Genomic DNA, 56,449 nt, shown 5'->3' with positions numbered 1-56,449 from the left:
CGCCCGCTTGCCGATCGCATCGTCCTTCTTCGTCCCGGTTCGGTGACGCCGGCTGAACTGGAGGAAGCCGCCGATTTACCCGTCGTGCGAAACACCGATGCGGCCATCACCGCACCCGGGCAACTGGCCTCTCACTACGCCCCGCACGGCCGCGTTCGTTTAAACGCCGAAGAGCCGAAGGACGGCGAGCATTTCATCGCTTTCGGCCCGCTCGCGCAGCCCGCTTCCAGTCGTGCCGCGGCGATATTCCAACTCAGCGAAACGGGGGATCTGCGCGAGGCGGCGGCGCGTTTGTTTACGGCGCTGAGTTCTTTCGATGCGCCGGAGATCGAGCGGATAGCCGTCGCTCCGATCCCGTCCGAGGGGCTGGGCGAAGCCATCAACGACCGCTTGGCGCGTGCGGCCGCCGAGCGCTGAGATCGAAGGACGCTTGAATATGCCGAACGCCCAGGAACCGCTTTCCGACGATCTGCGCGCTCGCTTCGCCGCGCTCTTGCCGCCCGGACGGGCGCTGACCGAAGCTGCGGATCTTGCTCCGTTCCTTCAGGAAACGCGCGACCTGTTTCCGGGGCGCTCGCGCCTCGTCCTGCGCCCGTCCACGGTGGTGGAAGTGTCGGCGATCATGCGGCTCGCCTTCGAAACGCGTACGCCCGTGGTTCCGCAGGGCGGCAACACAGGGCATGTCGGCGGCCAGATGCCTCGCAGCGAGGCCGAGATCGTGGTTTCGCTCTCGCTCCTGAACGGAATCCGCGACGTGGACCCGGTCGGGCATACGATCACCGTGGATGGCGGGGTGGTGCTCCAGCGGGTGCAGGAAGCGGCCGACGCTGCCGGCCTCCTGTTTCCGCTCTCGCTCGGCTCGGAAGGGTCCTGCCAGATCGGCGGCAATCTGGCGTCGAATGCGGGTGGGACCGGCGTTCTCGCCTATGGCAATGCGCGCGAGCTATGCCTTGGTATCGAGGCGGTTCTGCCGTCCGGCGAGGTGTTCCACGGCCTTCGCCGTCTGAAGAAGGACAATCGCGGCTATGATTTGCGTCAGCTCCTGATCGGGTCGGAGGGAACGCTCGGCCTGATCACCGGCGCCGTTCTCAAGCTGTTTCCCAAACCACGCGGCCGGGAGGTCGCCTATGCCGGTCTATCGAGCGCCGATGCGTTGCTCCGGCTGTTCGAGCGGGCGCAGGCAGCGGCGGGCGGGTCGCTGACGGCCTTTGAGATCATGCCGCGCATCGCCATGGAGTTCACACTGCGCCACACGGCCGGCGCGCGGGATCCGATGGGGAACCCCCACGCCTGGTACGCGCTCCTCGAAACCTCGTCCAACCGTTCGCCGGACGATGCGCGTGCGACGATGGAAGCGATTCTCGCCGCGGCGCTGGAAGCCGGTGAGATCGAGGATGCCGCGATCGCGCCGTCAGAAACGGACTCGAAACTGTTCTGGCGCATGCGCGAGGAGATGAGTTGGGCGCAGAAGCCGGAAGGCGGCTCCATCAAGCACGACGTGTCCGTGCCGGTGGCGATGGTGCCCGAGTTCCTTCGCTGGGCCGACGCGGCGGTGCTGCGCGCGATCCCCGGTGCGCGTCTCGTTTCCTTCGGGCACCTCGGCGACGGCAACATCCATTACAACGTCTCGCAGCCCATCGGTGTCGACAAGCAGGCGTTCCTGGACCGGTGGGGGGAAATCAACACCCTGGTCCACGGCATCGTCGCCGAAATGGGCGGCAGCTTCGCCGCCGAGCACGGGATCGGCCAGCTGAAGCGCGACGAACTCGCGCGCACCAAGCCCGCCGTCGAGATGGATCTGATGCGGGGGATCAAGCGTGTGTTCGATCCTTACGGGATCATGAACCCCGGAAAAGTCGTTTAAAGTTATGTTCAAACTTACGATTTGAATACCCTGTTTTCGGTCATGTTCACTTAACTGCCTTTCTTAGGCCGCCTGCAACATGCACCCGATAGTCTGCAAGCATCGAAGGCCGGGATACATCGGCCGTGCAGGGGAGATCGAAAGAAGATCTCCACACAGACAGACGGGGACACGACATGAGCGTGGTTCATCATCAGAACGCAGGCCGGCCGGAATGGGCGAACATGCCGATCCGGCTCGATCCCGCCCTTGCGGATCGCAAGCAGAGCTTCGAGCTGGTCCAGGACGGGGAACTCGTTTCCTACCGCGTCGATCGGCGTGGGGCGATCGTTCGCCGGCAGCTGGAACAAAGCGGCCTGCCGGTCGCCATCGCGCTGCCCTCGCGCTCCTTCAAGGGCGTCGCCGCCCGCGCCATGGAGGACGCGAACGGCGACATCACCGTGACGCTGGAGCTTCACCACGAAGACCCGCGCATGTCGGTGCCGCTTCTGGTCGCCTGCGATCTCTACGACGTGGCGGCGGACTGGCGCGGCTGGTCCGACCTCTTCTCTCTGCCGATGCTCATGGTGGAGGCCGACGGCACCGTCACGGCGCTGGAGGACACGCTCGGCCGCGTGCGCAAGGGAGAGCCTTCGGTCCGCCGCGCCGCCAGCCATCGCGGCCGGCGTCCGCGCTTCCTGGCCCGCCGCAAGCCCGGTGGTCTCGGCATGCGCATGATCGTCCAGGGCGAAGAGATCATCGCCCGCAGTTAAGTGTCAGTAGATCCGTGGGAAGGACAGGATCCATAGGCTGGAGAAGACGAGCCCGAGGAAGACGATCCAGCCGAACAGCGAGTTCGACTTGAACAGCTTCAGGCACTCGTCCGGGTCGTCGATGGAGAGGTTCCGGATCTGCCAACCCATCTGGACGGCGCCGAGCAACAGCCCGGCATAGGCCGGCCAGGATGGGCCGGCATTGCCGGCGTTGGCGACGAGATAGGCCGCGCCGAACAGGGCGATCGCTCCGCCATACAGGAGAACGAGCGCCGTCTTCGTTCGGCTGCCGAACAAACGAGCCGTCGAGCGCACGCCGACGAGGGCGTCGTCCTCGCGGTCCTGATGCGCGTAGATCGTGTCGTAGCCGACCGTCCAGAGCACGGCGCCGGCGTAGAGCAGGACCGGCGGCAGCGAAAGCGTCCCCCAATAGGCTGCCCAGCCCATCAGTGCCCCCCAGGAAAACGCGAAGCCGAGGCCGAGCTGCGGCCAGTCCGTCACCCGTTTCAGGAACGGATAGACAGCGACGATCGCGAGCGACGCGATGCCGAGCAGGATCGCGAAAAGGTTGAACTGCAGGAGCACGGCAAGGCCGACCAGCGCCTGAAAGACGAGGAACGCCTTGGCCTGGAGGCCGGAAACGCGGCCCGAGGGCAGGGGGCGCGAGCGCGTTCGCGCGACCCTCGCATCGATGTCCCGATCCACGAGGTCGTTATAGGTGCAGCCCGCGCCCCGCATCGCGACCGATCCGACCAAGAACAGGACGAGGTGCCAGAGATCCGGCAGGCCGATATGCACGGCCGACGGCGCTGCCCATTGCGGGGCGAGCGCGGCCGACCACCAGCACGGCCACATCAGAAGCTGCCACCCGATCGGCCTGTCCCAGCGCGCGAGCTGCGCATAGGGCCAGAAGGGCCGAGGCAGGACGCGGTACACCCAAGTATCGGATGGAGCGTCCGCAACGCGGTCGGACGATGGCGTGGATGGGTGGTGTAAGCGCATCGGCAACGCAAAAGCCTCGGGGCGCGCCGGCCGTCAAGTCCCGAACGGGCAGCGGCAAAAGACTTGACCCTTCCCGCCGGCAACCTCTATCGCCGCCGGGAACCCTCGCGCGCGTCTGTCTGGAAGCACGAAACCCTCATGACCATCGACGTTCTTCTGATCGGATCGGGCGGCCGCGAACACGCCTTGGCCTGGAAGCTCAAGCAGTCGCCGGAGCTGGGCCTCCTCCATGCCGCGCCGGGCAACCCCGGCATCGCGGAACTGGCTGAGATCGCTTCGATCGACGTCGCAGATCATGCGGGGGTCATCGCCTTCTGTCGGGACCAGCGGATCGGCCTCGTCGTCGTCGGCCCCGAAGTGCCGCTCGTCGCCGGCCTTGCCGACAGCTTGCGCGACGCGGGCATTGCCGTGTTCGGCCCGAGCGCGGCGGCCGCTCGGCTCGAGGGCTCCAAGGGCTTCACCAAGGAGCTTTGTGCGGCGAAGAACATCCCGACCGCCGCGTTCCGTCGCTTCTCGCGGGCTGAAGAGGCCAGGGCCTATATTCAGGAGCAAGGGGCGCCGATCGTCGTCAAGGCAGACGGGCTGGCGGCGGGCAAGGGAGTCACCGTGGCATCGAGCGTCGAGGAAGCCGTTCGGGCGGTGGACGATTGCTTCGAGGGCGCCGCCGGTGCCGAGGTGGTGATCGAGGAATGCCTGTCCGGTCCCGAAGCCTCCCTGTTCTGCCTGTGCGACGGCGACATCGCCTTGCCCTTCGGGACGGCGGAGGATCACAAGCGCGCGTTTGACGGGGATGAAGGTCCGAACACCGGCGGGATGGGCGCCTATTCGCCCTCCGGCCTTATGACGCCCGAACTCACCGAGCGCGCGCTTCGCGAGATCGTTCGCCCGACGCTGGAAGGCATGCGCGAGATGGGTGCGCCGTTTCGCGGCGTTCTTTATGCCGGTCTGATGCTGACGGCGGAGGGGCCGAAGCTGATCGAGTACAACGTGCGCTTCGGCGATCCGGAGGCGCAGGTGCTGATGCTTCGCTTGCGAAGCGATCTCCTGCCGATCCTGCTGACAGCCGCCACGGGTTCTCTGGCGGGCGTCGAGCCCGAATGGTCGCCCGAGCCGGCGGTCACCGTCGTGCTCGCGGCCAAGGGGTATCCCGGCGCGGTGCGCAAAGGCACGCCGATCCGGAACATCCCGGCCCCGAAGGCGGACGAGATCGTCTTCCATGCGGGAACGACGAGGCAGGGCGACGAGATCGTCGCGAACGGCGGGCGCGTTCTCAACGCAACCGCGCGCGACGCCGATATCGGCTCCGCCATCGCGAAGGCCTACGCCCTGGTCGATCGGATCGACTGGAGCGACGGCTTCTGCCGCCGCGACATCGCCCATCGCGCGCGCACCACAAGCTGACGATTGCGCGGGGCTCCGGTGACATCGCCGCGAGCGCGTGTGGCAAAGCTTGGAATCGGTCATATCTGGGACGTATGACCGAGCGCGGCGGGGCAACCGGCCGCGCATAAGTCTTGGGAGGTAAGACGATGTCGTTTCGCATGGACCGCCTGACCCGTCCGATCTATCGATGGGCCAAGACCGCGATGCCGCCGATCTCCGAAACGGAGAGCAAGGCCATCGACGCGGGCACGGTCTGGTGGGACGGCGAGCTTTTCAGCGGCGCGCCCGACTGGGAAAAGCTCCTCGCCATGGCCCCGGCCAGCCTGTCCGCCGAGGAGCAGGCGTTCATGGATGGTCCCGTCGCCGAGCTCTGCTCGATGATCGACGAATGGCGGATCGTCTGGCAGGATCGCGACCTTTCCCCGGACGTCTGGGACTTCATGAAGAGCCGCAAGTTCTTCGGGATGATCATTCCGAAGGAATACGGCGGTCTCGGTTTCTCCAACACGGCGCATTCCGAAGTGGTGCGCAAGGTGTCCTCTGCCAGCGTCGCGGCCGGTGTCACGGTAATGGTGCCGAACTCGCTTGGGCCGGGCGAACTCATGCTGCATTTCGGCACGCAGGCGCAGCGCGATCATTGGCTGCCGCGCCTCGCCGATGGGCGCGAGATCCCCTGCTTCGGCCTGACCTCCGATCGCGCAGGGTCGGACGCGGCGGCAATGACGGATCGCGGCGTCGTGGAATATGGCGAACACGAGGGAGCCCGCGTTCTCGGCATTCGGCTCAACTTCTCCAAGCGCTACATCACGCTTGCCCCCGTGGCGACCGTCATGGGCCTGGCGTTCAAGCTCTACGACCCGGAGGGTCATCTCGGACGCGGCGAGGAACTTGGCATCACCGTCGCGCTGATCCCGACCTCCACCCCCGGCGTTCGCCACGGCGATCGGCATATTCCCGGCTTCACCTTCTTCCAGAACGGCCCGCTTCACGGCGAGGACGTCTTCATTCCGATGGACTGGATCCTCGGCGGCGAGACGCAGATCGGCGAGGGGTGGACCATGCTGATGAAGGCTTTGGCGGCAGGGCGCGGGATCTCGCTTCCCTCGCAGTCCGCCGCCGCCGCTGCAATGGCGGCGCGGATGACCGGGGCTTACGCGCGCGTCCGCACCCAGTTCAACCTGCCGATCGGCATGTTCGAGGGCATCCAGGAGCCGATGGCGGAACTGGCCGCCAACGCCTATCAGGTGGACGCCGCGCGCCGGCTGACGGTCGCGGCGCTGGACGAGGGGCATCGTCCGTCCGTCGTGTCGGCCATCATGAAGTCCAACGCCACCGAGCTCATGCGACGCTCGATCGCGCATGCGATGGATATTCAAGGTGGCAAGGCGATCATCGACGGGCCGATGAACGCGCTCGGCCCCCAGCACCGCTCCGTGCCGATCGGCATCACGGTCGAGGGCGCCAACATCCTGACGCGCAATCTGATGATCTTCGGGCAGGGCGCGATCCGCGCGCACCCCTACATGCTGAACGAGATGCGCGCGCTCGCCAACCCCGACGAGCGCGAGGGCCTGCGCGAGTTCGACAGGCACTTCTGGGTCCATGTCGGCCATTCCGTCACCAATCTTCTGCGCACCGCCCTGTTCGGCTGGACCGGTGGGCTTGCCGCCCCGGCCCCGCGCGGTGCGGCCTTCACCAGCCACTGGCGTCAGCTTTCGCGCTATTCCGCCGCCTTCGCGCTGCTGGCCGACCTCGCACTCCTGACGCTCGGCGGCAGTTTGAAGCGGCGCGAGATGCTGTCGGCCCGGCTCGGAGACATCCTGTCGGAGCTTTATCTCCTCGGCGCCACGCTGAAACGGTTCGAAACGGACGGGCGGCCGGAAGCCGATCGCCCGATCGTCGAATTCGTCATGCAACGCGGCATCAACCGGATGGGCCGGGCGTTCCACGGCATCTTCGCCAACCTGCCGGCACGCTGGGCGGCGATCGCCGCCCGTATCGTGGCGTTTCCTCTAGGGATTCCGATGCGCCCGCCGGCCGACGAGCTGGTACGCGAGGTCGCCGAGATTCTGATGCGTCCGTCTTCGCAGCGCGACCGGCTAACCCCGAACCTTTATCTCGGCGAGGGCCGCGAGGACCATCCGATCGCGGTTCTGGAGCGCGCATTCGCGCATGTGACCGACGCTGCGCCGATCGCCAAGCGGATGCGCGAGGCGAAGGTCCGCGATGCGAGGAAGGCGCTGGAGCAGGGCGTGATCACCGAAGCCGAGTTCCAGCAATTGGCTGATATGGACGCGGCCGTCGATCGCGCCATCGCCGTCGACAGTTTCCCGATGGAGGACATCTCGCCCATCGCCAGCCAGCACAGGCCCGACCGCAAGAAAGCGTCGAACGAAGCGCCGCGCGCGGAGGCGGCGGAATGAGCCGCGCGGTCTATCTCGTCGACGGCGCGCGCACGCCCTTCATCAAGGCGCGCGGCAAGCCGGGGCCATTCACGCCGGTGGATCTCGCCGTCCTGTGCGGTCGCCCGCTTCTGATGCGCCAGCCGTTCGATGCCGATCTGATCGATCTCGTGGTTCTGGGCTGCGTCAACGTCGTGGCGGACGAGATGAACCCGGCGCGCGTCGCCGCGCTCCGCCTCGGCCTGTCCGACACGGTGCCGGCGCATACGGTGCAGATCAACTGCGGCTCCGGCATGCTGGCGATCGACGACGCGATGCGTGCGGTCGCCGATGGCCGCGCGGAGATCGCGCTGGCCGGCGGGGCGGAAGCGCTGAGCCATTCGCCGCTGGTTCTGAGCAGCGACGCCGTGCAGTGGTTCGCGCGGTTGAATGGCGCGCGCACGACGGGTGATCGGTTGAAGGCGATCTCCGGGCTTCGCCCCGGCTATCTGAAGCCGGTCATCGGCCTGGAGCGAGGTCTCACCGATCCGATCACCGATCTCAACATGGGCCAGACAGCCGAAAAGGTCGGCCACCTCTTCGGCGTGACGCGGCGCGAAGCGGATGAATATGCCGCCGAAAGCCACCGACGCCTCGCCGCCGCGCAGGGCGACGGTACGCTGGAGGGAGAGGTCGTGCCGATGTTCTCACGGCGCGGCGACGTGTTCGAGCGGGACGACGGGGTGCGCCCTGATTCCACCGCTCGAACGCTAGGCGGTCTCAAACCAGTGTTCGAGCGGCCCTATGGCAACGTCACGGCCGGCAACTCGTCGCAAATCACCGACGGGGCGAGTTGGACGCTGATCGCCTCGGAAGAGGCGGTGAAGCGGCACGGGCTTCAGCCGCTCGCGCGCATAGCGGATGTGCGCTGGGGCGCGCTGGATCCATCCATCATGGGGCTCGGACCCGTGGTGGCGATCGCGCAGCTCTTGAAAACGCACAAGCTTTCGCTCGCCGATATCGGGCTGTTCGAGATCAACGAGGCATTCGCCGCGCAGGTTCTCGCCTGCGTCCGGGCTCTGGCCGACGACAAGGTCGGCCGGGAGGTGCTCGGCTTCGACGGGGCGGTCGGGGAGATCGCAGCCGATCGTCTGAACGTCGATGGCGGGGCCATCGCGCTCGGGCATCCGGTCGGCACCAGCGGCAACCGCATCACGCTTCACCTCGCCCATGCCATGCGAAAGCGCGGCGCGCGGTTCGGCATCGCCAGCCAGTGCGTCGGCGGCGGCCAGGGTGGCGCGCTGCTTCTGGAGGCTGCATGAGCACCGTTCGCAAGACCAAACCCCGTAGCGCCAAGCGGGCTGCGCCCGACATCCGCGAGCAGGCCGCGATGCTGGATGCGCTGGCCGACCGGGCGCTCGAGCTTTCCGCCGCCGCTGGCGTGGAGCCGACCGGAAACTGGCGCTCGGGCCGCGACGAGGATGGCGTCGCCTGGTGGGTGCTGGACCGGCCGGGCAAGTCGGTCAACACGATCGACCGCAGCGTTCTGGAAGAGCTGAACACGTTGATCGACGAGGCGGAGGCCCATCCGCCGAAGGGCGTCGTCATCCGCTCGGGCAAGCCGTCCGGCTTCGCGGCGGGCGCCGATATCGCGCAGTTCGTCGGTGCCTCGACCACCGAGATCTCGGCCATGCTGGCGGACGGGCACGGTGTGCTGGATCGCCTGGCGGCGCTCCGCATGCCGGTGATCGCCGTGGTTCACGGGCACTGCCTGGGCGCTGGACTCGAACTCGCGCTGGCCTGCCGCTTTCGTCTCGCAGTTTCCAACGCGTCGCTCGGCTTTCCCGAGGTCATGCTCGGCCTCCATCCGGGGCTCGGCGGCACGTTCCGTTCGCTAAAGGTGGCCGATCCGATCGAAGCGATGACGATGATGCTCACCGGGCGCAACATGCCCGCTCGCCGGGCGCGCAAGATCGGGCTGGTGGACGCGGTCGTGGAAGAGCGGCACGTCGTCAACGCCGTGCGCGCGGCGACGGGCGGCGAGCTGCACCGGCCGGACCGTTCGTTGCCTGCCAGGGCCTTCGCCTTGAAGCCCGCTCGCAGCATCGCGGCCCGGCGGATGCGCGCGGAAGCTCGAAAGAAGGCGGACCCGGCGCACTATCCCGCGCCGTTCCAGCTGATCGATCTTTGGGAGCAGCATGGCGGCAGCGAAGAGCGCCTGCGCCGCGCGGAGCTCGAAAGCTTCGCCTCGTTGGTGGAAACCCCAACGGCGCAGAACCTCGTTCGCGTCTTCTTCCTGCGGGAGGCCATGCGGGCGCAGAAGGACGGGGCGTCCGGCATCAAGCGCGTCCACGTCATCGGGGCGGGCGCCATGGGCGGCGATATCGCGGCCTGGGCTGCGCGGGAAGGTTTTCGCGTATCCCTGTCGGATATCGACAACCGGCCGATCGGCGAAGCGCTGCGCAAGGCCGCCAAGATGCTGGAAGGCACGCTCAAGGATCCGCTAAAGGTCCGCGATGCGCTGGACAGGCTCGTGCCCGATCCAGCGGGCGCCGGCATGGCGGGCGCGGATCTCGTCATCGAGGCGGCGCCCGAAAGGCTGGAGTTGAAGCAGTCGATCCTGCGCAAGGCGGAAGCGCGGATGAAGCCGGGCGCGATCCTGGCTACCAATACGTCGGCGCTTCCGTTGCCCGATCTGGCGCAGGGCCTTGCCGACCCCTCGCGCCTCGTCGGCATCCATTTCTTCAACCCGGTTTCGCGCATGCAGCTGATCGAGGTCGTGAAGCACGACGCTCTCGCGCCGGACATGTTGAGGCGGGCGACGAATTTCGTCGTGGAACTCAATCGTCTTCCGGCACCCGTTCGCCCCTCGGCGGGCTTTCTCGTGAACCGCGCGCTCACTCCTTACATCGCCGAGGCCATCCTCCTGGCCGGCGAAGGCGTTCCGAAGGAGCGGATCGACGCGCGGGCGGAAGCGTTCGGCATGCCGATGGGCCCGATCGAACTGGCCGATCAGGTCGGTCTCGACATCGCAGTCGAGGTGGCGCAGACGCTGGCCGAGCGGGTCGGCATGCCGCTTCCCGAAATGCCGGGCTGGTTGCATCAGATGGTTCGCGAAGGGCGGCTCGGCCGCAAGACCGGCGGCGGGCTCTACGACTACGACGCCGAGGGCAAGCCCAAGAAGGTCCATCTCGACGCGCTGCCCGACAAGTCCGCCGACGACCCCGATCTCGTGGACCGCCTGATCCTGCCGATGCTCAACACCGTGGTCGCCTGCCTGCGCGAAGGGGTGATCGAGAGCGAGGATCTCGCCGATGGTGCCATGGTGTTCGGCACCGGCTTCGCGCCCTTCCGGGGCGGTCCGATGCGCTATGCGCGCGATCGCGGCATCGACGATATCCTTTCCAAGCTGCGCGAGCTGGAGATGACGCATGGCGCCCGCTTCCGGCCTGATCCGGGATGGGATCGGCTATGAGCCATCTTTGACGTAAACGTCAAATGACGATAGCTTCGACGTCAGTATTGGAATGGTCGTGGAGGTGAGGACATGTACCGGGCGCCTGTCGAGGAAATCAGCTTCACGCTGAAGCATGTCGCTGGTCTGGAAGCCGCGATCCACGACGGGCTCGGCGGCGAACTGACGGCGGACCTTCTGGACGCGATCCTCTCCGAAGCCGGGCGCTTCGCCGACGCGGAAGTCGCGCCCTTGGCTCAAACGGGCGATCGGCAGGGGGCCGCGTGGCGGGACGGTCGCGTCACGATGCCGGACGGCTGGCGCGATCTTTATCACCGCTGGGTCGAGGGCGGGTGGAACGGGCTGACCGGGCCGGTCGCGCATGGTGGCCAAGGCCTACCGACCGCGCTGTCGGCAGCCGTCTACGAGATGTGGAACGGCGCGTCCATGGCCTTCGGCATCGGGCCGACCCTGACGCTCGGCGCGGTCGAGGCGCTGGAAACGCACGGGACGCCCGAGCTTCGCGCCCTCTATCTCGACAAGCTCGTTTCCGGCGAGTGGATGGGGACGATGAACCTTACCGAGCCGCAGGCGGGCTCCGACCTTTCCTCCCTGCGCACTCGGGCGGAGCGGCGGGACGACGGAACCTACCGCCTGTTCGGCTCGAAGATCTTCATCACCTATGGCGAGCACGATCTGACTGACAACATCGTCCATCTCGTTCTGGCGCGCCTTCCGGACGCGCCGGCGGGAGTGAAGGGCATTTCGCTGTTCCTGGTTCCCAAGCGCCTCGTTGCGCCGGATGGGACGCTCGGAGCCCGCAACGACGTGTTCTGCCATTCGATCGAGCACAAGCTCGGCATCCATGCTTCGCCGACCTGCACCATGGTGTTCGGCGACGGGGTGGGTGAAATGGACGAGGCCGGCGCAGTCGGCTGGCTGATCGGGGAAGAGAATCGCGGCCTCGCCTGCATGTTCACGATGATGAACTCGGCGCGCATCTATGTCGGCATCCAGGGTCTCGGCGTCGCGCAGGCGGCTTTTCAGAAGGCGCTGGATTTCGCCCGCGAGCGCCGGCAAGGGCGCTCGAAGACGGGACAGAGCGTCGAAATGGCGCCCATCGTCGAGCATGCGGACGTCGCCCGCATGCTGCTGACTATGAAATCCTTGGTCTCGTCGGCCCGCGCGATCGCCTATTCCTGCGGACATGCGCTGGATATGGCGAAGGTCGTGGAGGGTGCGGACGAGAAGCGCTTCTGGTCGGAGCGCGCCAGCCTTCTGACGCCGCTCGCCAAGTCGTTTCCGACCGATGTCGGCGTCGAGGTCGCCTCGCTCGGCATTCAGGTGCATGGCGGTATGGGTTTCGTCGAGGAAACGGGCGCGGCGCGTCTCCTGCGCGACGCGCGCATTGCCCCGATCTACGAAGGCACCAACGGCATCCAGGCGATCGACCTCGTCACGCGCAAGCTCCCGCTATCCGAGGGGAGAACGGTCGAGGCCTATATCGCCGAACTCGAGGCGATCGCGGAAGCACTGTCCGCCAGCAACCGACCCGGTTTCGCCGATACCGCAGAGCGACTGCGCGAAGCGCTGGGGGCCCTGCGCGAAGCGACACGTCAGCTTCTGGAATGGGTACGAGGTGGTGAGACCGATCGCGCACTCGCCGGCGCTACCGCGTATCAGCGCTTGTTCGCGCTGACCGCCGGCAATTGCTATCTGGTGAAGGGTGCGCTGGCAAACGAGGGCGACGCCGCCCGGGTCGCGCTGGCACGCTACATGGCGAATGGGCTTCTGCAGGAGGTTCACGCACTCGCCGCCGAGATCCGCGATGGCGGGGACAGCCTCGAATCGGCGCGTCAGGCCCTCGACTGAGAAGGAGGGGTTCGATGAGCCAACATATCCGCACGAGCATCGAGCACGGCGTTCTCACGATTCGGATCGACCGACCGGACAAGAAGAACGCGCTCGACCGCGCGATGTACGCGGCGCTCGCCGATGCGCTGCGGGCCGGCGAGGGGGACGCCTCGGTCGGCGCCATCGTGTTTCTCGGCGTGCCGGGCGCCTTCTCGTCGGGCAACGACATCGCCGACTTCGCCGCCTTCGCGAAGGGTGACGCGTCCATGGCGGAGCTCGAAGCCTTCCTCCATGCGCTCGCCGAAGCCGGCAAGCCGCTTCTCGCCGGGGTGGACGGGTTGGCGATCGGCATCGGCACGACGCTTCTTCTCCATTGCGATCTGGCGTTCGCAACGCCGCGATCGGTGTTTCGCACGCCGTTCGTCGATCTCGGCCTGGTGCCGGAAGCCGCTTCCAGCCTGCTGGCGCCCCGACTGATGGGACACAAGCGGACGTTTCAGCTTCTGGTGATGGGCGAGCCGCTGGATGCGGTAACGGCTCGCGAGTTCGGTATCGTCTCGCATGTCGTGGAGGACGCGGAGGCCGGCGCGACGGAAGCCGCGAGGCGCCTTGCCGCCAAACCCCGCGAGGCAGTCCGCCTGTCGCGCCAGTTGCTGCGCGCAGAGCCGGCAGAGGTGGTATCGCGCATCGAACTGGAAGCCCGACATTTTCTCGAGCGCCTGCATTCGGGCGAAGCTCAGGCGGCCTTTGCCGCTTTCATGCGGAAGGGTTGAGCGGGTCGTCGGCACCTTGCGCGGCCGCCTTCACACGGCGGCGAAACCCGAGGATCGTCAGCGTCGTCAGGGTCAGGAACACGACGGCGATCGCGACATAGGCCCGAGGGCTGCCGTGCAGATAGGTGTTGATTCGCTCGCCAAGGATGTACGAGCCGAACCCGTAGGCTCCAGACCAAAGGGCGGCCCCGGCGGCGTTGTAGAAAAGAAACCACCACCACGGGAAGCGAAGCGTTCCTGCCGCGAAGCCGCAGACCTGACGCAGGATCAGGATGAAGCGCGCAATTAACACGATTGGGGGGCCGACGCGCCGGAAGCGCGCCTCGACATATCGATACTTCTCTTCCGTCAGCCCGAAACGATGGCCGTAGCGCGATACGAAGCGACGGCCGTAGCGGTGACCCAGCCAGTAGCCGAGATTGTCGCCGAGCGTTCCCCCCGCCCAGGAGCAGAGAAACACGCCCCAAACGTTGAGCTGACCATGCCCGGCCATGATGCCGGCCGCGATCAGGATGCTTTCGCCGGGGAAGGGAAGGCCGGTCGATTCCAGGAAGATCGACAGGAAGATGATGCCGTAGCCGTATTGCTGCAGGAAGCCCGTGATCGTTTCCAGCATCGCCGCCTCTACCGCTCGAACAGGGCGACCGCTTCGACATGGTGCGACCATAGAAACTGGTCGACGGGCGTCACCGAACGCACCGCATAGCCGCCCTCGATCAGAATGCGGGCGTCACGCGCCAGCGTCGTCGGGTTGCACGATACCGCGGCAACGCGGCGGACGCTGGACTGCGCGAGTTCCCCGGCCTGCGCTTCGGCCCCGGCGCGCGGCGGGTCGAACAGGACGCCATCGAACCTGGAAAGCTCCTTGGCCGTCAAAGGGCGACGGAAAAGATCGCGGCGTTCGGCCGTGATCGGCTTGAGGCCCGGTACCCCGCGCTTGGCCGCATCAAGCGCGGCGAGTGCGCCCGCGTCGAATTCCACCGCATGGACGCTCCGCCGCTCCGCCAGCCGCAGCGAGAAGGCGCCAAAGCCACAGAACAAATCCGCGACCGGACCCCGGCTGTCAAAATGCGGCAGAGCCAGCCGCGCCATTGCGTCTTCGGCCGATGCCACGGCCTGCAGGAAGGCGCCGGGCGGAAATGGAACGGAGATCGACCCGGCGTCGATCCGCGGCGCCCGGTTCTCGATCAGCGTTTCCCCATCGACCGACAGTCGCGCCACCGCCCCGTCCGCCCAGGCTATCGCGGACTGGCGCAGGGCGGGGGTGATCTTGGCGGTCTGTTCGGCCGCGATGTCGAAGCCGCTCTCGGTCCGCGTCACCGTAAGCCGAAGCTCTCGGCTTCGATCGATCAGGATCTCGGCCAGCGCCTCGAAGCGGCGAAGACGTGAGGCGATCTCCGGCACGACCACGAGGCACGTCTTGATCGGGACGACCCGGTGGCTCAGCGCTTCGTGATAGCCGAACAGGATACGCGGACCGGCACGCACGGCGGTGAACACGGCCCGCCGGCGCGATTTCGGCGGGCAGGCGATCACCTCGCCGATCGACGGCTCCAACCCTTCGCGGCGGAACGCCTCGACCACGAGATCGCGCTTGAAGCTCGCATAGAACGGCTCGCTGGCATGCTGCAGTTCGCAGCCGCCGCAGCGCCCGAAATGCGGGCAGGGCGGCTCGCGCCGCTCCGGCGAAGGCGTTTCGATCGCGACGATCCGCGCGCGCTGCCCCTCGCGCTCGACATCGACGATCTCCCCCGGCAGCGAGAAGGGAACGAACACGGGTCCGCCGCCGGACTGCGCGATGCCGTCGCCCTTGGCGCCGAGCGCTCGGATCTGCAGTGTTTCGGTCATGTCTTTCGGCCCGCAAGCAGGAATTCGACGTTCCCGTCTCCGCCTTTGATCGGGGATGGATGCCAGCCGAGGCTGTGCCAGCCGGGCTGTGACCCAAACCAGCGCGACAGGTCGTCGGCGATATCGGGGCCGATGGCCGGATCGCGCAGAAGGCCGCCCTTCCCGATCGCCTCACGGCCGGCCTCGAACTGGGGCTTCACCAGGAGAACGGCATGCGACTCGGCTTGGGCCAGCGTCAGCGCGGGAGGCAACGCAAGCTTGAGCGAGATGAAGCTGACGTCGGAAACCACGAGATCGATTGCGGCGCCCGCGAGATCGGCTTCCGTCAGCGCTCGCGCATTCAAGCCCTCGATGTTGCGCACACGCGGGTCGGCGCGCAGCGACGGGTGCAGCTGGTCATGGCCCACATCCAGCGACACCACCGACGCTGCGCCGCGCTCCAAGAGCACCTGCGTGAACCCGCCTGTGGATGCACCGACATCGAGCGCTTGGCGGTCCCGGCAGTCGATCTCGAACGCATCGAGCCCGGCGATCAGCTTGAGCGCCGCGCGCGAGACGTAAGTCGACGCCGCGTCCTCGATCTCGATCCGTGCGGCGGGGTCGGTCGGCTGGCCGGGCTTCGTCGCGGCCACGCCATCGACGCGCACGCAGCCGCGCAGGATCGCATCGCGCGCCCGAGCTCGCGATTCCAGAAGGCCTCGGTCGGCAAGAAGGATATCCAATCGCGGACGCGCGGCGCTCATCGACGGACGGTGTGGCTCAAGCCCGCAGAACCCGCTGTGCCCGATCCCCGAGCGCGCGGAAGACGGTTTCCACGATCGCGGTCCGATCGAGACCGGCCGACTTGATCATAACCTCTGGTGCCGCATGCTCGACGAAGCGGTCCGGCATGGTCAGCGGGCGAACCTTGAGGCCGTGGTCGAGAAGGCCATGGCGGGCGAGATGCTCCAGCACCTGCGCCGCGAAGCCGCCGGACGCGCCCTCTTCGAGAAGCACGAGAACCTCGTGGTTCTGCGCCAGCCGACGGATGAGGTCGGTGTCGAGCGGTTTGGCGAAGCGAGCATCGGCCACGGTGGTGGACAGGCCGAAGCCCTCCAACTCTTCCGCCGCCGCGACCGCATCAGTGAGGCGCGAGCCGAAGGACAGGATAGCGACCTTGCCGCCTTCCCTCACGATGCGTCCCTTGCCGATCTCCAGCGCCTCGCCGCGCGCCGGCAGATCGACACCCGTGCCGTTGCCACGCGGGTAGCGGAAGGAGATCGGGCCGTCGTCGTAGAGCGCGGCGGTTCGCACCATGTGCCGAAGCTCGGCCTCGTCGGCCGCCGCCATGACGACCATGCCAGGCAGAGGGCACAGGAAGCCGGTGTCGAACGAGCCGGCATGGGTCGGCCCGTCGGCGCCAACGAAGCCGGCGCGGTCGATCGCAAAGCGCACGGGCAGGTGCTGGATCGCCACGTCGTGGACGATCTGGTCGTAGGCGCGCTGCAGGAAGGTCGAGTAGATCGCGACGAAGGGCTTGAAGCCTTCCGTGGCAAGGCCTGCCGCGAAGGTGACGGCGTGCTGTTCGGCGATGCCGACGTCGAAGGTGCGCTTCGGGAAGGCTTCACCGAAAAGATCGAGCCCCGTGCCGTCGGGCATGGCAGCGTTGATCGCCACGATCCGCTCGTCGTCATGCGCTTCCTGCACGAGCGTTTCGGCGAAGATCCGCGTGTAGCTCGGCGCGTTCGCCTTCGGCTTCGACTGCGTGCCGGTCACCACGTCGAACTTGGAGACGCCGTGATACTTGTCGGCGCTGGCTTCCGCCGGCGGGTATCCCTTGCCCTTCTTGGTGACGACGTGAACCAGCACCGGCCCGTGGCCGGTGTCGCGAACGTTCTTCAGGACGGGCAGAAGGTGATCGAGATCGTGCCCGTCGATCGGGCCGACATAGTAGAAGCCGAGCTCCTCGAAGAGCGTACCGCCGGTGAAGAAGCCGCGCGTGTACTCCTCCGTCTTGCGCGCGCCTTCGCGCACAAATTCGGGCAGTTTGTTGGTGACCGCCTTGGCGCGGTTGCGCAGCGTCCTGTAGGTCTTGCCGGACACGAGGCGGGCGAGATAGGCGCTCATCGCGCCCGTCGGCGGGGCGATCGACATGTCGTTGTCGTTGAGGATGACGATGAGGCGCGCGTCGAGCCCCCCCGCGTTGTTCATCGCCTCGTAGGCCATGCCGGCGCTGATCGCCCCGTCGCCGATCACCGCCACCACATGGTTGCGACGTCCTTCGAGATCGCTGGCGACGGCCATGCCGAGACCGGCCGAGATCGAGGTGGACGAGTGGCCCGCGCCGAAGGGGTCGTATTCGCTCTCCGTCCGCTTCGCGAAGCCCGACAGGCCGCCTTCCTGACGCACCGTGCGCATCGCCTCGCGCCGTCCGGTCAGAAGCTTGTGCGGATAGGCCTGATGCCCGACGTCCCAGATCAACCGGTCGCGCGGCGTATCGAACACGGCGTGGAGGGCCACCGTCAGTTCCACCACCCCGAGACCGGCGCCAAGATGGCCGCCCGTCTTCGACACGGCATCGATCAGATCCTGGCGAAGCTCGTCGGCCACCTGTTTCAGCTTGGCTTCCGGCAGGCGACGAAGATCCTCGGGCGAGGCGATTTCATCCAGAAGCGGCGTGGACAGAGGTTGGGACAAGAGCATCTCCTGATGCGGCGCAGGCGGGCGAGCATCGCATGCTCTGAAGGTCGTGTTTCTTAGACCGGTTTCAAGCCGAGTTGTCCACCGCGCGGCCCTTCGAGGCCTTGAGGCTTGGCCTCGCGTCAGGCGGGATCGAGCGGCTCGACGTCGGTCGGCTTGCCGGCGCGCGAGAGCTTGATCTTCTCGACCTTGTCCTCGGCGGCGGACAGGAGGCGGTCGCAGTGGGACTTCAACTTCTCGCCCCGCTCGTAGATGCGGATCGAATGCTCCAGCGGCACATCGCCGCGTTCGAGATCGGAGACAATTCGCTCCAAGGCCGCCAGCGCTTCCTCGAAGCTCATGCGGCGAATGTCGCCGTCATCGGCGGGAATGGTGGCGGTGGTATCGGACATAGACGAACCTTGTCTGGTGGAAATCAGCCGATCATCAGCCTTTGAACATGGGCCGCGACCGACTGCTGCAAACCCTTCAGGTCGTATCCGCCTTCCAGGATGCTGACGAGTCGATTTCCGGCAAAGCGCCCCGCGACCTCCAGGAGTTGTCCGGTGGCCCAGTCGAAATCCGCCTCGATCAGATTGAGGCCGGCCAGCGGATCGCGATGGTGAGCGTCGAATCCGGCGGAAATGATGACGAGGTCCGGCGCGAAGGCATGAAGCGCCGGCATAACCTTGGCGGAGAAGGCCTCGCGAAACTCGTCCGTGCCGTCGCCTTCGCGCAAGGGGACGTTGACGATGTTGCCGGCGCCGGTCTCCTCCGGCGCGCCCGTGCCTGGATACAGCGGCCATTGGTGCGTCGAAACGTAGAGAACCGACGGATCGGACCAGAAGATGTCCTGCGTCCCGTTTCCGTGGTGGACATCCCAGTCCACGATCGCGACGCGCTCCAGCCCATGAACGGCCTGCGCATGCCGCGCAGCGACGGCCGCCTGATTGAACAGGCAGAAGCCCATGGCGGTTTCCCGCTCGGCGTGGTGGCCGGGGGGACGTGCGGCGACGAAGACGTTTGCCGCCTCGCCGGACACGACATCGTCGACGCCCGCGCAGGCGGCGCCGACCCCATGCAGCGCGGCGGTAAAGCTCTTCGGGCTGATCACCGTGTCGCCGTCGATGCGCACGAGGCCTTCCGTCGGCGTGGCGCGGGCGATCTTGGCGACGTGCCCCACCGAATGGCAGCGATAGATCGCCTCCAACTGGCCTTCGGGCGCCAGGGCGCGATCGAGATCCTGGAAGGGCTCGGCCTCCAGCGCCGCAGCGACGGCCGCCATGCGCTCGGGTCGCTCGGGGTGGCCGGGTCCGGTCAGGTGTTCGGCGAAGATCGGGTGGTTGTAGAGACGCGTCATGGGGCGGCTACGTCTCCGAAGGAGATGGGAACGGACAGGACTTCAACGCGGCGCGAGCGCCGCCGGTTCAACGACCGGTCTGGCCACGATGCCGGAGAAAGTGATCCGCGATGGCGCAGGCGACCATGGCTTCGCCGATCGGCACCGCGCGAATGCCGACGCACGGGTCGTGGCGCCCCTTGGTCATCACCTCGACCTCGTGTCCGTCCGCGTCGATCGAGCGGCGGGGCGTGAGGATGGAGGAGGTCGGCTTCACCGCGAAGCGCGCGACGATCGGCTGGCCGGTCGCAATGCCGCCGAGAACGCCGCCGGCATGATTCGAGAGGTATTGGGGCTGCCCATCCACGCCGATGCGGATCTCGTCGGCATTCTCCTCGCCCGACAGCCGGGCGCTCTCGAAGCCGTCGCCGATCTCGACGCCCTTGACCGCGTTGATCGACATCAGGCCGGCGGCGATATCGGCGTCGAGCTTGCCGTAGAGCGGGGCGCCGAGACCGGCGGGAACGCCTTCGGCCACGATCTCGACCACGGCTCCGATGGAGGAGCCGCGCTTGCGAACCGCGTCGAGAAGCTCGGCCCAGCGGTCCACCGTCCCGGCGTCCGGGCAGAAGAACGGGTTGCGCCGGGTCTCGTCCCAGTCGAAACGGGCGCGATCGATCGCGATGTCGCCGATCTGGACCAGCGCGCCGCGTACCGTCATGCCCGGCACGACGAGCCGGGCGATGCCGCCGGCCGCCACGCGCGTCGCGGTTTCGCGCGCCGACGAGCGTCCCCCGCCGCGATAGTCGCGGATGCCGTATTTTGTGTCGTAGGCGATGTCGGCGTGGCCGGGCCGGTAGCGCCGGGCGATCTCGGAATAGTCCTTGGAGCGCTGGTCGACGTTCTGGATTTCGAGGGCGATCGGCGTTCCGGTGGCGATCAGTTCCCCCTCCGCCTCGCCCGGCATGGTGCCGGACAGAACGCGGACCTGATCGGGCTCCTGGCGTTGCGTCGTATATCGCGACTGGCCGGGCCGGCGCTCGTCCAGCCAGCGTTGGAGTTCGGCCTCCGAAAAGCGAAGGCCCGGCGGCGTGCCGTCCACGACGCAGCCGATCGCCGGCCCATGGCTTTCGCCCCAGGTGGTGACGCGGAAGAGATGGCCGAAACTGTTGTGCGACATGCCGAGATTTCCGATCCGGTGTGAGCGGGGAGACGCCGATCACGCTGCTTCGGGTGATGCGATGAAATCGACAACCGGGCAAGCGCCCCGGCGCTCGAAAAAACCATAATCGTTCGAGAACCTCGGCTCCGGCGACTCGACGGACTGACGGGTCGTGCCGTTCGCTCGAGCCTTCCGGACGAGACCTCATGACAAGACGCGTCGTCGCTTTCTTCGCCTGCTCGTTCCTGTCCGTTTCGGCGAGCTACCCGGCTCTCGCCAGGGAAGCCGACGGGATGATCGAAGAGATCGACCCGGAAGACGCGTCGATGCGTCTCGCGGACGGTAGCACTTATCTCCTGCCGGCGGACTTCGACTACGGCGTCGTCAGGCCGGGCATGCAGGCCGTCGTCGTCTACGAGCTCGTCGGCCAGCCGGCCTAGACCCAGGCGATCACGCCGTCCTGGATACGCAGGATACGATCCTGCGGAATGTCGATATGCGAGGCGTCGTGCGGCGTGTATCCGCCGAACACCTGCAGAAAGGTGCGCGTGATGCCGCCATGGGCCACCACGACGGCCGGCGTCGTCAACTCGCGGAACACGGGCGCGACGCGCTCGGCGAGGCTGGCGTAGGTTTCGGCACCGACGCCGGGGGGGCGGAAGTTCCACTTGTCCCGTTCGCGCGCGTCCGCTTCGGTCGGCGAGCGCTCGCGAAGCTGGCGGACGGTGAAGCCCTGCCAATCGCCGAAATGGATTTCCTTCAAGCGCTCGTCCGCTTCGAAGCCCTCGGGATCGAGGCCGATCTCCTGCCGGATGATGCGCATCGTATCCGCCGCGCGCTGCATCGGGCTGGACACGAAGCGGAACCCATCCGCTCCGGCGCCCAGCACATTGCGAAGATACCGACCGTTGCGCTTGGCCTGCGCAAGCCCGACCCGGTTCAACGGAATGTCGCTTTGCCCCTGAAGGCGCCCGGCGGCGTTCCAGTCGGTCTGCCCGTGCCGGCAAAGGTAGATCAGCGGAAGAGGGGACATGCGGTGGGCCGGATCAGTCCTTGACGACGGAAATGTCCGGCGCGTCCACCGCCTTCATGCCGACGACGTGATAGCCGGAATCGGCGTGATGCACCTCGCCGGTGACCGAGCGCGAAAGATCGGACAGGAGGTAGAGGCCGACGTCGCCGACTTCCTCGATCGTCACCGTGCGGCGGAGCGGCGCGTTGTACTCGTTCCACTTGAGGATATAGCGGAAGTCGCCGATGCCGGACGCCGCGAGCGTCTTGATCGGCCCGGCGGAGATCGCGTTGACACGGATGTTCTTCGGGCCGAGATCGACCGCCAGATACTTGACGCTTGCCTCCAGCGCGGCCTTGGCGACGCCCATGACGTTGTAGTTCGGCATGACCTTCTCGGCGCCGTAGTAGGTCAGCGTCAGCATCGAGCCGCCGTCCGTCATCAGCTTCTCGGCGCGCTGGGCGACAGCCGTGAAGGAGTAGACGGAGATCAGCATCGTGTTGGTGAAATTGGCCTGGCTGGTATCCACGTAGCGCCCGGTCAGCTCGTCCTTGTCGGAAAAGCCGATGGCGTGAACGAGGAAGTCGAGCTTGCCCCACTTCTCCTCGATCGCGGCGAAGCAGGCGTCGATCGAGGCGGCATCGCCCACGTCGCAATGGCCGCACACGAAGGCGCCGAGTTCGGCCGCCAGTGGCTCGACGCGCTTGCGCAGGGCATCACCCTGGTAGGTCAGCGCGATTTCCGCCCCTTGCGCGGCGAGGGCCTTGGCGATTCCGAACGCGATGGACCGGTTGTTGGCGACGCCCAGGATGAGGCCCCGCTTGCCCTTCATCAGGCCGACCGAATCCACCATGGTCGAACTCCTTCCACTCGTTTCGCAAACTGCCGTAGGGCCGGCGGTATGGCATAGCCGCTTACCGCCAGCAAGGTTGCCGAACCTTTTGTGCTTAGCCGGAGCCTGTCAGCCCGCAGCGTCGCGGCGCGTTTGAAGAAGCGCGACGAGTTCGGCATCGGGCTCCGCCGGCAATGCGATGGCGAGCGTGACGAGGATATCGCCGCGCGCGCCATCCTTGCGCGTCAGCCCCTTGCCCTTCAACCTCAGGGTGCGACCGGAGTTCGTCCAGGGCAAAATTTTGGTGGCGACGCGCCCGTCCAGCGTCTCGATGGTGATCCGCCCGCCGAGCACAGCGGTTTCGAGATCCACCGCCTGATCGAGGAGAAGATCCCGATCCTCGACGATGAAGCGGGGATGGTCCGCGAACGAGATGGTGACGAGCGCATCGCCCGCCGGTCCGCCGTTGAACACCGCCGGCTGGCCCTGACCGCGCAGGCGGATCACCTGACCGTCCTCGACGCCTTCCGGCAGGCGGATGGCCAGACGCTTGCCGTTCGGAAAGATCGCCTCGACCTTTTCGTCGGACACGACGTCTTCGAGCCGAACCTTCAGCGTGGCGTTGATGTCGTCGCCCTTGGAGGGCGTGTTGCGCGCCGCCGTGAACCCGGAGCGTGCGTTGCGCCGGCCACCGAACGCCTGTTCGAAGAAGTCGCTGAACGTGCTTTCGGAGCCCGAGAAATCGCCGCCGCCGCTCCGGAAGTCGAAGCCGGCCGAGCCGCCTGCCGATTCGCCGAACGGGTTGCCGCCGGAAGCGTATCCCGAGAAGCCCTGGAATTTCGGCTTGCCTTCGCCGTCGATCTCGCCGCGATCGAACTGCGCGCGCTTGTCCTTGTCGCCGAGGATCTCGTAGGCTTGGTTGGCCTCGTTGAAGCGCGTTCTTGCCGTCGGATCCTCGCCCGTCGCGTCCGGGTGATACTTCTTGGCCAGCTTGCGGAAGGCGGACTTGATCTCCGCCTCGCTGGCGGTCTTGGCCACGCCGAGAACGGTGTAGGGGTCACGCATACGGGCTTTGTTTCCTGGTGGTCGAGCTCAAGATCTCCCGCTTAAGGCATCGGGAATCGCCGTCAAGACAAGCGACGAATGTCCATATGGCGAGGCCTGGGGCGAAATTGAAGCCGTGCCCGGTCGTGCGCGCATCAGCGCCCCTCGGAAAACCGCGTCAAGGTCCATTCCCCCTGACCCTTGGTGCAAGCCTCGCCCGCATAAAGGACGATCCCGTCGAACCGCTGGCGGGATGTCGTGAACGTGCGGCAGATCTGATCGCCCGCCTTGGTCTCACGGATTGCGGTGATCGTCCCCGTCGCACCCGTGTCGGAGTTCGCCCAGGCGAGCGGGGCCGATTCGTCGCCTTCCAGACGGGCGGCCGATACCGCGTTGCGCACGGTGCGGCTGTCGGACAGGGTTTCGGCGGCGACCGCCGGGTCGGTTCGCGGAATGGAGGCCGTCGTCAGGCTCTTGTCGACCGCAACTTCCTCCAACGCGCTGCCGTTGATCACGGTGCAGCCGGACAGGCAGGCGGCCGCGATGGCAAGAAGGAGAAAGGGCGTGCCTGCGAGCATCGAACTCTCGGTCTTTGCCACCGGCGCGGCCTGACGTAGGAACCGGTGGACCATCATTCGCAAATTGGACCCAAGAATGAACAATTCGACCTTAATGTTCGGTGAAGGCGGTCTGCCGGAAGACCCCTACGAGGCGCTGGCGATCTGGCTTCGCGAAGCCGAGGAAACCGAGATCAACGACCCGACCGCGATGGCTGTCGCCAGTGTCGACGAAGATGGGCTTCCCGATGTCCGGATGGTCCTCCTGAAAGGATACGACGAGCGGGGTCTCGTCTTCTACACCAATTTCCAAAGCCGGAAAGGGGAGGAGATCCTCGGTCAGCGCAAGGCTGCACTTTGCATGCATTGGAAGAGCCGGCGGCGCCAGTTCCGAGCGCGCGGCTCAGTGGAGGTCGTGACGGAGGCGGAGGCGGACGCCTATTTCGAGGGTCGTCCACACGGCAGCCGAATCGGGGCCTGGGCATCGGACCAGAGCCGGCCGCTGGAAAGCCGCTCTGTTCTGGAAGAGCGCGTTGCCGATGTGGAAGCGCGCTTCGGGGAGGCCGTTCCGCGTCCGCCCCACTGGTCGGGCTTTCGCATCATGCCAACGGAAATCGAGTTCTGGCAGGACGGCGAGTTCCGCCTGCACGACCGATTCCGCTTCACGCGTCCGCCGGGTGGCGCTGGTTGGGACATCCAGCGCCTGTATCCCTGAACACGGCTCGGCGGGATCAGGTCTCCGTTCCGCCGACCGTGATCTGGTCCATGCGCAGGTGGGGCTGGCCGACGCCGACCGGCACCCACTGTCCGGCCTTGCCGCAATTGCCGATGCCCCGGTCGAGCGAGGTGTCGTTGCCGACCATGGAGACGCGGTGCATCGCGTCCGGTCCGTTGCCGATGAGCATCGCACCCTTGACCGGTTCGGCGACCCGGCCGTCCCTGATGCGATAGGCCTCGGTGCAGCCGAACACGAACTTGCCCGAGGTGATGTCCACTTGCCCGCCGCCGAAGGAAACGGCGTAGATCCCGTCCGTCACCGAGGCGATGATCTCGTCCGGCGTATGGGGGCCGTTCAGCATCATCGTGTTGGTCATGCGCGGCATCGGCGCATAGGCGTAAGACTGACGCCGACCGTTGCCGGTCGGCTCCATGCCCATCAGGCGGGCGTTCTGCCGATCCTGCATGTAGTTCACGAGCTTGCCGTCCTCGATCAGGACGGTGCGGTTGGTCGGCGTTCCCTCGTCGTCCACCGAGATCGAGCCGCGCCGCTCCGAGATCGTACCGTCGTCGACGACCGTGACGCCTCGCGCGGCCACTTGGCTGCCGAGGAGCCCGGAAAAGGCCGAGGTCTTTTTCCGGTTGTAGTCGCCCTCGAGCCCGTGCCCCACCGCCTCGTGCAGCATCACACCCGGCCAGCCGGACCCAAGCACAACGTCGAACGTCCCCGCGGGGGCCGGCACGGCTTCGAGGTTGAGGCGTGCCTGGCGCAGCGCCTCGTCCGCGATACCCTGCCACCCTTCGGTGGCGATCAGCGGGTCAAACGCGTATCGGCCGCCCGCGCCATGGCTGCCCGTTTCCTGCCGATCGCCGCTTCCGGCGACCACCGAAACATTGAGCCGCACCATAGGCCGGACATCACGCACGAGTTGTCCGTCGGCCCTCAGAATCTCCACCACCTGCCATTGCGAAGCGAGCGACACGCTGACCTGGCGGACCGCGTCGTCCTTAGAGCGCAGGTATTCGTCGATACGCGTGAGAAGGCGAACCTTCTCCTCGAAGGAGGGGGACGGAATCGGGTTCTCGGCGGAATAGAACTGGCGGTTGGTTCCGCGCGGCGCCTGCGCCACCGTGCCGGAATGTCCCGATCGAACGGCGACAACCGAATCGGCCGCTCGCTTGAGCGCCGCGCCCGAAAGATCGCCGGCATGGGCAAAGCCGATCGCCTCACCCGCTACGCAACGAAGGCCGAATCCGCGATCGGTTGAAAAATCGCCTGCCTTCAGCCGCCCGTTGTCGAACAGGAGCGATTCGTGTTCGCGATATTCGAGGAAGAGTTCCCCGTCGTCGGCGCCTGCCAGGGTCTGCGACACGACCCCCTCGATCTCCGCCCGGGACAGGTCGAACAGTTCGATCAGGGAAGAGGTCATCGTCGCGCTCCGCTATGCCATGGGCTTCGCGCTGAGATAGGGGCTCGCACGAGCTCTGTCACGCCGAGAGGGGAGGGGGGCGATCAGGGGAGGGCGTCGAACCCCTCGCGGAAACCCTTGAGGTCGACCGGAATGCCAATTCCCTCTTCGGGCGTCTGGAAGACGATGAACGTGGCGGAGGTGCCGGTGGACAGCGTCTCGCGCAGCGTATCTTCCAGAATCACCTCGGCATAGCAGCCGTCCTCGAAGCAACGCACGAACTGGGCGCGGCCGATGTCCTTGCCGTCCACGTAGAGACCGAGCCCGTTGGGCAGAAGGATGCCGAGCGGGGCGAGCACCCGCAGAATCCGCGCCTTGCCGTCGGCCGTCTTGAGCGCCAGAACCGAAAGTCCAACCTCCGGCCGGTCCTCCGCGACGACGTTCTGAAGAAGCGCGCACTGCTCGCCCGCCGCGCCCGCCGGCTGGTCGCAGACGACCGCCCAGGCGCCGTGCTGAGATTTGACCGTCCCGGTCTGCGCGTCGGCCGCCGAGGGCAGGAGGGCGGCGAAGGCTGCAAGAGCCGCGAGGGGTGCTGACTTCATAGACTCTTTCCATGGGATCGGGCGGGCGCTTCACGTCCCGGCTGACGCGGCGGAGGTTAACGCATCGGCGGATGCGGCGTCGAGCCCGCTGCGCGCGACCGGCGGGACGGGTGCGCGCGGCCGGCAACAATCGCACTATGTCGCAAGCGCGCATGTCGCCCACTTGTTGCGAAGAAGGCCGTTTCGTGGTTGAAGCGCAGCGAGGTACCTGCACATTAGCGGCATTCGATTTTGCGGCCGAAGCGCCACGATCCGATCCTGTGATACGGTCCCGGACTGAGGGTTTATACCCTTTGCACGAGGGAGAGCATTCGTGAAGAGAACAGCCCTTGCAGCCGCGGTGCTGACCGGCTCGTCCGTGGTGGCAACCGCGCAGGAGGCGTTGCATCCGGGCCAGCCGCATCCCTGGCAGATCAACCTCCAGGAAGCGCTCTCTCCCATCGAAGAGCAGATCCACTGGTTCAGCGCCTATACGCTCTGGTTCCTGGTGCCGGTCGTCATTCTCGTGGCCGCGCTTCTCGCCTGGGTCGCGATCCGCTACCGCGAAGCGCGCAATCCGGTGCCCTCGCGCACCAGCCACAACACGGTGATCGAGATCATCTGGACGCTGGCGCCCGTTTTGATTCTTCTGTGCCTCGCGATCCCGTCCTTCCAGCTTCTTACCGCTCAGTACAATCCGCCGCGCGAGCCGGAGCTGACGGTGAAGGCGACCGGCTACCAGTGGTACTGGGGCTACGAGTACCAGCCGGAGCAGGCTGTCGCCGCCGCAGGTTCGGCCGCCGCCGGAACGGCTGCGAACCCGGCCGAGCCTGCCGCCGAGCCTTTGTCCTTCCTGTCCTATCCGATCACGGACGACGCGCGCGCAGCTGCCAACAAGGAAGATCGGGGCGTCTATCCCCGCCTCCTGGCGGTCGACAACGAGATGGTCGTTCCCGTGAACACCGTGATCCGCCTTCTGTCGACGGGCGGCGACGTGATCCATTCCTTTGCGATGCCTTCGCTGGGTGTGAAGGTCGATGCCGTGCCCGGGCGCATCAACGAATACTGGTTCGAGGCGACGCGCGAAGGCATCTTCTACGGCCAGTGCTCCGAGCTGTGCGGGCGCGATCACTACAACATGCCGATCGCGGTGCGCGTCGTCAGCCAGGAGCAGTTCGCCACTTGGCAGACCGCTGCGCGCGAGAACCTCGACAACGCCAATACCCAGCTGACCGCCGAGATCGCCGCTGCGAGCTCGGTCGTCGCCCAGCGCTGAACCCCTCGCAGGGAACATACCCATGGCTCACGCAGCTTCACACGACGCGCACCCGCATCATCCGACCGGTTGGGTTCGCTGGGTCAATTCGACCAACCACAAGGACATCGGGATCCTCTACCTCATCTTCGCGATCGTCGCGGGCCTGATCGGCGGCAGCCTTTCGGTCGCGATCCGTGCGGAGTTGCAGGAGCCGGGCCTTCAGATCTTCGGCAACCCGCAGATCTTCAACGTCTTCACCACCGCGCACGGTCTGGTGATGGTGTTCTTCATGGTCATGCCCGCCCTGATCGGCGGCTTCGGCAACTACTTCGTGCCGATCATGATCGGCGCGCCCGATACCGCGTTTCCGCGCGTCAACAACATCGCCTTCTGGCTCCTGCCGCCCTCGCTGCTCCTGCTCATCCTGTCTATGTTCGTGGAAGGCGCGCCGGGCGCCAACGGCGCAGGCACCGGCTGGACCCTGTATCCGCCGCTCTCGACGGCCGGCCATCCGGGACCTGCGGTGGATCTCGCGATCTTCGCACTGCACCTGTCCGGCGCCTCGTCGATCCTCGGCGCGATCAACATGATCACCACCATCCTCAACATGCGCGCTCCCGGCATGACGCTGCACAAGATGCCGCTCTTCGCCTGGTCGCAGCTGGTGACGGCCTTCCTGCTGCTCCTATCGCTGCCGGTTCTGGCCGGTGCCATCACGATGGTGCTGACCGACCGCAACTTCGGCACGACATTCTTCGCGCCGGAAGGCGGCGGCGATCCGATCCTCTACCAGCATCTGTTCTGGTTCTTCGGCCACCCCGAAGTCTACATCATGATCCTGCCGGCCTTCGGCATCGTCTCGCACATCATCTCGACCTTCTCGCGCAAGCCGGTGTTCGGTTATCTCGGCATGGCCTATGCCATGGTCGCGATCGGCGTGGTCGGCTTTGTGGTGTGGGCGCACCACATGTATACGACGGGCCTGTCGCTCAACACGCAGCGCTACTTCGTGTTCGCCACGATGGTGATCGCGGTGCCGACCGGCATCAAGATCTTCTCCTGGATCGCGACGATGTGGGGCGGCTCGCTCCGCTTCACGACGCCGATGCTCTGGTCGATCGGCTTCATCTTCCTGTTCACGGTCGGTGGCGTGACCGGCGTCAAGCTCGCCAACGCCGGCATGGACCGGGTGCTGCACGACACCTACTATGTCGTCGCCCACTTCCACTACGTGCTGTCGCTCGGCGCCGTCTTCGCGATCTTCGCCGGCTGGTACTACTGGTTCCCGAAGATGAGCGGCTACATGTACAACGAGACGCTCGGCAAGCTGCATTTCTGGGTCATGTTCGTGGGCGTGAACCTCGTGTTCTTCCCGCAGCATTTCCTCGGCGCCGCCGGCATGCCGCGCCGCTATGCGGACTACCCGGACGCCTTCGCTGGCTGGAACTTCGTGTCATCGATGGGATCCTACATCTCGGGCGTTTCGGTTCTTCTGTTCCTCTACATCGTCTGGGAAGCCTTCGCGAAGAAGCGCCTCGCTGGTGCCAACCCCTGGGGGCAGGGCGCGACGACGTTGGAATGGCAGCTGTCCTCGCCGCCGCCGTTCCATCAGTGGGAAGAGCTGCCGCGCATCCGCTGAGCGGACTTGGAAGGCACGACAAGCGATCCCGGCTCCCGCCGGGATCGATCGCATGAAGAAGCCGGCTTTCTCCGGCGATCCAGCGGTCGCCCTTAAGCGCCGCTGGAATTGGTGAAAGGCATGACGTTGAGCGCCATCGACTTCTCAGCTTCCGGTGAGGCTCGGCCCGGCATCAGTCTGGCCGAACCCGGCGACTATATCGCGCTTCTCAAGCCGCGGGTCATGTCGCTCGTCATCCTGACCGCCGTCGCCGGCATGCTCGCCGCGCCCGCAACGCTCAACCCGGTCCTCGCCTTCGTGTCGCTGCTCGCCATCGCGCTGGGCGCTGGCGGCTCCGGTGCGCTCAACATGTGGTACGACCGCGATATCGACCGTGTGATGACCCGCACCGCGAATCGTCCGATCCCGGCGGGCCGGGTCACGCCCGAGAACGCCCTGGCGTTCGGCCTTTTCCTTTCGGTCTTCTCGGTGATGCTCCTCGGCCTTGCCGCAAACTGGTTCGCCGCAGGCTTCCTTGCCTTCACCATCGCCTTTTACGCCGTGTTCTACACGATGTGGCTGAAGCGGCGGACGGTGCAGAACATCGTGATCGGGGGGGCGGCGGGCGCCTTTCCGCCCATGGTGGCCTGGGCTGCGGCGACCGGCGGCGTGTCGTGGGAGGGTTTCGTCCTCTTCCTGATCATCTTCCTCTGGACGCCGCCCCACTTCTGGGCGCTCGCCATGTTCAAGATGAAGGACTACGGCGCGGTCGGCATTCCCATGCTGCCGAACGTCGCGGGGGAGCGTTCGACGCGCATCCATATCTTCGTCTACTCCCTGATCCTGGCGCCGGTCGGTATCCTTCCCTTCGCGCTGGGTTTCGCCAGCCCGATCTACGGCGTGGTTTCCGCACTCCTCGGGTTGAACTTCGTGCGCCTCGCCTACGGTGTTCTCCGCATGGTGGATGGCGACGCGACGATGACGCCGGCCAAGAAGCTCTTCGCCTTCTCGATCGTCTACCTCTTCGCGCTGTTCGCGCTTCTCCTCGTGGAAGGGCTGGTCGCTCGCGGAATCGGCTTCCATGGTCTTTGATCCGCAGCAGGAAACCGTGCGGCTCAACGAGGCGGAAGCGCGTGCCCGTCGCAAGCGCTCGCTGGCGATCGGCGCGGTTCTCGTCGTTCTTGTCGTCCTGTTCTACGTCGTAACCCTGTTCAAGATCGCAGGTTGAGGATGTCGTCGTCCACCCGTCCGACCCCGGCCGAAGCCGCCAAGCGCGCCCGCGCGATCGCGCTCGGCTGCATCGTCTTCGTTTTCGGCATGGTGGGCGCGGCCTACGCCTCGGTGCCGCTCTATCAGCTCTTCTGTCAGGTGACCGGCTACGGCGGCACGACGCAGCGCGCCGAGTTCGCCTCGAGCAACGTCGCGAGCGAAAAGGTCACGGTGCGGTTCGACGCCAATTCGTCGAGTGGCGTGCCTTGGTCGTTCCAGCCGGTGGAGCGGGAAATTCGGTTGAATCTTGGCGAAACGCGCCAGACCGCCTATCGCGTTCGCAACCGGTCGGACAAGCCGGTGACGGCGCAGGCGACCTTCAACGTCACGCCGCTGACGGCGGGGATCTACTTCAACAAGGTCCAGTGCTTCTGCTTCACTGAGCAGACGCTGCAGCCGGGCGAGGCGGTGGACATGCCGGTGGTCTTCTTCGTCGATCCGGCGATCAAGGACGACCCCGACCTGAAGGACATTCCGACGATCACCTTGTCCTATACGTTCTTCCCGGTGGCCGAGCCGAAGACGCCCGTGGCGGCGGCTGCCGGCGGCTCGGACCCGAAGGGGCTATGACTGACGCTTCCGTCGGGGGACGGGAGCTATTTCGAAACTGGAAATTGGCATCGATGCGCATAGACTGCCCTGAGGCAGAGGGGTGCGGGAGAAGCGGGACGGACCATGGCTGACACGCATATCAAACATCACGACTACCACGTCATCGAGCCGAGCCCCTGGCCGTTCGTGGCGTCCGTGGGCGCGTTCTTCCTCCTGTTCGGCGCCGTCGGTCTGTTCCGCCATGTCTCCGGTACGCCGTTCATGGTCTTCGGCGCCAACCTGGCGACGCCCTGGATCTTCGCCTTCGGCCTCGCCATCGTGCTCTACACGATGTTCGCCTGGTGGTCGGACGCGATCAAGGAAAGCCATGAAGGGCATCACACGCCGGTCGTTTCGATGCATCTTCGCTATGGCATGATCATGTTCATCGCCTCCGAGGTGATGTTCTTCGTCGCGTGGTTCTGGGCCTTCTTCGACGCCAGCCTGTTTCCCGGCGAGGCGATCCAGGCGGCGCGCGTGCAGGCGCTCGGCGGACAGTGGCCGCCAGTCGGCATCGAGGTGATCGACCCGCTCCATCTGCCGCTCTTCAACACGATCACGCTCCTGCTTTCGGGCACCACTGCGACGTGGGCGCACCATGCGATGCTGGAAAACGACCGCAAGTCGCTGATCACCGGTCTCGCGCTGACCGTCGCGCTCGGCGCGATCTTCTCCTACGTCCAGTTCTACGAATACGCGCACGCCCCGTTCGCCTTCTCCGGCTCGATCTACGGCGCGACGTTCTTCATGGCGACCGGCTTCCACGGTTTCCACGTGTTCGTCGGCGTCATATTCCTGGCCGTCTGCCTGCTTCGCGCGATCCGCGGTCACTTCACCCCGTCCAAGCATTTCGGCTTCGAGGCCGCCGCCTGGTACTGGCATTTCGTCGACGTCGTCTGGCTCTTCCTGTTCTTTGCCGTCTACGTCTGGGGTGGCTGGGGCGCCGAGATCCACGGCGGCTGATCGAAGCCCCGCCAATGCGAACTTATGAAAACGGCGGCCGTTCTCGCGGCCGCCGTTTTCGTTGAGATGCCCCCTCGAACCCGTCGCATCTGCGAGTGCCCATGCAGGACTTCGATCCCAACGAGACCATCGAACCGAAGCCGATGACGCGTGGACGCATCGCGGCGGTCGTCGTCGTCTGTCTGGGTGCCATCGCCGTCCTGACCGCGCTTGGTGCCTGGCAGGTCGAGCGCTTGTTCTGGAAGGAAGGGCTGATCGCGACGATCGATGCCCGCATCCATGCTGCACCGGTCGATATCGCCACGGTTGAGGATCGCGAAAGGCAAGGCGAGGAGATCGACTACACACCCGTTCGCCTGGACGGTCGCTTCCTTCACGACGGAGAACGGTACTTCCTGGCCACCAACGAGGGAGCCGCGGGTTGGCATGTTCTGACGCCGATGGTGCTGGGCGATGGGAACACCGTGGTCTTCGTCAATCGCGGCTTCGTCCCCTATGATCGCAAGGACCCGGCGACGCGGGTCGGTGGAAACCCATCGGGAAGCGTGTCGGTCACGGGGCTTGCGCGTGCGGCGCCGACGAAGAAACCGAACTATTTCGTGCCGGACAACGACCCCGCCCGGAATGCCTTCTTCTGGCGGAGCATTCCGGATATGGCGCAGGGCCTCTCGCTCCCCGCAGGAGCGACGCTGTTGCCTTTCCTCGTGGATGCCGATCGCGGCGACGGCGATCCGGCGGGGCCGGTCGGCGGAACCACGGTCGTCGAGATCCCCAACAACCATCTGGAATATGCGATCACCTGGTTCGCGCTCGCCTTCGCTCTTATGGTGATCTTCCTTCTCTTTCTGCGCTGGCTATGGCGCAGGCCCAAGGCGGCGGCTTCGGAGGGTTGACAGGACCCCGTCCGATCCCTTCATTCCGCGCAAGACCCGAGCGCCGGAGAACAACTTGTCAGCCATCGAGGCGAAACCCACCGTGACGATCCGCCTGTGCGAGCCGCGCGGGTTTTGCGCGGGCGTGGACCGGGCCATTCAGATCGTCGTCCTGGCGCTGAAACGCTACGGCGCGCCGGTTTATGTCCGGCACGAGATCGTCCACAACAAGTACGTGGTGGATGGGCTTCGGCAAATGGGGGCCGTCTTCGTTAAAGAACTCGATGCGATTCCCGACGATGGCCAGCCCGTGGTCTTCTCCGCGCATGGCGTGCCGAAGTCCGTACCGGCCGAGGCGGAACGCCGCGAGCTTCTTTATCTCGATGCGACGTGCCCGCTCGTTTCCAAGGTCCACAAGCAGGCGATGCGCCATGTGCGTCTCGGGCGGCAGGTCCTGCTCGTCGGCCACAAGGGGCACCCGGAAGTGATCGGCACGATGGGGCAACTGCCGGAAGGGGCGGTGGTGCTGATCGAGACCGAGGAGGACGTGGCGAGCTTTGCCCCCGCCGACCCGGCGGCGCTCGGCTTCGTCACGCAGACGACGCTCTCCGTCGAGGATACGGCCGGCATCATCGACGCGCTGCAGCGCAAGTTCCCCGAGATGCAGGCGCCGTCGTCCGAATCCATTTGCTATGCCACGACCAACCGGCAGGACGCGGTGAAGGCATCCGCCGCGGGCACCGATCTCTTTCTCGTCGTCGGAGCGCCGAACTCATCCAATTCGCGCCGTCTCGTCGAAGTGGCCGAGCGGGCGGGCGCGTCGCGCTCGATCCTCGTCCAGGGCCGTCAGGATGTGCCGATCGAGGACGTGGCGCCCGGCTGGGTGATCGGCATGTCGGCAGGCGCGTCCGCGCCGGAAGTGTTGACGGACGAGATCATCGCCGCCCTGCGCGAGCGCTTCGACGTTCGGATCGAACTCGTCCAGACCGCGATCGAGGACGAGAACTTTCCCGTCATGCGCAGCCTTCGCGACGTGCCGCTGACGTCGGCGGACATGGCCTTCGTCAACGGCGACCGTCCGCTTCTCAATACGAGGCTCATCTGAATGGCCGTTTATACGGAGGTCGGCGAGGCCGATCTCGCCGCCTTCCTGTCGCGTTACGATCTCGGCCAGCTTCTCAGCTACAAGGGCATCGCGGAAGGGGTCGAGAATTCCAACTTCCTCGTTCGAACGGAACGGGGCACCTTCATTCTCACGCTGTACGAAAAGCGTGTGAACCGAGCAGATCTGCCCTTCTTCATCGGCCTTCTCGAGCATCTCGCCGATCGCGGTCTGTCCTGCCCGTTGCCCGTCCAGCCGGTTTCGGGCGAGGCGCTCGGTGAGCTGGCCGGTCGCCCTGCGGCCCTTTTCACTTTCCTGGAGGGGATGTGGACCCGCCGACCCTCCGCCGAGCAATGCGGCGAGGTCGGGCGGGCACTCGCCGATCTCCATGCCAAGTCCGGCGGTTTCGCGCTGACCCGCGCCAACGCGCTCTCGGTCGGCGGTTGGCGCCCGCTGTACGACGGCTGCGGCCCGGAAGCGGACAAAGTGTCGGACGGCCTCCTGGCAGAGATCGGATCTGAACTCGCCTTCCTCGAGGCTCATTGGCCGAATGGGTTGCCGACCGGTATCATCCACGCCGACCTCTTCCCGGACAATGTCTTCTTCCTACGCGGGCGCCTATCGGGGCTGATCGACTTCTACTTCGCCTGCGAGGACATCCTCGCCTATGATCTGGCGATCTGCTTGTGCGCTTGGTGCTTCGAGCTGGACGGCGCCTTCAACATCACCAAGGGGCGCGCCCTGATCGAGGGCTATCATTCCGTTCGCCCCTTGAGCGACGACGAACTCGCCGCCCTCCCGATCCTGGCCCGCGGCGCGGCGCTGCGTTTCCTGCTCACTCGGCTCTACGACTGGATCCATATCCCCGACACGTCGCTCGTCACCAAGAAAGACCCGCGCGAGTATCTTCGCAAGTTGCGCTTCCACGCAGGCGTCCGCACCGTGGCGGACTACGGGTTTCAGCTCGGCGGAGAGGCGGCATGAGCGAAACGGCGACGCGCGTCGATATCTTCACCGACGGCGCCTGCTCGGGAAATCCGGGGCCCGGCGGCTGGGGCGCGATCCTGCGCTTCGGCGCGACCGAAAAGGAGCTCTCGGGCGGCGAGCCAATGACCACCAACAACCGCATGGAACTTCTGGCTGCGATTGAGGGGCTTGGCGCGCTTAAGCGAGGCTGCGCGGTGCACCTCCATTCCGACTCGCAGTATCTGCGCGACGGGATCACGAAATGGATCCATGGGTGGAAGCGCAACGGCTGGCGCACGGCCGACAAGAAGCCAGTGAAGAACGCCGAGCTCTGGCAGCGGCTCGACGCCGAGCGCCAGCGTCACGAAGTGACGTTTCACTGGGTGAAGGGCCACGCGGGCCACGCCGAGAACGAGCGGGCGGATGCGCTCGCCCGCGCCGGCATGGAGCCGTTCAAGAAGGCTCGGCGGACGGGCGTTCCGTCCGCCGGCTGAACGATCAGATCTGATCGAAGAGCGTGTGTGCGGACGAGGTGTCCGCCTGACCCGGGCTCGGCTCGACGTTGAGCTGCTTCACGACGCCGTCCTCGACCAGCATCGAATAGCGCTTGGAGCGTATGCCGAGCCCGCCGGCCGAGAGATCGGCGTCGAGACCGACCGCCTTGGCGAACGTTCCGTTCCCGTCCGACAGGAAGAGGATGCGATCGCCCGCACCCGTATGCTTCTGCCAGGCCTTCATAACGTGGACGTCGTTCACCGCGACCACCGCGATCGTATCGACGCCCTTGGCGCGCAGGTCGTCGTTGAGTTCCAGGAAACCCGGCAGATGGTTCATCGTGCAGGTCGGCGTGAACGCGCCGGGCACCGCGAAAAGGACGACGCGCTTGCCCTGGAAGAGTTCGCCCGAAGTCAGCGTGGCCGGGCCGTCTTCGCCCGGCGTGCGAAACGATGCGTCCGGGAGGTGTTCGCCGATGGTGATCGTCATGTCGGATAGATCCCTTGGGTGTCAGCGATCTCGACCCGGCGAATCGGGCGGATCGACCTGAACGGAGCGTGATAGTTGCGCCTTTTCGGCGGCAATCAAAAGTATCGAAACATGCATCGGGACCTGAGACCCCGAGGGTCGCGCGAGAACTGGAATCGTGAAGGATGGCCCCGTCGGGGTCGACGTCGGAATAGGGGGCCCGAACGACCATCCCGGACTCGCGTCGATGAACGCATCCGTCACGCCGGCAAGCGATCCGACCTCGAGGCCTGACAGATCCTGGCTCCACCGGACGGAACGAGGTGCCAGCGAGCCCGCCTCGGCCGGCAATGCCTCCTTGGCCGATAGAACCAAAGCCCGATCGGAAAGACCCTCGCTCGGGAACACGCTGAGGCGAGCGGCGAGGGGAACGCAGATTTCGCGGCAGACACCGATGAGGATATCGGCTTCGATCCGTGGCATCGCCTCGATCGCCTTTGCCTCGAAGAACACGGCCATTGGCTCCGCATAACCGACGCTCTCGGCGTCGCCCTCCGCGAAGCGGGCGGGGATCGGATACTGCAAGACGGGATCTTCGATGCCGGTGCTTTCAGATAGATCGATACGAGGCGCGAGGCCGACCGGACCGGGGGCGGTCCAGTAGGTTTTCCAGCCGGGCGCCAGTTCGATCGATAGAGCGCCCCGGACCATGCCATCGGCATCACCCTTCAAGGCCACAAGCCGCAGCGTCGCCCCGTCGGAGCGCAGTTCAGCGTTCTGATCGGCTGGGGTGATGGCCTGCGCAGGGAAGGCGGCAAAAGCGAGACCGCACGCCAGCAACAGCCGCGACACAGCTTCGGCGCGGAGGCTGGTGCAAAAGCCAATCGACATGTCTATCTTCTTCCCATGGACCTAGAAAACATGCGTAGCCGATCCGATGACGAAACCCCTTCGCTGGAGGGGCATTTTCTCATCGCCATGCCCGGTATGGAAGACGAGCGCTTCGCGCGCAGCGTCGTCTATGTCTGCGCGCATTCGGCCAACGGCGCCATGGGCTTCATCATCAACAAGGCACAGCCCCTCAGCTTCGCGTCTCTCCTGAAGCAGCTCGATATCGTCACCGATGCCGACGAGATCCGGCTGCCCGAAAAGGGGCGTGAGGTGTCCGTCTGCGCCGGAGGACCGGTGGAGCAGGGGCGCGGCTTCATCCTCCATTCGGACGACTACGATTCCGAATCCACCGTCGAGGTCGACGACGGCATCTCGCTGACGCCGACACTCGATATCCTGAAGGCGCTTTCGCGCGGCGACGGCCCGTCCAGCGCGATCATGGTCTTAGGTTATTCCGGGTGGGGCGCCGGGCAGCTCGAATCCGAGATCGCCGCCAACGGCTGGCTGACGTGCCTTGCCGACCTCGACATCGTGTTCGGCAACGAGCTGGACACTAAGTACGGCCGCGCGCTCGCGATCCTCGGCATCGATCCCGTGTTCCTGACGAGCGAGGCCGGCCACGCCTAGCCCGTGCTTCGGCGGCCGTTCCGCTCCTGCAGACGCCGCCGCGCTTCTTCCGCCGAAAGCGGCTGGCCGTACATGAAGCTTTGCGCATATTCGCAGTTGAGCTTGCGAAGCTGAGCGATATCGGCATCGTTGTCCAAGCCTTCCGCCACCACGGCGAGGCCAAGTTCGTGCGCCATGGTCACGATGGAATGCACCAGGATCGGGCGCTGCGGCACCTGCTCGCCGCGCAGGAACGACTGGTCGATCTTCAGCGTGTCGAACGGGAAGCGCAGGAGGTAGGACAGGGACGAATAGCCCGTTCCGAAATCGTCGAGCGACAGCCCGACGCCCATCTCCTTCAAACGCGCCAGGAGCTTGGCCGAACGCTCCGGGTTGTCCATGACCAGCGACTCGGTCAGCTCCAGCTTCAGCGTTTCTGGCGCGAGCTGGTAGCGCTTCAGGATCTGGCGGACATCGTTCAGAAGATCCTGACGGATCAGCTGGCGGCTCGAGATGTTGACCGAGCAGAACAGCTTGGTCTGGCCCGGCAGCCGTTGCCAGTCCGACAGGCGCCGTGCCGCCTCGTCCAGTGCGAACTGGCCGAGCTGAACGATCAGCCCCGTGCTCTCGGCGAGCGGAATGAACTCGGCGGGAGAGACCGGGCCTCGCTTGGCGTGATTCCAGCGGAGCAGTGCCTCGAAGCCCGCGATCTCACCGGTGGCCAGCCGCACGATCGGCTGGAAGGCGAGCGACAGCTCGTTTCGCCCGAAGGCGCGGCGCAGATCCGATTCCAGCTCGACGCGGCCGGAACTGTGCGTCTTGAAGGCGGGGCGGAAGGCCTCAATGCGATCGCCGCCAAGGCGTTTCGCCTGATACATCGCGAGTTCGGCCTCGCGTAGCACCTCGTCGGCGCCCGCGCCGTCCGTCCAGCCGGTCAGACCGACGGAGGCCGTCAGGATGATGTCCTGGTTGGAGAAGGCGATCGGCGCGCGAACCGCGTCCTGAAGCGTTTCAGCAAAGGCACCGACGGCGGCCACATCGCTTTCCGACATGAGGATCAGGCCGAACTGGTCGCCGGACAGGCGGGCGAGCGAATCCTGGGGTTTCAGAACGCGCTTGAGGCGGCGCCCGACCGTCAGGAGGATCGTGTCTCCGGTCGCGATGCCGAACTCGTCGTTGACCTGTTTGAACCGGTCGATGTCCACCACGAACAGCGTCGGACGAACGTCGGTGCGGGTGGCGGCGAGGCAGGCGATCGAATCCAGTCGGTCGAGGAACAGCTCGCGGTTGGGCAAACCGGTGAGTTGGTCGTGCAGCGCGTCGTGCAGAAGGCGCTCTTCGGCCTTCTTGCGCTCGGTCACGTCCTTCAACGTTCCCACGCAGCGCACCACCTCGCCGTTGCTGCCAAGGACCGGGCGCGCCTGAAGGCTCATCCAGTGGTAATGCCCGTCGTCGCTGCGCACGCGAAAATCCTGTGAGATGCGCCCGCGACGGTGTTCCAGGATGGTGTCGAGCGTGACCTTGAACCGGTCGCGATCGTCGGGGTGGAGAATCGGAAGCCAGTCGCGCGCCGGGCCGTTCATTGCGGCGACGGGCATCCCGTCGAGCCCCTCCGTGTCGCACCCGGCGAAGATGCGGTCGCGCGCCACATCCCAGTCCCAGATCGCGTCGCCCGTACCCGCCAGCGCCAGCGAGCGGCGCTCCATGTCGGACAGGAGACCGCCGGCGAAGGATCCGCCGGCAAAGGCATGCTGCATCACCGTGAAGCCGATCAGGAGGACGATGAGCACGAGTCCGCCGCCGAGCGCGGGCTGGATGATGTCGTTGTCGATCCGCCCGCCGACCGTCGCCCAGGCCGCGCCGAGCCAGACGATGATGAGAAGCCAGGTCGGGATCAGCATGATCGCGCGGTCGTAGCGCATCACGGAAAGATACAGGATCAGAAGGAGGCCGATGCCGGCCGTCGCCGCCATCGACATGCGCGCGATGCCGGCAGCGAGCGGCGGGTCGAAGGCGGCCAGGACGCCGAGCGCGCCGAGACCGGCGAGCCAAAGGCCGGTGAAGGCCGAAAGAATGCCGTGCCAGCGGTTCAGGTTGAGATAGGCGTAGAGGAAGACGAGCAACGTGAAGGCGAGAGCGACCTCGGTGCCCGCCCGCCATATCCGCTCCTGCCCCGGCACGATGGGCACGAGCTTCTGCCAGAAGTCGAAGTCGATGCAGATATAGGCGAGAACGGCCCAGGCGAGCGCCGCGGTCGCCGGGAACATCGGCGAGCCCTTGACCACGAAGAGGATCGTCAGGAACACCGCGAGGAGGCCTGCGATGCCCAGCACGATGCCGCGATACAGGGTGAACGCGTTAACCGTGTCCTTGTAGGCGTTCGGCTCCCACAGGCGGATCTCGGGAAGCCGGTCGGTGGAAAGCTCGGCGACGAAAGTCACCACGGTTCCCGGATCCAGCGTCACGGAAAACACGTCGGCCTCCGGGCTGTCCTGCCGGTCCAACGCGAAGCCTTCCGATGGGGTGATGGCGACGATGCGCTGCGAGCCGAGATCGGGGCGCAGGAGGCCGGAATCCGATAGGCGGAAATGCGGCGCGACCACCATGCGGTCGATCTGCTCGTCGCTGTTGTTGGCGATGGCGAAGACCGCCCAGTTTCCCGACGGCTTCTCGGAGTTCGATTCGATCTCGATGCGCCGGACCACGCCTTCGGCGTTCGGCGCCGTGGTGATCTGGAAGTTCTCGCCTCGGCCGAGATGCATCTCCACCGCCGGTTCCAGATCGATCGCCACGTCCTCCCGGCCGATCGAAACCGGCGAAAGCGCAAGGCTCGGGGACGCGCCGACGCAGCCGGCCACGATGGCCAGGCAGAAGAGAACGCGGCGAAGAAGGGAAGTGGGGTTCGGCATTACGATCGGGGACGGCTCATGTTCGCGGTGGATCGTCGTTCGAAGGTCAGGTCGCGGGTGGCGAAACAGGGTTCGGCGTCGCTCCGTCCTCGCTCAAACGCGAATACAGAAGGTGATCCTCCCAAACACCGGCGATTTTCAGGTAGCTTCGCAGATAGCCCTCACGGCGAAAGCCGGATCGTTCGAGAAGCCGGATCGACGGCTCGTTGCGTGGGAGGCAAGCCGCCTCCAGGCGATGCAGTGCCAGGACGTCAAAGGCAAAAAGGGAGATGGCATCCACCGCGCGGGACATGACGCCTTTCCCCGCGTAGGGTTTGCCCATCCAGTACCCGATCGTTCCCGTCTGCGCGACCCCGCGCTGGATTCGACCGAGCGTCAGCCCTCCCATCAGCACGTCGCCCCCCCGATCGAAGATGAAGTAGGTGTATCCCGTTCGCTGCCGCGCTTCCAGACGCGATCGACGCAGGCGCAGGCGGAAGGACGCGCGGCTGAGTTCGTCCCGCGTCCAGCTCGGTTCCCAGGGTGTCAGGAAGTCGCGGCTTCGCTCGCGCAAATGGCTCCATTGTTCGAAGTCAGAAGCTTTCGGGATACGCAGCAGGATATTGCTGCCGGTGAGCGTCGGCTGGATCGGTGCCTGAGCCCAATCGAACAAGGCCATGGCCGGAACCGATCAGCTGGCGGCCAGGGCTTGTCGCGGCTGGAGCGTGGAAGCCGGGCTCCGCGCGCCCGCCAAGACGTCGATGGATGGAAGGCGGCTGACGGGGCCGATCGCGGCCAGGGTCGGGATCGTGTCGAGGAAGGTGGCGGCCGCCAGATCGGCAAGGCGGGGCGCCGTGATTGCGGCGAGGCGATCGAGGAGTTCGGCATTGTCGATCACCGAACCCTTGAACATCAGCTGCCGCGCCATCTGCCCTGCGCGGGAAGCCGGGCTTTCCTGGCTCATGAGGAGACTGGAGCGCATCTGTGCGCGGGCGCGCACGACCTCCTTCTCGGTGATGCCGTCCGCCGCCCGCACCAGCTCCTGCATGATGACGGGGGCAAGCTCGGCCAGTTCCTCCTCGCCGGTCGCGGCATGAACGCCGAAGATGCCGGTGTCGGAGAAGCTCCAGTGGAAGGCGGAGATCGCGTAGCAGAGACCGCGCGTTTCGCGGATTTCCTGAAACAGGCGGGACGACATGCCCCCGCCCAAAATGATGGAAAGAACCTGCGCGGCATAGAAGTCGCGCTGGTAGTACGGCCGTCCGGGAAAGCCGATCACCATCTGCGCGTCGGCGAGGTCGCGCTCCTCGCGAAACTCGCCGCCGGTGTAGAGGGCCGGAGGGTGCTCCAAGGCGATGCCCGGCAGGCGGGCGACATGCGAGCCGAAGGCGGCGGAGACGCGGTCCACCAGATCCTGGTGCGACACGGCGCCTGCCGCCGAGACCACCATCTGCTCCGGCGCGTAGTGCCGCGACAGGTAGGAGCGGAGCTCGTCCGGCGTGAAGGCGCTCACCGTCTCCCGCGTGCCGAGAATCGGGCGGCCGAGGATCTGGTCGCGATAGGCGGAGGCCTGGAAGTGGTCGAAGACGATGTCGTCCGGCGTGTCTTCGGCCGCGCCGATCTCCTGGAGAATGACGTGCTGCTCACGGACGAGTTCCTCCTCGTCGAAACGCGAGTCGAGGAGGATGTCGGTCAGGATATCGACCGCGAGCGGAACGTCGTCCTTCATCACGCGGGCGTAGTAGGCGGTGGTCTCGACGCTGGTGGAGGCGTTCAGCTCCCCGCCGACGTCCTCGATCTCCTCGGCGATCTGCCGTGCGCTGCGCCGGGTCGTGCCCTTGAAGGCCATGTGCTCGAGGAGGTGGGCGATGCCGTGCTCGTTCGCCGCCTCGTCGCGCGCGCCGGCCTTGACCCATATGCCGAGCGCGGCGCTTTCCAGGGTCGGCATGTGTTCGGTCGCGATCGTCAGCCCGTTGGACAGGCGCGTGATCTCGACGCTCATGCAGCGGCCCCGAAGCGGACGGCGCGGCTGCGCTCGCGGATATAGGTCTGAAGCTGGCCGAGATCGTTCGGCAGAACGTCGAAGCGCTCGCCTTTCGTCATCAGATCGGCATGGCTCGGCGGCAGCGCCGGTTCGGTTCCGCAGGCAGCCTTGACGGCGGCCGGGAACTTGGCGGGATGCGCGGTGCCGAGCGAGATCATCGCGGTTTCACCTAGCCGCTTCTCGGCGACCGAGACGGCGACCGCCGTGTGCGGGTCCAGAAGATAGGCCGTGGTCGCCAGCTGCTCGCGGATCGTATCGGCCGTTTCGTTCTGGCTGGTACGCCCGGCGTCGAACTCGGAGCGGATGGACGCGAGAACATCCTCGGGAAGCGTGAAGGCGCGCGACTGCTGCAACTGTTGCATCAGGCGGCGGATGGTCTGCGCGTCGCGCCCGCTCGCCTCGAACAGGAGACGTTCGAAGTTCGAGGAAATCTCGATGTCCATGGAGGGCGACGTAGTCGCGTGGACGCCCTGCATCTCGTAGCGCCCATCCCGCATCGTGCGCTCCAGGATGTCGTTCTCGTTGGTGGCGACGATCAGGCGCTCGATCGGCAGTCCCATGCGCTTGGCCGCGTAGCCGGCGAAGATGTCGCCGAAATTGCCGGTCGGCACCGTGAACGACACGCGGCGGGCCGGTGCGCCGATGCTGGCGGCGGCCGTGAAGTAGTAGACGATCTGGGCCATGATCCGGGCCCAGTTGATCGAGTTCACGCCTGAAAGCGCCGTTTCGCGGCGGAAGGCGGCGTCGTTGAACATCGCCTTCACGAGGGCCTGACAGTCGTCGAACGTGCCTTCGATCGCCACGGCATAGACGCTCGCCGAGCCGCCGGTCGTCATCTGCCGCTGCTGGACGGGCGAGACGCGGCCCTTGGGGAACAGGATGAACATGTCCGTCCGGTCGGTATCGGCGAAGGCGGCGATCGCCGCGCCGCCCGTATCGCCCGACGTCGCGCCAACCACCGTCGCGCGCTGCCCGCGCTGCTCCAGCGCATGGTCCATCAGGCGCGCCAGCAACTGCATGGCGACATCCTTGAAGGCGAGAGTCGGCCCATGGAACAGCTCGAGAACGAAGTGGTTCTCGCCGATCTGCACCAGCGGGGCGACCGCCGGATGGCGGAACGTCGCGTAGGCCTCGCGCACCATCCGCTCCAAGGCATCCGGTGCGATCTCGTTGCCGACGAAAGGCTTCAGGATCTCGAGGGCGACGTCCGCATAGGGGCGCCCGGCGAAGGAGGCGATGGTTTCGGGCTCGATCTGCGGCCAGGTTTCCGGCACGTAGAGGCCGCCGTCCGTGGCCAGGCCCGCTAGGAGCACATCGGCGAAACCCAGGATCGGGGCTTCCCCCCGCGAGCTGATATATCTCACGACATCTCCCACGTCTTTTCGATCGGGCTCCGGCCGAAGCGGTGCCCGCGCCACGTTTTCGTGACCATCAAGGTCGAAACGGGCATAGGGGCCTGATATAGAACGGCTCGACATGGTATGGGAAGAACCGCAGCATGCATAAGTCCAAGCTATCGTTCGCCCGGAAGGCCGCGGCCCTCGCCACGGCCTCGCTGGTTCTGACTGCCTGCAATACATCCGGCGGCAAGCCGACCGCCCCGCCGCCCGCGCCGCAGCAGCAGGCCAGCGCGCAGGCCGGGGTCGTGCCGGATTATTGTCCCCAAGTCAGCCTGCGGGAGGGGACTGCCATCCTTCGCAAGGGTTCGGGCGACGATCTCCAGTACATCGCCTCCATTGCATCGACGACGCGCGCCTGCCGCGTGCGCGACGGCGAACTCTACATGGAGGTCGGTGTGGCGGGGCGCCTCGTGCCGGGCCTTTCGGCGCGCGCGGGATCTGCGGAATTGCCGATCCGCGTCGCGGTGCTCGATTCGGGCAAGGTCGTCTACAGCCAGCTCGGCAAGCAGTCGATCTCGACCGACCCGTCGGGCGGCCCGAAGGAGTTCCGATACGTCGACCGCGCCATCCGCATTCCGGTGCCGGCCGGGCGCACGCTGGTGGTCTATGCCGGCTTCGACGAGGGGCCACAGGCGGGCTCGGCGCGCAAGCCCGGCTCCTGACGCTTCAGACCTGCTCCCACTCGGCCAAGGCTTCTACAACGGCCGGAAATTCGGTGAGGCGCCGGATGATCGTTTCGGCGCCCGCTTCGGTGAGCGAATCCGCGTGTCCGGGATAGGTGTGCTGGCCGCCGACGAAGCCGACCACCCGGCAGCCCGCCGCCACCGCAGCCGCCACGCCGTGAACCGAGTCTTCGAGAACCACCGTCTCGGACGGTGGGAAGCCCAGTTCGCGGCAACCGTGGAGATAAACGTCCGGCGCCGGCTTTGTCCGGCCCGTGCCGACTTCGCGCGCGGCGAAGACATAGGGGCGGAAGCGGTCCCATAGCTTGACCCGCTCCAGCATCAGCTGGAGGCGCGCGGAGGACGAGTTGGAGCAGATGGCGCGCGGCAGATCGATGCGATCCAGCATCTCGTTGACGCCCGCGATCGCCTCCACCTCGGCGGCAAGGCGCCGGTCGAGCTCGGCGCTCTGGCGCTGGACATAGTCTTCCGGCAGGTGGAGGCCGGCCTCGCTGCGCAGGAGTTCGGCGATCCGGTCCTGCGTCAGGCCTGAGAAGCGCTCGGCGATCTCGGTCGGCGAAATCTCGTAGCCGATCTCGCCCAGGAGCTTGGAATCGACCTTGGCGGAGATGATCTCCGAGTCGACGAGAACGCCGTCGCAATCGAACAGGACGAGAGAAAGAGGCATCTGACGGGCCTTCTTCGAGAACCGGTTTGGATGGGATGGGGCTCCGGTAGCATGCACCACCCGATATGACCACCTCCGGCGAAAAGCGCGCCGGTTTCACCGATCGTTAAGCTCGTTCGGTAACCATGTCCCCTGTCACGAGTTGCGAGTTACGGGTGGTCCGATGTCGAGAATCCAGGCGATGCCGTCTTCCTACCAGTCCGCGAAAGCGCCGGAATGGTTAAACACGATCATCAAGGGAGACTGCGTCTCGCGCATGGCCGCGCTGCCGGAAAAGTCGGTCGACGCGATCTTCGCGGACCCGCCCTACAACCTTCAGCTCGGCGGCGACCTTCATCGCCCGGACCAGTCGAAGGTGGATGCCGTCGACGACGCCTGGGACCAGTTCGAGAACTTCGCGGCCTATGACGCCTTCACGCGGGCTTGGCTTCTGGCCGCGCGACGGCTTCTGAAGCCCAACGGCACGATCTGGGTGATCGGCTCCTATCACAACATCTTCCGCGTCGGCGCGATCATGCAGGATCTCGGCTTCTGGATCCTGAACGATGTCGTGTGGCGCAAGACCAACCCGATGCCGAACTTCCGTGGCCGCCGCTTCCAGAACGCGCACGAGACGATGATCTGGGCATCGAAGAGCCCGGACGCGAAAGGCTACACGTTCAACTACGAAGCCATGAAGGCTGCCAACGACGACACGCAGATGCGGTCCGACTGGCTGTTTCCGATCTGCTCGGGCGGCGAGCGGCTGCGCGGCGACGACGGAAACAAGGTTCATCCGACGCAGAAGCCGGAAGCGCTGCTCGCCCGCGTGATCCTGTCGTCCACCAAGGCCGGAGACACGATCCTCGACCCGTTCTTCGGCACGGGAACGACAGGTGCGGTGGCCAAGCGTCTCGGCCGCAACTTCGTCGGCATCGAGCGCGAGGACGACTATATCGAGGCCGCCGCCGATCGCATCCTTTCGGTCGAGCCCCTGAACGCGGAAACGATCCGCATGGCGACCAGCAAGCGGGCCGAGCCGCGCATTCCCTTCGCCACGCTGGTGGACGCCGGGCTCGTGGCGCCGGGCGCCGAGCTGACGGACGCCAAGGGTCGCTGGCAGGCGAGCGTTCGCGCCGACGGGACGATCGCGGCCAACGGCGAGACGGCGTCGATCCATCGGATCGGGGCCAAGGTCCAAGGGCTCGAAGCCTGCAACGGCTGGACATTCTGGCACGTTCGCGAGAACGGCCGGCTGAGGGCAATCGACGAGCTGCGCAACGAGGTGAGGCAGGAACTCGCCCGCCTGTCCGCGTAAACCTTCAGGCGATCGGGGCCGCGCTGCGCTCGATCACCTTGCGCATCAGGGTCGGCAGGGCTTCGCCTTCGAGCTGCGCGGGCGTCGCCCACCATCCCTCGATCGGAGGCATCGTATCGGCTTGGGCGGACCAGACCTCCAGCGTCAGGTCGAAATGCGTGAACCCATGCTCGACGAAGCCGGCCAGATGCCAAGCGGCCTCGATTGGGGCTGCCTCCTTGCCGAGTGCGCCATCCCCCTTCGAACTCCATGCGGAGGAGGGCGGCTCGCTCATGCCGCCGAGCATGCCGGTGGGCGGGCGGCGGCGCAGCCAGACCGCGCCGTCACTTCGGCGGCGCAGCACGAACACGGCGCCGCGCCGCGCGGGCTTGGCCTTCTTGGCGAGCTTGACCGGAAACTCCTCCTGCCGCCCGAGCCGCCGTGCCTCGCAGTGGTCGGTGACGGGGCAAAGCACGCAGGCCGGCCGACGCGGGGTGCAGATCGTCGCCCCCAGATCCATCATGGCCTGCGCAAAGTCGCCCGGCCTCAGCCTCGGCGTCAAAGTCCCCACGAGTTCGCGGATCGCCTTCCGCGCGGCCGGTAGCGGCGTCTCGATCGCCGCGATGCGCGTAGAGATGCGCTCGATGTTTCCGTCCACCACCGCCACCGGCTCGTCGAAGGCGATGGCGGCGATGGCGGCGGACGTGTAGTCGCCGACGCCCGGAAGCTCGCTCAGCGCTTCGGCGGTCGTCGGGAACACACCGTTTCGATCGGAGGCGACGACCCGCGCGCAAGCCAGAAGATTGCGGGCGCGAGCGTAGTAGCCAAGGCCCGCCCAGGCGCCCATGACCTCGGCATCCTCGGCGGCGGCGAGCGAGGCGACGTCCGGCCAGCGCTCGGTGAAGGCTGCGAAATAGCTTTTCACCGCCGCCACGGTGGTCTGCTGCAACATGATCTCCGACATCCACACGCGGTAGGGGTCGGGCCGTACCCCGCGTCGCAGGTCGTCCGGCGAAACGCGCCAGGGGAGAACGCGGGCATGCCGGTCGTACCATTCGAGCAGAATCGCGGCGAAGGGGGAGGGCCCGTTCGCATCCGCCTCAGCTTGACTTCGGGCCGAGCGCCGTCCATCCGAGCCCCAGTCCGGCTCACCGGCGCCTGCGGATGGGACTGTCTTCGTGCGGATCGACTTCTTCGTCATCAACCTCGACCGGTCGCCGGAGCGTCTTGCGGATATCCGGGCGGATGCAGCCGCGCATGGGATCGAACTGATACGGATCGCCGGCGTCGATGGAAAGACGATACCGGACGACGAGCGCACGCTTCTCGACCGGCAGGCCTTTCTCGCCCACCACGGCAAACGCCCGATGCCCGGCGAATACGGATGCTATGCCAGCCATCTAAAGGCGCTCGAGGCGATCGCGGCGAGCGACTGCGAGGCCGGCGTCGTCCTGGAGGATGACGTTCGCCTGCGCGAGGAATGCGTCCCGGTTCTGCAAGCGTTGCTGACGCGGGACGATTGGGACGTCGTGCGTTTTGCCCATCATCGGCGGCCGAAGCGGCGCGTGCTTCGCGCGCTGCCGCATGGACGGCATCTCGCCGTTCCCTTCTTCGGGCCGACGGGCAGCGCGGCGGCTTACATCGTGCGGCAATCCGCCGCCGAGCGGCTGGCCCGTGCCCTCGTGCCGATGACGCTTCCCTTCGACGTGGCGCTGGAGCGCGGCTGGGCGACGGGTCTTCGCACCCTGGACATCTGGGACGATCTCGTCCGGTTCGGGCCGCTTTCGAAATCGAGCCTGACGCAGGAAGGCGAGCGCTACGCCAGCCGCAAGCTGAAGCCGTGGCGGCGACTGCCGACGCTGGCGTTTCGAACGCGCGAACTCGTTCGGCGCGCTCGCTATGCCGGAAAGGCGGGGCGACCTTGAGCGTCAAGCGCATTCTTCTACTGCGTCGCCGACTGGATGCGATGCTGCTCGGTGCCGGCATCTTCGGCCTGACGCTGCTCGTATCCGTCGCGAAAGCCGCGTTTCTGTTCTTTGCCGCCTGCGGCATCTATCTCGCCGTCTTCCGCCCCAAGACATGGCGCGGGATGCCGCGCGCCTTCATCGGCGCGCTGGTCGCCTGGGCGATCTGGCAGATCGCCCTGAGCCTCGCGCGTGGGGAGCCGCTTTCCGGCAATCGCACCCTGTCCTACGCGGCGCTTGAATTCGCCTGCGCCTTGCTGCCGCTGGGGCTCGGGCTCGTTCGTCGTCCGGCACAGATGCTGGCGCTGGGCGCGCGCCTCGCTCTCCTGGCGCTTCTCGTTCTGACACCGATCGAATATTGGCGGACGGGCATGCGGGTCGGCCTCGGGGGTAACGAGGCGATCTTCGCCTTCGTGGTCGGTGTCGCCGCGCTTCTGGCGCGGATTCCGACCGGCAACGCCTTCCGCTTCCTGCCGGACGGCATCGCCTGGACCTATCTCGGCGTGGTTCCCATCATTCTCAGCGGAACGCGGGCGGCCATGCTCCTGTTCGTCGTGACCGCGCTCGTCGATGCCGCGCGTTTGCTGCCGCGCATCCGGGCGAGCGGTCGGCGCCGGGCCGGAATGGTGGTCGGGGGGCTGGTGCTGGTATCGGTCGCAGCCGTTCCTCTGATCAGCTTCGTCGGCGCCCGCATCGAGACGGGTGTGGCGGAAATGAACGCCTACGAGGAATCGGGGCTGGCGTCCGGCTCGGTGGACGTGCGCCTTGCCATGTGGTCGAGCGCCGTCGCCGTCCTCGCGGAACGCCCCTTCGTCGGGGTCGGCGGCATGTCGCGAATGGAGGAAGTCGGGCGGCTGGCCGGTCCGAATGCGGGTGCCGTCCTACGGTACCAGCATCTGCACAATCTCGTTCTCGACGAGGCGCTTTCCAGCGGGCTGATCGGTCTCGCCCTGATGCTCTCCGTGTTCGGCCTCTTCCTCGTGGACGTTTCACGGCGTTGCGCGAGCCGCATCGTTCGCGACGTTTCGACGGTGCTGGTCGTTTACGTCTTCGTCTTCGGTCTGTTCCACGGTGTTCTGTTGAACGAATGGATGCTGCTCGCCATCTTCGGCAGCATGGCCACCATCCTCACCGAATTGCGAAGGCCGAGGCCGTTCGGCCTACCCGGCCTCTCCTCCCGATGACGGAGGGTGCTCAGCCCGGGAGGCCGATCCGCCGACGTGGCGCGCGGCCGATCGGCGATCTCGTCTCGACGCTGGTGGAGCCGATCGTCGCGCGCAAGGCCGGCATGACGCTCGGTCTCATCTCGGCTTGGCCGGAGATCGTCGGGGCCCGGCTGGAAACCGGCTGCCGGCCGGAAAAGCTCACTTGGCCGAAAGCGTTCGACGGGGAAGCCGATCCCCCGCCCGCGACCCTTGTGGTGGCGTGCGAGGGTGCGTTCGTGCTGCGCTTGCAGCATGAGACACAAGCGATCCTGCAGCGCGTCGATGCCTTCTTCGGCTATCACGCGGTGTCACGCATCAAGATCGTCCAGCGGCCGGTCCATGTCGAAAAGCGGAACCGCAAGCCGGCGGTCAAGCCGTTGACCGCGCGAGACCGCGACACGATCGCCGAGGTGACGTCCCGCATCGAAAGCACGAGGTTGCGTCAGGCCCTGGAACGGTTGGGCGAGACGGTGATCGGGCGCAACGCCGCCAAACCCGGCCGGGACCTGTCCTGACCCGCTCTCGGGATTTCGTCTTGACGTCGGTCCCGTCTCGTCGGATCGCCATAATCGGCGGATTACCTCGTCGCCAGCGAATCGCCCCCTGAACGAAAGGCCCTCCGGCTCATGCTCGTCCACTTGCCCGAATCCGCCGCCAAGTTTCGTCGCGTGCAGCGCCGATCCGCGTTGCCGGCTCTTCTTCTCGGCGTCGCGCTGGTTGGAGCCGTAACGGCGCTTCCCGCGGTCGCTCAAACGGAAGCGACCGCTCCGGCGGCATCGGCGAGCGCACCCAAGACCAACCCATCGGCCGCCACCGCGCCCGAGCCGCAGGGCAAGGCGGACGTCGCCAAGCTGATGGCGTCGCAGGCTTTGCCGGATGTCGTGATCGGCAATGCCGACGCGCCCGTCACCATCATCGAATACGCCTCGATGACCTGCAGCCACTGCCGCGACTTCCATTCCGAGTCCTATCCCGCGATCAAGGCGGACTATCTCGACACCGGCAAGGCCAAGCTGATCCTGCGCGAGTTCCCATTCGATCCGCGCGCGCTCGGCGCCTTCATGCTGGCGCGCTGCGCCGGCGACGACAAGCGCACGGCGATGGTGGACGTCCTGTTCGACCAGCAGCGCGAGTGGGCCGGCGCCGAGAACGCTTCCGTCGCGCTCCTCAAGATCGCACAGCTGGCGGGAATGACGCAGGACCAGTTCACCGCCTGTCTGCAGGACACCGAACTGCAGGGTAAGATCGTCGCCGTTCAGAAGGCGGGACAGGACGAGTTCGGCGTGAACGCGACGCCCACTTTCTTCATCAACGGCGACAAATATGCTGGAGCTCTTTCTGCGGACGAGATGGCAGCGGTGATCGAGAAGCATCTCTGACCGACCCCGTCGCCCGGCATCATCGGTCCACACGGCCGCCATGCCGGGCGACTTTTGCGCCGCAGCAATTGGCGCGAGACAGGGTTTGACCTATGTGTGTCGGGCACGATCCGCTTCGAGCGCATCTTTTTCGAGACCTTGACCTAGTTCCCATGGCGAAGAGACTGTTCACGTTCAAGCGTGGCGCGGCGGATCGTACGGCCGATCCGACCGAAGCGCTTGGGCTCAAGGGCTCCAATCTCGCGCTTCTGGCGTCTCTCGATCTTCCGGTGCCGCCGGGCTTCACCATTTCGACGGCTGCCTGGCGCGAGGCGGAAAGCGCCGGTGCCCAGCCGGCCGCACTCCGCAACGAGCTTCTGGCCGGCATCGAATGGTTGCAGGAGGTCACGGGCCGCGTCCTCGACGGCGCCGAAAGGCCAATGCTTCTTGCGGTGCGCACGAGCGCCCGCTCCGCCATGCCGGGGCTTGCCGATACGATCCTCGATCTCGGCCTGAACAGCCGAACGGTGGAACTCCTGGCCCGCGAGCTCGGCGATGTCGGCTTCGCGTTCCGCGCCTATCGTCGCTTCATCGAAAGCTATTGCAACCTCATTCATTCGATCGATTCCTCCGACTTCGAGGAACTGGCCGATGCCGAGCGTGAACGCGCTGGCTGGATCGGCTCCGAGCCCCAGTCTCTGGTGGACTGGCGTGCGCTGATCGATGCCTACCTGCGGTTCATCGAGGACGAACTCGGCAGTTCCATGCCGCAGACGCCCTTCGAACAGCTTCAACACGTGATCGAAGCGAGCTTTGCGAGCTGGCGAAGCCCGGTCGCGCGTGCCTTTCGTCTGGCGCATGGGATATCCGAAAACGCTGGGCTCGCCGTCACCGTCCACTCGATGATCTTCAACGAGCGGGGCGAGAAGTCGGGGACCGGCCGCGCCCTTTCTCGCGATCTGAAGACCGGGCAGTCCAGCCTGACCGGCGAGTTCATCGTCGGCGCGCGGGATCAGGAGGAACTGGGCCTCAAGCGGCACACGCTGAACCTTGCGGCGCTCGGGCAGGGGCAGGTCGCCTTTCCCGCCGATCCGAATGCCTTGGCCGACTATGTCCGACGCATCGAGACCCATATCAGCGACGTCGCCGAAGTGGACTTCATGGTCGGCGACGGCGAGCTGTTCTTTCTCCAGTCTCGTACGGCCAAGCGCAACGTGGCCGAGGCGATCCGCGTCGCCGTCGAGATGGCGCGTGAGGGGATGATCGCGGAAGAAGACGCCCTCCTGCGCATCGAGCCCTCTTCGCTCGACCAGCTTCTGCATCCGACGATCGAACGGGGCGAAGAGGTGATCGTGATCGTCAAGGGCATGCCCGCATCGCCGGGCGCCGCGAGCGGCGAGATCGTCTTCACCTCGGAACAGGCGATCGAGCGTGCGGGCGAGGGACGTCCGACCATTCTCGTGCGCAACGAGACGCTACCGGAGGACGTGCACGGCATGCACGTCACCGAGGGTGTTCTGACGGTTCGCGGCGGAACGACGAGCCACGCCGCTGTGGTGGCGCGTGGTATCGGCAAGCCCTGCGTGACGGGGGCGGGCTCGCTGCGCATCAACCACGATGCGGGAACGCTGATTGCGCTTGGACGAACGCTGCGCGTGGGCGATATGCTGACGATCGACGGCACGTCGGGTGAGGTCATCATCGGCTCGCCCAAGCTGAAGCGTCCGACCCTGACGGGTGACTTCGCGACCTTGATGACCTTCGCCGACCGGGCGCGGCGCATGGGGGTTCGCACCAACGCCGAAACGCCGGCGGAAGCGCGCGCCGCCCGTGCCTTCGGGGCGGAAGGCATCGGCCTTTGCCGGACCGAGCACATGTTCTTCGAGGGGGAGCGCATCAGCATGATGCGCGAGATGATCCTCGCGCATGACGAAGCGGGCCGACGCGCCGCCCTCGAGCGCCTGCTGCCGATCCAGCGCTCGGACTTCATCGAACTGTTCGAGATCATGGCGGGCATGCCCGTCACCATCCGCCTGCTCGACCCGCCGCTCCACGAGTTCCTGCCGAAGGGCGAGCAGGAGATCGCCGAAACCGCCGTGATGCTCGGCATCGGCGCTGAGGTCGTGGCCGAGCGGATCGACGCGCTCCACGAGTTCAATCCGATGCTGGGGCATCGCGGCTGCCGTCTCGCGATCTCGCATCCCGAGATCGTCGAGATGCAGGCACGGGCGATCTTCGAGGCGGCGATCGAGGCGGGCGAGCGCAAGGGCAAGGCTGTGGTGCCCGAGATCATGGTTCCCCTCGTCGGCCTCCGGAAGGAGCTCGATTTCGTCAAGACGCGGATCGAGCGGATCGCCGAGCGGGTGATGGCGGAGCGCGGTCGATCGGTCACCTATCTCGTCGGCACCATGATCGAGCTGCCGCGCGCCATCGTGCGCGCCGACACGATCGCCGAGGTTGCGGACTTCTTTTCCTTCGGTACCAACGACCTGACCCAGACCGTCTACGGCATTTCCCGCGACGACGCGGCCAACTTCCTGTCGACCTATGAGCGACAGGGAATCATCGAGCGCGACCCGTTCCAGTCCCTCGACATCGAGGGTGTGGGCGAGCTCATCGCGATGGGCGTCGAGAAGGCGCGCCGCACGCGGCCCGATATTTCGCTCGGCGTTTGCGGCGAGCAGGGGGGCGACCCGGCGTCCATCGCCTTCTTCGAGCGCACCGGCCTCGACTACGTGTCCTGCTCGCCATATCGCGTGCCGATCGCGCGGCTGGCGGCGGCGCAGTCCGCCATCCGCTTCGAGCGTTCCATGCGCGCGGCCGCCTCGCCTAAGACGCGCGGGCGACATTGAGCTCGCGGCTGCGCAACTTAGCCGGGCTGTGCGGCTGTCGAGCCGTAGGATAGTCTGGCGCGGCTGATACGACGGATCGAGGCGAGGCAGCTTGGCGGGACACTACATCAGATCCAGGGCCCAAACCGCGGGATGGGCCTGGAGCTTCGCCGCCTTCGCGCTGGTGCTCCTCCCGCTCGGTATCGTCTTCTATCGACTGGACCTCTTGGATCTGTCTGCTCTCGCGTGGGCATTGCTCATGGCCGGCGGATTGGCGGCACTTGGCTGGCTCCTGGCCGCCGCCTCGATTGGCTTCGTCTGGATCAAGGGCGCGCTCGGCGGCGGTCGAGCGATCGCCGCGCTGTTGCTGGCAACCCTCGTTCTCGTCCCGTTCGCGGGCGCCGCTTATCTCTACCACCTGTTTCCGAGCGGCGCCGCTGCCGAAACGGCCGGCTTGGGTGAAGCGACGGCGGTGACGGGCGCCGCAGGCGACGAAAGACCTCTCATTCCGGGCCGGGACTACCAAGCGACGGCATCCATGGTCTACGAAGCCGCCCGAACCGCGATCGAGGGGGCGGGCATGGAGATCGTGGATGTGCGCACCAGTGCGATGCCGCCCGCGCAGAGCGACGATCTCGGCATCAGCGGAACGGTCAGTGTTCCCGTCCCGACGCTGCGCTCCAGCCTGCCGGACGAGAGTTCGGACCCGTTCGCGATCAAGGATGCAGGCGACTACACCATTCAGGCGGTCGCCTATGCACCACTCTTCGCCTTTCCCAGCGATGTGACGATACGGATCGCCGAGGACGGCGCGCAGACCTTTGTCGACATGCGCTCCGAATCGCGCACCCTCGATATGGATCTCGGCCAGAACCGGCGCTTCGTCGCCGGATTCCTTGCCCGCCTTGACGAGGCGATGCGCGCGGCCGAGGGCGTCGTCTCGGAGGAGTAGCGACTAGACCGGTTGGATCCGGCTCGTTAGCTCCAGCGGTCCCTGGGTGGAAACCAGTCCGCGCTCGACTAGGCTTTCCAGATGGGCCATCACCGATAGAGCTGCCGCCCCGTGAAGCCGGCGATCCGTGCTTCGGTAGATCTCCGTCACCAAATCGGGAATCGTCGCGACTCCCGCTCGAACCTTCGCCAGAATGGCGTTTTCCCGCATCACGCGGTGGGTGCGGATCGCCCGTACGAATGCTGGCGGGTTCTCGACCGGGCCGCCGTGGCCTGGAAAATAGCGTCTGTCTTGCCGCGCCAGCATCACCTCGAGCGATCGCATGTAGTCGCTCATTCGCCCATCTGGCGGCGCGACGACGCTGGTTGCCCACGCCATGACGTGATCGCCGGAAAACACCAGTCCGGTGTCATGCACAGCGAACGCCATATGGTCGGCGGTGTGGCCAGGGGTATGGATGCCTTCGATCGTGAAACCGGCGAGGTTCAGCCGGTCGCCATCGTTCAAGGCGATATCGGGACGGAAGCCGTGATCGAAAGCGGTGTCCAACCGAACGTTATCATCGCTCCGCCGCGACCGGTCTCCCGCGTAGGCGACGAGCGGCGCGCCGGTGGATCCCGCCAGCGTTCGTGCCAGCCCGGAGTGGTCGAGGTGGGCGTGGGTCAGGAGGACGGCATCGACCGGCCGGCTTGCGATTGCAGCCTGGACACAAGCCAGATGCTTCGCATTGGCTGGGCCGGGATCGACGACGACGATCCGATCGTCTCCCACGAGATAGGTGTTGGTGCCGTGAAACGTCATCGGTCCGGCGTTCGGCGCCGTGATCCGCACGATTCGGTCCGCAACGGGCACAGCCGCGCCGTGTTGCGGATCAAACGCTGTATCGAACGCCGGGGCGGCGGACTGGCGTCCGACGGGTGGCTTGTCTTCGGATGGCATGCGAACTCGATTGTTCCGATCGACCCGTTCGCGATATAGCGGGCGCCATGACATGGACCATCGCCGCGCTCTACCGCTTCGTTCCCATAGCGGACCCCTCCGATTTTCGCAGCCGCCTTTTGGACTGCTGCAAGGCGAATGCCGTCTGCGGGACGATCCTTGTGGCGGAAGAGGGCGTCAACGGGACGATCGCGGGGTCCGCCGAGGCGATCGGGGCCGTTCTCGATCATCTCGACCGCGAAGCGGGCATCCGTGAGGGGGAGGTGAAGTTCTCGCATAGCGAAGCCAAGCCGTTCGCCCGGCTTCGGGTGCGCGTGCGGCCCGAGATCATCACCATGCGCGCTTCAGAGGCCGATCCTTCGCGCCAGGTCGGCACCTACGTGAAGCCGCAGGACTGGAACGCGCTGATCGCCGATCCCGAAGTCCTCGTCGTCGACACACGCAACCGCTACGAGACGCGGGTCGGAACGTTCGAAGGTGCCCTCGATCCCGACATTCAAAGCTTCACCGAGTTCAAGGAC

Annotated in this window: 54 protein-coding genes (2 of these 54 running past the window's edge); 31 read left to right on the top strand and 23 right to left on the bottom strand. The window is 66.2% G+C overall.

Annotated features, from left to right (window positions below):
- The 3 genes from H7A85_RS04495 to H7A85_RS04485 all read left to right on the top strand — a co-directional run.
- Window positions 1-417: the final stretch of an L-threonylcarbamoyladenylate synthase gene (locus H7A85_RS04495; protein ID WP_182084699.1), read on the top strand. 549 nt of this gene lie to the left of the window's left edge; only the last 417 of its 966 coding nucleotides appear in the window; its start codon lies beyond the left edge, outside the window; its stop codon occupies window positions 415-417.
- 19 nt (window positions 418-436) lie between these two features.
- Window positions 437-1,864: an FAD-binding oxidoreductase gene (locus tag H7A85_RS04490; RefSeq protein ID WP_182084698.1), complete on the top strand. Its 1,428-nt coding sequence runs from the start codon at window positions 437-439 to the stop codon at window positions 1,862-1,864.
- Window positions 1,865-2,040: 176 nt separating this feature from the next.
- Entirely contained in the window at window positions 2,041-2,616 is a 576-nt protein-coding gene (locus H7A85_RS04485) for a DUF6101 family protein (RefSeq protein ID WP_182084697.1), read from the top strand.
- A 3-nt stretch (window positions 2,617-2,619) separates the two neighbouring features.
- On the opposite strand, the gene ubiA is transcribed toward H7A85_RS04485, so the two are convergent.
- Window positions 2,620-3,618 (bottom strand): 4-hydroxybenzoate octaprenyltransferase, encoded by a 999-nt coding sequence (gene ubiA / locus H7A85_RS04480; RefSeq protein WP_182085061.1) that lies wholly within the window; start codon window positions 3,616-3,618, stop codon window positions 2,620-2,622.
- A 138-nt stretch (window positions 3,619-3,756) separates the two neighbouring features.
- Here ubiA and purD point away from each other — a divergent pair, with 138 nt between their 5' ends.
- From purD to H7A85_RS04450, 6 genes are all read left to right on the top strand, one after another.
- On the top strand, window positions 3,757-5,019 hold the full coding sequence (gene purD, locus H7A85_RS04475; protein ID WP_182084696.1) for a phosphoribosylamine--glycine ligase: 1,263 nt from the start codon (window positions 3,757-3,759) through the stop codon (window positions 5,017-5,019).
- Between the two features lie 128 nt (window positions 5,020-5,147).
- Complete coding sequence (locus H7A85_RS04470) at window positions 5,148-7,424, top strand: acyl-CoA dehydrogenase (RefSeq protein ID WP_182084695.1); 2,277 nt, start codon at window positions 5,148-5,150, stop codon at window positions 7,422-7,424.
- A complete protein-coding gene (locus tag H7A85_RS04465; protein WP_182084694.1) occupies window positions 7,421-8,704 on the top strand; it encodes an acetyl-CoA C-acetyltransferase in 1,284 nt (427 codons plus the stop codon). Before H7A85_RS04470 ends, H7A85_RS04465 begins: the two co-directional genes overlap by 4 nt.
- Window positions 8,705-8,772: 68 nt before the next feature.
- Window positions 8,773-10,857, top strand: coding sequence for a 3-hydroxyacyl-CoA dehydrogenase NAD-binding domain-containing protein (locus tag H7A85_RS04460; protein WP_182085060.1), 2,085 nt, complete (start codon window positions 8,773-8,775; stop codon window positions 10,855-10,857).
- Between the two features lie 72 nt (window positions 10,858-10,929).
- Window positions 10,930-12,708, top strand: coding sequence for an acyl-CoA dehydrogenase (locus H7A85_RS04455; RefSeq protein ID WP_182084693.1), 1,779 nt, complete (start codon window positions 10,930-10,932; stop codon window positions 12,706-12,708).
- Between the two features lie 14 nt (window positions 12,709-12,722).
- Complete coding sequence (locus H7A85_RS04450; RefSeq protein WP_182084692.1) at window positions 12,723-13,463, top strand: crotonase/enoyl-CoA hydratase family protein; 741 nt, start codon at window positions 12,723-12,725, stop codon at window positions 13,461-13,463.
- Here H7A85_RS04450 and H7A85_RS04445 read toward each other — a convergent pair.
- From H7A85_RS04445 to aroC, 7 genes are all read right to left on the bottom strand, one after another.
- Entirely contained in the window at window positions 13,447-14,079 is a 633-nt protein-coding gene (locus tag H7A85_RS04445; protein WP_182084691.1) for a DedA family protein, read from the bottom strand. The genes H7A85_RS04450 and H7A85_RS04445 overlap by 17 nt on opposite strands.
- Window positions 14,080-14,087: 8 nt before the next feature.
- A complete protein-coding gene (locus tag H7A85_RS04440) occupies window positions 14,088-15,311 on the bottom strand; it encodes a class I SAM-dependent RNA methyltransferase (RefSeq protein ID WP_182084690.1) in 1,224 nt (407 codons plus the stop codon).
- Window positions 15,308-16,054, bottom strand: coding sequence for a TlyA family RNA methyltransferase (locus H7A85_RS04435; protein ID WP_182084689.1), 747 nt, complete (start codon window positions 16,052-16,054; stop codon window positions 15,308-15,310). Before H7A85_RS04435 ends, H7A85_RS04440 begins: the two co-directional genes overlap by 4 nt.
- Window positions 16,055-16,070: 16 nt before the next feature.
- The gene (gene dxs, locus H7A85_RS04430) at window positions 16,071-17,987 is read right to left on the bottom strand and encodes a 1-deoxy-D-xylulose-5-phosphate synthase (protein ID WP_182084688.1); all 1,917 of its coding nucleotides are present in this window, start codon (window positions 17,985-17,987) and stop codon (window positions 16,071-16,073) included.
- A gap of 125 nt (window positions 17,988-18,112) precedes the next feature.
- Window positions 18,113-18,382, bottom strand: coding sequence for an exodeoxyribonuclease VII small subunit (locus tag H7A85_RS04425; protein WP_182084687.1), 270 nt, complete (start codon window positions 18,380-18,382; stop codon window positions 18,113-18,115).
- A gap of 23 nt (window positions 18,383-18,405) precedes the next feature.
- The gene (locus H7A85_RS04420; protein ID WP_182084686.1) at window positions 18,406-19,329 is read right to left on the bottom strand and encodes a histone deacetylase family protein; all 924 of its coding nucleotides are present in this window, start codon (window positions 19,327-19,329) and stop codon (window positions 18,406-18,408) included.
- A 67-nt stretch (window positions 19,330-19,396) separates the two neighbouring features.
- Window positions 19,397-20,488, bottom strand: a complete 1,092-nt coding sequence (aroC, locus tag H7A85_RS04415) for a chorismate synthase (RefSeq protein ID WP_182084685.1) — start codon at window positions 20,486-20,488, stop codon at window positions 19,397-19,399.
- Window positions 20,489-20,676: 188 nt separating this feature from the next.
- On the opposite strand from aroC, the gene H7A85_RS04410 reads away from it, so the two are divergent.
- Window positions 20,677-20,910, top strand: coding sequence for a DUF1344 domain-containing protein (locus tag H7A85_RS04410; protein WP_182084684.1), 234 nt, complete (start codon window positions 20,677-20,679; stop codon window positions 20,908-20,910).
- Here the strand turns inward: H7A85_RS04410 and H7A85_RS04405 are convergent.
- From H7A85_RS04405 to H7A85_RS04390, 4 genes are all read right to left on the bottom strand, one after another.
- On the bottom strand, window positions 20,907-21,503 hold the full coding sequence (locus H7A85_RS04405; RefSeq protein WP_182084683.1) for a histidine phosphatase family protein: 597 nt from the start codon (window positions 21,501-21,503) through the stop codon (window positions 20,907-20,909). The two genes, H7A85_RS04410 and H7A85_RS04405, sit on opposite strands and share 4 nt — an antisense overlap.
- A 13-nt stretch (window positions 21,504-21,516) precedes the next feature.
- Entirely contained in the window at window positions 21,517-22,335 is an 819-nt protein-coding gene (fabI, locus tag H7A85_RS04400) for an enoyl-ACP reductase FabI (protein ID WP_182084682.1), read from the bottom strand.
- Window positions 22,336-22,443: 108 nt separating this feature from the next.
- Window positions 22,444-23,379, bottom strand: coding sequence for a DnaJ C-terminal domain-containing protein (locus H7A85_RS04395; RefSeq protein ID WP_182084681.1), 936 nt, complete (start codon window positions 23,377-23,379; stop codon window positions 22,444-22,446).
- Between the two features lie 134 nt (window positions 23,380-23,513).
- Complete coding sequence (locus tag H7A85_RS04390; protein WP_182084680.1) at window positions 23,514-23,936, bottom strand: RT0821/Lpp0805 family surface protein; 423 nt, start codon at window positions 23,934-23,936, stop codon at window positions 23,514-23,516.
- A 94-nt stretch (window positions 23,937-24,030) separates the two neighbouring features.
- On the opposite strand from H7A85_RS04390, the gene pdxH reads away from it, so the two are divergent.
- Window positions 24,031-24,630: a pyridoxamine 5'-phosphate oxidase gene (gene pdxH, locus H7A85_RS04385; RefSeq protein ID WP_244630991.1), complete on the top strand. Its 600-nt coding sequence runs from the start codon at window positions 24,031-24,033 to the stop codon at window positions 24,628-24,630.
- A gap of 16 nt (window positions 24,631-24,646) precedes the next feature.
- Here the strand turns inward: pdxH and tldD are convergent, their stop codons facing one another.
- Together tldD and H7A85_RS04375 are read right to left on the bottom strand one after the other, a co-directional pair.
- Entirely contained in the window at window positions 24,647-26,062 is a 1,416-nt protein-coding gene (gene tldD / locus H7A85_RS04380; protein WP_182084678.1) for a metalloprotease TldD, read from the bottom strand.
- An 83-nt stretch (window positions 26,063-26,145) separates the two neighbouring features.
- A complete protein-coding gene (locus tag H7A85_RS04375; RefSeq protein ID WP_182084677.1) occupies window positions 26,146-26,643 on the bottom strand; it encodes an invasion associated locus B family protein in 498 nt (165 codons plus the stop codon).
- 340 nt (window positions 26,644-26,983) lie between these two features.
- Here H7A85_RS04375 and coxB point away from each other — a divergent pair, with 340 nt between their 5' ends.
- The 10 genes from coxB to rnhA all read left to right on the top strand — a co-directional run bounded on the left by coxB (window position 26,984) and on the right by rnhA (window position 35,755).
- A complete protein-coding gene (gene coxB / locus H7A85_RS04370) occupies window positions 26,984-27,898 on the top strand; it encodes a cytochrome c oxidase subunit II (RefSeq protein WP_244630989.1) in 915 nt (304 codons plus the stop codon).
- A 22-nt stretch (window positions 27,899-27,920) separates the two neighbouring features.
- Window positions 27,921-29,519 carry a cytochrome c oxidase subunit I gene (gene ctaD, locus H7A85_RS04365; RefSeq protein ID WP_182084675.1) on the top strand — a complete coding sequence of 533 codons (1,599 nt, stop codon included), beginning with the start codon at window positions 27,921-27,923 and terminating at the stop codon, window positions 29,517-29,519.
- 126 nt (window positions 29,520-29,645) lie between these two features.
- Window positions 29,646-30,590: a heme o synthase gene (locus H7A85_RS04360; protein ID WP_244630936.1), complete on the top strand. Its 945-nt coding sequence runs from the start codon at window positions 29,646-29,648 to the stop codon at window positions 30,588-30,590.
- The gene (locus H7A85_RS04355) at window positions 30,580-30,726 is read left to right on the top strand and encodes a protoheme IX farnesyltransferase (RefSeq protein ID WP_182084673.1); all 147 of its coding nucleotides are present in this window, start codon (window positions 30,580-30,582) and stop codon (window positions 30,724-30,726) included. The genes H7A85_RS04360 and H7A85_RS04355 overlap by 11 nt, the downstream gene beginning before the upstream one ends.
- A 2-nt stretch (window positions 30,727-30,728) precedes the next feature.
- Window positions 30,729-31,337, top strand: coding sequence for a cytochrome c oxidase assembly protein (locus H7A85_RS04350; RefSeq protein WP_182084672.1), 609 nt, complete (start codon window positions 30,729-30,731; stop codon window positions 31,335-31,337).
- A 105-nt stretch (window positions 31,338-31,442) separates the two neighbouring features.
- Entirely contained in the window at window positions 31,443-32,321 is an 879-nt protein-coding gene (locus H7A85_RS04345; protein WP_182084671.1) for a cytochrome c oxidase subunit 3, read from the top strand.
- 101 nt (window positions 32,322-32,422) lie between these two features.
- Window positions 32,423-33,214, top strand: a complete 792-nt coding sequence (locus H7A85_RS04340; RefSeq protein ID WP_244630935.1) for an SURF1 family protein — start codon at window positions 32,423-32,425, stop codon at window positions 33,212-33,214.
- 55 nt (window positions 33,215-33,269) lie between these two features.
- Window positions 33,270-34,298: a 4-hydroxy-3-methylbut-2-enyl diphosphate reductase gene (gene ispH / locus H7A85_RS04335; RefSeq protein WP_182084670.1), complete on the top strand. Its 1,029-nt coding sequence runs from the start codon at window positions 33,270-33,272 to the stop codon at window positions 34,296-34,298.
- A complete protein-coding gene (locus tag H7A85_RS04330; protein WP_182084669.1) occupies window positions 34,299-35,279 on the top strand; it encodes a homoserine kinase in 981 nt (326 codons plus the stop codon).
- Window positions 35,276-35,755, top strand: coding sequence for a ribonuclease HI (rnhA, locus tag H7A85_RS04325; RefSeq protein ID WP_182084668.1), 480 nt, complete (start codon window positions 35,276-35,278; stop codon window positions 35,753-35,755). The genes H7A85_RS04330 and rnhA overlap by 4 nt, the downstream gene beginning before the upstream one ends.
- A 4-nt stretch (window positions 35,756-35,759) precedes the next feature.
- Here rnhA and H7A85_RS04320 read toward each other — a convergent pair whose 3' ends face one another.
- Together H7A85_RS04320 and H7A85_RS04315 are read right to left on the bottom strand one after the other, a co-directional pair.
- A complete protein-coding gene (locus H7A85_RS04320) occupies window positions 35,760-36,245 on the bottom strand; it encodes a peroxiredoxin (protein WP_182084667.1) in 486 nt (161 codons plus the stop codon).
- Between the two features lie 21 nt (window positions 36,246-36,266).
- Window positions 36,267-37,115 (bottom strand): protein-disulfide reductase DsbD domain-containing protein, encoded by an 849-nt coding sequence (locus H7A85_RS04315; protein WP_182084666.1) that lies wholly within the window; start codon window positions 37,113-37,115, stop codon window positions 36,267-36,269.
- Between the two features lie 15 nt (window positions 37,116-37,130).
- On the opposite strand from H7A85_RS04315, the gene H7A85_RS04310 reads away from it, so the two are divergent.
- A complete protein-coding gene (locus H7A85_RS04310) occupies window positions 37,131-37,742 on the top strand; it encodes a YqgE/AlgH family protein (protein WP_182084665.1) in 612 nt (203 codons plus the stop codon).
- Here H7A85_RS04310 and H7A85_RS04305 read toward each other — a convergent pair.
- The 4 genes from H7A85_RS04305 to thrC are packed head-to-tail and all read right to left on the bottom strand — an operon-like array spanning window position 37,739 to window position 44,017.
- Entirely contained in the window at window positions 37,739-40,630 is a 2,892-nt protein-coding gene (locus H7A85_RS04305) for an EAL domain-containing protein (RefSeq protein WP_182084664.1), read from the bottom strand. The two genes, H7A85_RS04310 and H7A85_RS04305, sit on opposite strands and share 4 nt — an antisense overlap.
- Before the next feature lie 46 nt (window positions 40,631-40,676).
- Complete coding sequence (locus H7A85_RS04300; protein WP_182084663.1) at window positions 40,677-41,288, bottom strand: GNAT family protein; 612 nt, start codon at window positions 41,286-41,288, stop codon at window positions 40,677-40,679.
- A gap of 12 nt (window positions 41,289-41,300) precedes the next feature.
- Window positions 41,301-42,611, bottom strand: a complete 1,311-nt coding sequence (locus H7A85_RS04295) for a pitrilysin family protein (protein WP_182084662.1) — start codon at window positions 42,609-42,611, stop codon at window positions 41,301-41,303.
- A complete protein-coding gene (thrC, locus tag H7A85_RS04290; RefSeq protein ID WP_182084661.1) occupies window positions 42,608-44,017 on the bottom strand; it encodes a threonine synthase in 1,410 nt (469 codons plus the stop codon). The genes H7A85_RS04295 and thrC overlap by 4 nt, the downstream gene beginning before the upstream one ends.
- Before the next feature lie 134 nt (window positions 44,018-44,151).
- Here thrC and H7A85_RS04285 point away from each other — a divergent pair, with 134 nt between their 5' ends.
- Window positions 44,152-44,715 (top strand): hypothetical protein, encoded by a 564-nt coding sequence (locus H7A85_RS04285; RefSeq protein WP_182084660.1) that lies wholly within the window; start codon window positions 44,152-44,154, stop codon window positions 44,713-44,715.
- Window positions 44,716-44,719: 4 nt separating this feature from the next.
- On the opposite strand, the gene H7A85_RS04280 is transcribed toward H7A85_RS04285, so the two are convergent.
- Complete coding sequence (locus H7A85_RS04280; RefSeq protein WP_182084659.1) at window positions 44,720-45,403, bottom strand: HAD family phosphatase; 684 nt, start codon at window positions 45,401-45,403, stop codon at window positions 44,720-44,722.
- A 163-nt stretch (window positions 45,404-45,566) separates the two neighbouring features.
- Between H7A85_RS04280 and H7A85_RS04275 the strand changes: the two genes are divergently transcribed.
- A complete protein-coding gene (locus H7A85_RS04275) occupies window positions 45,567-46,700 on the top strand; it encodes a site-specific DNA-methyltransferase (RefSeq protein ID WP_182084658.1) in 1,134 nt (377 codons plus the stop codon).
- Between the two features lie 4 nt (window positions 46,701-46,704).
- Here the strand turns inward: H7A85_RS04275 and H7A85_RS04270 are convergent, their stop codons facing one another.
- Window positions 46,705-47,880 carry an A/G-specific adenine glycosylase gene (locus H7A85_RS04270; protein ID WP_182084657.1) on the bottom strand — a complete coding sequence of 392 codons (1,176 nt, stop codon included), beginning with the start codon at window positions 47,878-47,880 and terminating at the stop codon, window positions 46,705-46,707.
- Here H7A85_RS04270 and H7A85_RS04265 point away from each other — a divergent pair.
- From H7A85_RS04265 to H7A85_RS04240, 6 genes are all read left to right on the top strand, one after another.
- Window positions 47,858-48,604 carry a glycosyltransferase family 25 protein gene (locus H7A85_RS04265; protein ID WP_182084656.1) on the top strand — a complete coding sequence of 249 codons (747 nt, stop codon included), beginning with the start codon at window positions 47,858-47,860 and terminating at the stop codon, window positions 48,602-48,604. The two genes, H7A85_RS04270 and H7A85_RS04265, sit on opposite strands and share 23 nt — an antisense overlap.
- A complete protein-coding gene (locus H7A85_RS04260; RefSeq protein ID WP_182084655.1) occupies window positions 48,601-49,827 on the top strand; it encodes an O-antigen ligase family protein in 1,227 nt (408 codons plus the stop codon). Before H7A85_RS04265 ends, H7A85_RS04260 begins: the two co-directional genes overlap by 4 nt.
- Window positions 49,824-50,363: a DciA family protein gene (locus H7A85_RS04255; protein WP_182084654.1), complete on the top strand. Its 540-nt coding sequence runs from the start codon at window positions 49,824-49,826 to the stop codon at window positions 50,361-50,363. The genes H7A85_RS04260 and H7A85_RS04255 overlap by 4 nt, the downstream gene beginning before the upstream one ends.
- 153 nt (window positions 50,364-50,516) lie before the next feature.
- The gene (locus H7A85_RS04250; protein ID WP_244630932.1) at window positions 50,517-51,227 is read left to right on the top strand and encodes a DsbA family protein; all 711 of its coding nucleotides are present in this window, start codon (window positions 50,517-50,519) and stop codon (window positions 51,225-51,227) included.
- Between the two features lie 152 nt (window positions 51,228-51,379).
- Window positions 51,380-54,058, top strand: a complete 2,679-nt coding sequence (ppdK, locus tag H7A85_RS04245; protein WP_182084652.1) for a pyruvate, phosphate dikinase — start codon at window positions 51,380-51,382, stop codon at window positions 54,056-54,058.
- Window positions 54,059-54,296: 238 nt separating this feature from the next.
- Window positions 54,297-54,989 (top strand): DUF1499 domain-containing protein, encoded by a 693-nt coding sequence (locus tag H7A85_RS04240; protein WP_182084651.1) that lies wholly within the window; start codon window positions 54,297-54,299, stop codon window positions 54,987-54,989.
- Window positions 54,990-54,992: 3 nt separating this feature from the next.
- Here the strand turns inward: H7A85_RS04240 and H7A85_RS04235 are convergent, their stop codons facing one another.
- The gene (locus H7A85_RS04235; RefSeq protein ID WP_182084650.1) at window positions 54,993-55,928 is read right to left on the bottom strand and encodes an MBL fold metallo-hydrolase; all 936 of its coding nucleotides are present in this window, start codon (window positions 55,926-55,928) and stop codon (window positions 54,993-54,995) included.
- A gap of 47 nt (window positions 55,929-55,975) precedes the next feature.
- On the opposite strand from H7A85_RS04235, the gene H7A85_RS04230 reads away from it, so the two are divergent.
- Window positions 55,976-56,449, top strand: the 5' portion of a protein-coding gene (locus tag H7A85_RS04230; RefSeq protein ID WP_182084649.1) for a rhodanese-related sulfurtransferase. Its footprint extends 414 nt past the window's final position; the window shows 474 of its 888 coding nt (coding positions 1-474); its start codon is at window positions 55,976-55,978; the stop codon falls past the right edge of the window.

The sequence above is a fragment of the Aureimonas sp. ME7 genome (genome assembly GCF_903970965.1).
Taxonomy (GTDB): domain Bacteria; phylum Pseudomonadota; class Alphaproteobacteria; order Rhizobiales; family Rhizobiaceae; genus Aureimonas.
This window is presented reverse-complemented; position numbering and strand designations above follow the sequence as displayed.

Bases quoted from the DNA above. Each gene is read 5' to 3' on its own strand.
- H7A85_RS04440 (WP_182084690.1), bottom strand. From the start codon at position 15,311: ATGACCGAAACACTGCAGATCCGAGCGCTCGGCGCCAAGGGCGACGGC.
- H7A85_RS04320 (WP_182084667.1), bottom strand. From the start codon at position 36,245: ATGACGATCACCATCGGCGAACACCTCCCGGACGCATCGTTTCGCACG.
- H7A85_RS04450 (WP_182084692.1), top strand. From the start codon at position 12,723: ATGAGCCAACATATCCGCACGAGCATCGAGCACGGCGTTCTCACGATT.
- fabI (WP_182084682.1), bottom strand. From the start codon at position 22,335: ATGGTGGATTCGGTCGGCCTGATGAAGGGCAAGCGGGGCCTCATCCTG.
- H7A85_RS04490 (WP_182084698.1), top strand. From the start codon at position 437: ATGCCGAACGCCCAGGAACCGCTTTCCGACGATCTGCGCGCTCGCTTC.
- H7A85_RS04485 (WP_182084697.1), top strand. From the start codon at position 2,041: ATGAGCGTGGTTCATCATCAGAACGCAGGCCGGCCGGAATGGGCGAAC.
- H7A85_RS04355 (WP_182084673.1), top strand. From the start codon at position 30,580: ATGGTCTTTGATCCGCAGCAGGAAACCGTGCGGCTCAACGAGGCGGAA.
- H7A85_RS04285 (WP_182084660.1), top strand. From the start codon at position 44,152: ATGCATAAGTCCAAGCTATCGTTCGCCCGGAAGGCCGCGGCCCTCGCC.
- H7A85_RS04310 (WP_182084665.1), top strand. From the start codon at position 37,131: ATGGACCTAGAAAACATGCGTAGCCGATCCGATGACGAAACCCCTTCG.
- H7A85_RS04235 (WP_182084650.1), bottom strand. From the start codon at position 55,928: ATGCCATCCGAAGACAAGCCACCCGTCGGACGCCAGTCCGCCGCCCCG.
- H7A85_RS04435 (WP_182084689.1), bottom strand. From the start codon at position 16,054: ATGAGCGCCGCGCGTCCGCGATTGGATATCCTTCTTGCCGACCGAGGC.
- H7A85_RS04375 (WP_182084677.1), bottom strand. From the start codon at position 26,643: ATGAAGTCAGCACCCCTCGCGGCTCTTGCAGCCTTCGCCGCCCTCCTG.
- H7A85_RS04315 (WP_182084666.1), bottom strand. From the start codon at position 37,115: ATGTCGATTGGCTTTTGCACCAGCCTCCGCGCCGAAGCTGTGTCGCGG.
- H7A85_RS04345 (WP_182084671.1), top strand. From the start codon at position 31,443: ATGGCTGACACGCATATCAAACATCACGACTACCACGTCATCGAGCCG.
- H7A85_RS04395 (WP_182084681.1), bottom strand. From the start codon at position 23,379: ATGCGTGACCCCTACACCGTTCTCGGCGTGGCCAAGACCGCCAGCGAG.
- H7A85_RS04420 (WP_182084686.1), bottom strand. From the start codon at position 19,329: ATGACGCGTCTCTACAACCACCCGATCTTCGCCGAACACCTGACCGGA.
- H7A85_RS04460 (WP_182085060.1), top strand. From the start codon at position 8,773: ATGCTGGATGCGCTGGCCGACCGGGCGCTCGAGCTTTCCGCCGCCGCT.
- H7A85_RS04455 (WP_182084693.1), top strand. From the start codon at position 10,930: ATGTACCGGGCGCCTGTCGAGGAAATCAGCTTCACGCTGAAGCATGTC.
- H7A85_RS04280 (WP_182084659.1), bottom strand. From the start codon at position 45,403: ATGCCTCTTTCTCTCGTCCTGTTCGATTGCGACGGCGTTCTCGTCGAC.
- tldD (WP_182084678.1), bottom strand. From the start codon at position 26,062: ATGACCTCTTCCCTGATCGAACTGTTCGACCTGTCCCGGGCGGAGATC.
- rnhA (WP_182084668.1), top strand. From the start codon at position 35,276: ATGAGCGAAACGGCGACGCGCGTCGATATCTTCACCGACGGCGCCTGC.
- H7A85_RS04465 (WP_182084694.1), top strand. From the start codon at position 7,421: ATGAGCCGCGCGGTCTATCTCGTCGACGGCGCGCGCACGCCCTTCATC.
- pdxH (WP_244630991.1), top strand. From the start codon at position 24,031: ATGTTCGGTGAAGGCGGTCTGCCGGAAGACCCCTACGAGGCGCTGGCG.
- H7A85_RS04240 (WP_182084651.1), top strand. From the start codon at position 54,297: ATGGCCGGCGGATTGGCGGCACTTGGCTGGCTCCTGGCCGCCGCCTCG.
- ppdK (WP_182084652.1), top strand. From the start codon at position 51,380: ATGGCGAAGAGACTGTTCACGTTCAAGCGTGGCGCGGCGGATCGTACG.
- H7A85_RS04340 (WP_244630935.1), top strand. From the start codon at position 32,423: ATGCAGGACTTCGATCCCAACGAGACCATCGAACCGAAGCCGATGACG.
- H7A85_RS04330 (WP_182084669.1), top strand. From the start codon at position 34,299: ATGGCCGTTTATACGGAGGTCGGCGAGGCCGATCTCGCCGCCTTCCTG.
- H7A85_RS04270 (WP_182084657.1), bottom strand. From the start codon at position 47,880: ATGACGAAGAAGTCGATCCGCACGAAGACAGTCCCATCCGCAGGCGCC.
- aroC (WP_182084685.1), bottom strand. From the start codon at position 20,488: ATGTCGCACAACAGTTTCGGCCATCTCTTCCGCGTCACCACCTGGGGC.
- H7A85_RS04410 (WP_182084684.1), top strand. From the start codon at position 20,677: ATGACAAGACGCGTCGTCGCTTTCTTCGCCTGCTCGTTCCTGTCCGTT.
- ctaD (WP_182084675.1), top strand. From the start codon at position 27,921: ATGGCTCACGCAGCTTCACACGACGCGCACCCGCATCATCCGACCGGT.
- H7A85_RS04295 (WP_182084662.1), bottom strand. From the start codon at position 42,611: ATGAGCGTCGAGATCACGCGCCTGTCCAACGGGCTGACGATCGCGACC.
- H7A85_RS04305 (WP_182084664.1), bottom strand. From the start codon at position 40,630: ATGCCGAACCCCACTTCCCTTCTTCGCCGCGTTCTCTTCTGCCTGGCC.
- ubiA (WP_182085061.1), bottom strand. From the start codon at position 3,618: ATGCGCTTACACCACCCATCCACGCCATCGTCCGACCGCGTTGCGGAC.
- H7A85_RS04405 (WP_182084683.1), bottom strand. From the start codon at position 21,503: ATGTCCCCTCTTCCGCTGATCTACCTTTGCCGGCACGGGCAGACCGAC.
- H7A85_RS04390 (WP_182084680.1), bottom strand. From the start codon at position 23,936: ATGCTCGCAGGCACGCCCTTTCTCCTTCTTGCCATCGCGGCCGCCTGC.
- H7A85_RS04255 (WP_182084654.1), top strand. From the start codon at position 49,824: ATGACGGAGGGTGCTCAGCCCGGGAGGCCGATCCGCCGACGTGGCGCG.
- H7A85_RS04445 (WP_182084691.1), bottom strand. From the start codon at position 14,079: ATGCTGGAAACGATCACGGGCTTCCTGCAGCAATACGGCTACGGCATC.
- H7A85_RS04350 (WP_182084672.1), top strand. From the start codon at position 30,729: ATGTCGTCGTCCACCCGTCCGACCCCGGCCGAAGCCGCCAAGCGCGCC.
- H7A85_RS04470 (WP_182084695.1), top strand. From the start codon at position 5,148: ATGTCGTTTCGCATGGACCGCCTGACCCGTCCGATCTATCGATGGGCC.
- H7A85_RS04275 (WP_182084658.1), top strand. From the start codon at position 45,567: ATGTCGAGAATCCAGGCGATGCCGTCTTCCTACCAGTCCGCGAAAGCG.
- H7A85_RS04425 (WP_182084687.1), bottom strand. From the start codon at position 18,382: ATGTCCGATACCACCGCCACCATTCCCGCCGATGACGGCGACATTCGC.
- purD (WP_182084696.1), top strand. From the start codon at position 3,757: ATGACCATCGACGTTCTTCTGATCGGATCGGGCGGCCGCGAACACGCC.
- H7A85_RS04300 (WP_182084663.1), bottom strand. From the start codon at position 41,288: ATGGCCTTGTTCGATTGGGCTCAGGCACCGATCCAGCCGACGCTCACC.